At 46.2% G+C, this 57671-nt stretch carries 50 protein-coding genes and 1 pseudogene (1 of these 51 running past the window's edge); 30 read left to right on the top strand and 21 right to left on the bottom strand.

Translation table 11 applies throughout. The features are described 5' to 3' along the window. Both ACO0KY_RS14775 and kdpE read left to right on the top strand, forming a co-directional pair. On the top strand, window positions 1–339 hold the 3' portion of the coding sequence (locus ACO0KY_RS14775) for a DUF4118 domain-containing protein (protein ID WP_423047272.1). The gene continues 2376 nt to the left of window position 1, outside the view; only the last 339 of its 2715 coding nucleotides appear in the window; its start codon lies beyond the left edge, outside the window; the stop codon is at window positions 337–339. Beyond that, on the top strand, window positions 336–1028 hold the full coding sequence (kdpE, locus tag ACO0KY_RS14770; RefSeq protein WP_423000368.1) for a two-component system response regulator KdpE: 693 nt from the start codon (window positions 336–338) through the stop codon (window positions 1026–1028). Before ACO0KY_RS14775 ends, kdpE begins: the two co-directional genes overlap by 4 nt. Before the next feature lie 23 nt (window positions 1029–1051). Here kdpE and ACO0KY_RS14765 read toward each other — a convergent pair whose 3' ends face one another. The 7 genes from ACO0KY_RS14765 to grpE all read right to left on the bottom strand — a co-directional run bounded on the left by ACO0KY_RS14765 (window position 1052) and on the right by grpE (window position 8001). Next, the gene (locus ACO0KY_RS14765; protein WP_423047270.1) at window positions 1052–1753 is read right to left on the bottom strand and encodes an SDR family NAD(P)-dependent oxidoreductase; all 702 of its coding nucleotides are present in this window, start codon (window positions 1751–1753) and stop codon (window positions 1052–1054) included. Then, window positions 1750–1971, bottom strand: a complete 222-nt coding sequence (locus ACO0KY_RS14760) for a TIGR02450 family Trp-rich protein (RefSeq protein ID WP_186913759.1) — start codon at window positions 1969–1971, stop codon at window positions 1750–1752. Before ACO0KY_RS14760 ends, ACO0KY_RS14765 begins: the two co-directional genes overlap by 4 nt. Before the next feature lie 134 nt (window positions 1972–2105). After that, window positions 2106–2780 (bottom strand): carbonate dehydratase, encoded by a 675-nt coding sequence (can, locus tag ACO0KY_RS14755; protein ID WP_186913758.1) that lies wholly within the window; start codon window positions 2778–2780, stop codon window positions 2106–2108. A 329-nt stretch (window positions 2781–3109) separates the two neighbouring features. Beyond that, on the bottom strand, window positions 3110–3718 hold the full coding sequence (locus ACO0KY_RS14750) for a chalcone isomerase family protein (RefSeq protein ID WP_423047267.1): 609 nt from the start codon (window positions 3716–3718) through the stop codon (window positions 3110–3112). Window positions 3719–3980: 262 nt separating this feature from the next. Beyond that, window positions 3981–5105 (bottom strand): molecular chaperone DnaJ, encoded by a 1125-nt coding sequence (gene dnaJ, locus ACO0KY_RS14745; RefSeq protein WP_422992825.1) that lies wholly within the window; start codon window positions 5103–5105, stop codon window positions 3981–3983. A 173-nt stretch (window positions 5106–5278) separates the two neighbouring features. Continuing rightward, complete coding sequence (dnaK, locus tag ACO0KY_RS14740) at window positions 5279–7219, bottom strand: molecular chaperone DnaK (protein WP_422992823.1); 1941 nt, start codon at window positions 7217–7219, stop codon at window positions 5279–5281. A 188-nt stretch (window positions 7220–7407) separates the two neighbouring features. Beyond that, window positions 7408–8001, bottom strand: a complete 594-nt coding sequence (grpE, locus tag ACO0KY_RS14735) for a nucleotide exchange factor GrpE (RefSeq protein ID WP_423047265.1) — start codon at window positions 7999–8001, stop codon at window positions 7408–7410. A gap of 617 nt (window positions 8002–8618) precedes the next feature. Between grpE and rfbB the strand changes: the two genes are divergently transcribed. Genes rfbB through rfbD form a run of 4 tightly spaced genes read left to right on the top strand, consistent with a single transcriptional unit; the run spans window position 8619 to window position 12039 of the window. Continuing rightward, the gene (rfbB, locus tag ACO0KY_RS14730; RefSeq protein WP_423047263.1) at window positions 8619–9686 is read left to right on the top strand and encodes a dTDP-glucose 4,6-dehydratase; all 1068 of its coding nucleotides are present in this window, start codon (window positions 8619–8621) and stop codon (window positions 9684–9686) included. Then, the gene (gene rfbA, locus ACO0KY_RS14725) at window positions 9683–10579 is read left to right on the top strand and encodes a glucose-1-phosphate thymidylyltransferase RfbA (protein ID WP_423047261.1); all 897 of its coding nucleotides are present in this window, start codon (window positions 9683–9685) and stop codon (window positions 10577–10579) included. The genes rfbB and rfbA overlap by 4 nt, the downstream gene beginning before the upstream one ends. A gap of 3 nt (window positions 10580–10582) precedes the next feature. Beyond that, window positions 10583–11128 (top strand): dTDP-4-dehydrorhamnose 3,5-epimerase, encoded by a 546-nt coding sequence (gene rfbC, locus ACO0KY_RS14720; protein WP_423047259.1) that lies wholly within the window; start codon window positions 10583–10585, stop codon window positions 11126–11128. Continuing rightward, window positions 11125–12039, top strand: a complete 915-nt coding sequence (gene rfbD / locus ACO0KY_RS14715) for a dTDP-4-dehydrorhamnose reductase (protein WP_423047257.1) — start codon at window positions 11125–11127, stop codon at window positions 12037–12039. The genes rfbC and rfbD overlap by 4 nt, the downstream gene beginning before the upstream one ends. 13 nt (window positions 12040–12052) lie before the next feature. Here rfbD and ACO0KY_RS14710 read toward each other — a convergent pair whose 3' ends face one another. Beyond that, window positions 12053–12448, bottom strand: a complete 396-nt coding sequence (locus tag ACO0KY_RS14710; protein WP_423047255.1) for a hypothetical protein — start codon at window positions 12446–12448, stop codon at window positions 12053–12055. On the opposite strand from ACO0KY_RS14710, the gene ACO0KY_RS14705 reads away from it, so the two are divergent. From ACO0KY_RS14705 to ACO0KY_RS14670, 8 genes are all read left to right on the top strand, one after another. Further along, window positions 12422–13201 (top strand): hypothetical protein, encoded by a 780-nt coding sequence (locus tag ACO0KY_RS14705; RefSeq protein ID WP_423047253.1) that lies wholly within the window; start codon window positions 12422–12424, stop codon window positions 13199–13201. The genes ACO0KY_RS14710 and ACO0KY_RS14705 overlap by 27 nt on opposite strands. Beyond that, on the top strand, window positions 13194–14171 hold the full coding sequence (locus tag ACO0KY_RS14700; RefSeq protein WP_423047251.1) for a UDP-glucose 4-epimerase family protein: 978 nt from the start codon (window positions 13194–13196) through the stop codon (window positions 14169–14171). The genes ACO0KY_RS14705 and ACO0KY_RS14700 overlap by 8 nt, the downstream gene beginning before the upstream one ends. A gap of 32 nt (window positions 14172–14203) precedes the next feature. Beyond that, complete coding sequence (locus tag ACO0KY_RS14695; RefSeq protein WP_423047338.1) at window positions 14204–14764, top strand: sugar transferase; 561 nt, start codon at window positions 14204–14206, stop codon at window positions 14762–14764. 65 nt (window positions 14765–14829) lie between these two features. Next, window positions 14830–16785 (top strand): polysaccharide biosynthesis protein, encoded by a 1956-nt coding sequence (locus ACO0KY_RS14690; protein ID WP_423047249.1) that lies wholly within the window; start codon window positions 14830–14832, stop codon window positions 16783–16785. Between the two features lie 74 nt (window positions 16786–16859). Next, complete coding sequence (locus ACO0KY_RS14685) at window positions 16860–18236, top strand: phosphomannomutase/phosphoglucomutase (protein ID WP_423047247.1); 1377 nt, start codon at window positions 16860–16862, stop codon at window positions 18234–18236. A 183-nt stretch (window positions 18237–18419) separates the two neighbouring features. Further along, on the top strand, window positions 18420–19397 hold the full coding sequence (gene waaC / locus ACO0KY_RS14680) for a lipopolysaccharide heptosyltransferase I (protein ID WP_423047245.1): 978 nt from the start codon (window positions 18420–18422) through the stop codon (window positions 19395–19397). A gap of 446 nt (window positions 19398–19843) precedes the next feature. After that, window positions 19844–21124, top strand: a complete 1281-nt coding sequence (gene waaA, locus ACO0KY_RS14675) for a lipid IV(A) 3-deoxy-D-manno-octulosonic acid transferase (protein WP_423047243.1) — start codon at window positions 19844–19846, stop codon at window positions 21122–21124. A gap of 217 nt (window positions 21125–21341) precedes the next feature. Further along, window positions 21342–23837, top strand: a complete 2496-nt coding sequence (locus ACO0KY_RS14670; RefSeq protein WP_423047241.1) for an adenosylcobalamin-dependent ribonucleoside-diphosphate reductase — start codon at window positions 21342–21344, stop codon at window positions 23835–23837. Window positions 23838–23930: 93 nt separating this feature from the next. Here ACO0KY_RS14670 and ACO0KY_RS14665 read toward each other — a convergent pair whose 3' ends face one another. The 5 genes from ACO0KY_RS14665 to ACO0KY_RS14645 form a co-directional block, all read right to left on the bottom strand. Next, the gene (locus ACO0KY_RS14665) at window positions 23931–24227 is read right to left on the bottom strand and encodes a Dabb family protein (protein ID WP_423047239.1); all 297 of its coding nucleotides are present in this window, start codon (window positions 24225–24227) and stop codon (window positions 23931–23933) included. Window positions 24228–24326: 99 nt separating this feature from the next. Then, on the bottom strand, window positions 24327–24743 hold the full coding sequence (locus ACO0KY_RS14660; RefSeq protein ID WP_423047237.1) for a GNAT family N-acetyltransferase: 417 nt from the start codon (window positions 24741–24743) through the stop codon (window positions 24327–24329). A 109-nt stretch (window positions 24744–24852) separates the two neighbouring features. Beyond that, window positions 24853–26103, bottom strand: a complete 1251-nt coding sequence (locus ACO0KY_RS14655) for an MFS transporter (RefSeq protein WP_422993900.1) — start codon at window positions 26101–26103, stop codon at window positions 24853–24855. A gap of 134 nt (window positions 26104–26237) precedes the next feature. Next, window positions 26238–26837 (bottom strand): GNAT family N-acetyltransferase, encoded by a 600-nt coding sequence (locus ACO0KY_RS14650; protein WP_423047235.1) that lies wholly within the window; start codon window positions 26835–26837, stop codon window positions 26238–26240. Window positions 26838–27371: 534 nt separating this feature from the next. Continuing rightward, complete coding sequence (locus ACO0KY_RS14645) at window positions 27372–28817, bottom strand: MFS transporter (RefSeq protein WP_423047233.1); 1446 nt, start codon at window positions 28815–28817, stop codon at window positions 27372–27374. Window positions 28818–28960: 143 nt separating this feature from the next. Here ACO0KY_RS14645 and ACO0KY_RS14640 point away from each other — a divergent pair, with 143 nt between their 5' ends. The 5 genes from ACO0KY_RS14640 to ACO0KY_RS14620 all read left to right on the top strand — a co-directional run bounded on the left by ACO0KY_RS14640 (window position 28961) and on the right by ACO0KY_RS14620 (window position 35015). Further along, window positions 28961–29890 carry a helix-turn-helix transcriptional regulator gene (locus ACO0KY_RS14640; protein WP_423047231.1) on the top strand — a complete coding sequence of 310 codons (930 nt, stop codon included), beginning with the start codon at window positions 28961–28963 and terminating at the stop codon, window positions 29888–29890. A gap of 445 nt (window positions 29891–30335) precedes the next feature. Beyond that, window positions 30336–31259, top strand: a complete 924-nt coding sequence (locus tag ACO0KY_RS14635; protein ID WP_423047229.1) for a polysaccharide deacetylase family protein — start codon at window positions 30336–30338, stop codon at window positions 31257–31259. 96 nt (window positions 31260–31355) lie between these two features. Further along, a complete protein-coding gene (locus ACO0KY_RS14630) occupies window positions 31356–32567 on the top strand; it encodes a DUF2252 domain-containing protein (protein ID WP_423047227.1) in 1212 nt (403 codons plus the stop codon). Between the two features lie 247 nt (window positions 32568–32814). After that, a complete protein-coding gene (locus tag ACO0KY_RS14625) occupies window positions 32815–33855 on the top strand; it encodes a GMP reductase (protein ID WP_423047225.1) in 1041 nt (346 codons plus the stop codon). 335 nt (window positions 33856–34190) lie between these two features. Beyond that, window positions 34191–35015, top strand: a complete 825-nt coding sequence (locus ACO0KY_RS14620) for an energy transducer TonB (protein ID WP_423047223.1) — start codon at window positions 34191–34193, stop codon at window positions 35013–35015. Window positions 35016–35142: 127 nt separating this feature from the next. Here ACO0KY_RS14620 and ACO0KY_RS14615 read toward each other — a convergent pair whose 3' ends face one another. Together ACO0KY_RS14615 and ACO0KY_RS14610 are read right to left on the bottom strand one after the other, a co-directional pair. Next, window positions 35143–35649 (bottom strand): chemotaxis protein CheW, encoded by a 507-nt coding sequence (locus tag ACO0KY_RS14615; protein WP_423047221.1) that lies wholly within the window; start codon window positions 35647–35649, stop codon window positions 35143–35145. A gap of 716 nt (window positions 35650–36365) precedes the next feature. Next, complete coding sequence (locus ACO0KY_RS14610) at window positions 36366–37187, bottom strand: tRNA threonylcarbamoyladenosine dehydratase (RefSeq protein ID WP_423047219.1); 822 nt, start codon at window positions 37185–37187, stop codon at window positions 36366–36368. A 113-nt stretch (window positions 37188–37300) separates the two neighbouring features. On the opposite strand from ACO0KY_RS14610, the gene ACO0KY_RS14605 reads away from it, so the two are divergent. The 4 genes from ACO0KY_RS14605 to ACO0KY_RS14590 all read left to right on the top strand — a co-directional run bounded on the left by ACO0KY_RS14605 (window position 37301) and on the right by ACO0KY_RS14590 (window position 40450). After that, window positions 37301–37834 carry a hemerythrin domain-containing protein gene (locus tag ACO0KY_RS14605; protein WP_423047217.1) on the top strand — a complete coding sequence of 178 codons (534 nt, stop codon included), beginning with the start codon at window positions 37301–37303 and terminating at the stop codon, window positions 37832–37834. A gap of 141 nt (window positions 37835–37975) precedes the next feature. Further along, on the top strand, window positions 37976–38611 hold the full coding sequence (gene pdxH / locus ACO0KY_RS14600; RefSeq protein WP_423047215.1) for a pyridoxamine 5'-phosphate oxidase: 636 nt from the start codon (window positions 37976–37978) through the stop codon (window positions 38609–38611). A 197-nt stretch (window positions 38612–38808) separates the two neighbouring features. Next, window positions 38809–39936, top strand: coding sequence for an MGDG synthase family glycosyltransferase (locus ACO0KY_RS14595; RefSeq protein ID WP_423047213.1), 1128 nt, complete (start codon window positions 38809–38811; stop codon window positions 39934–39936). A gap of 40 nt (window positions 39937–39976) precedes the next feature. After that, entirely contained in the window at window positions 39977–40450 is a 474-nt protein-coding gene (locus ACO0KY_RS14590) for a hypothetical protein (protein ID WP_423047211.1), read from the top strand. Between the two features lie 116 nt (window positions 40451–40566). Here the strand turns inward: ACO0KY_RS14590 and ACO0KY_RS14585 are convergent, their stop codons facing one another. Continuing rightward, window positions 40567–41649, bottom strand: a complete 1083-nt coding sequence (locus ACO0KY_RS14585; RefSeq protein ID WP_423047210.1) for a hypothetical protein — start codon at window positions 41647–41649, stop codon at window positions 40567–40569. A gap of 449 nt (window positions 41650–42098) precedes the next feature. Here ACO0KY_RS14585 and ACO0KY_RS14580 point away from each other — a divergent pair, with 449 nt between their 5' ends. Both ACO0KY_RS14580 and ACO0KY_RS14575 read left to right on the top strand, forming a co-directional pair. Continuing rightward, window positions 42099–42431, top strand: coding sequence for a hypothetical protein (locus ACO0KY_RS14580; RefSeq protein WP_422992857.1), 333 nt, complete (start codon window positions 42099–42101; stop codon window positions 42429–42431). A 309-nt stretch (window positions 42432–42740) separates the two neighbouring features. Next, window positions 42741–43025: pseudogene (locus tag ACO0KY_RS14575) on the top strand (transposase); the annotation flags it as partial. A gap of 146 nt (window positions 43026–43171) precedes the next feature. On the opposite strand, the gene ACO0KY_RS14570 reads toward ACO0KY_RS14575, so the two are convergent. Next, complete coding sequence (locus ACO0KY_RS14570; RefSeq protein WP_423047208.1) at window positions 43172–44803, bottom strand: MutS-related protein; 1632 nt, start codon at window positions 44801–44803, stop codon at window positions 43172–43174. A gap of 358 nt (window positions 44804–45161) precedes the next feature. On the opposite strand from ACO0KY_RS14570, the gene ACO0KY_RS14565 reads away from it, so the two are divergent. The 5 genes from ACO0KY_RS14565 to ACO0KY_RS14545 all read left to right on the top strand — a co-directional run bounded on the left by ACO0KY_RS14565 (window position 45162) and on the right by ACO0KY_RS14545 (window position 52966). Then, window positions 45162–46514 carry a hypothetical protein gene (locus ACO0KY_RS14565; RefSeq protein ID WP_423047207.1) on the top strand — a complete coding sequence of 451 codons (1353 nt, stop codon included), beginning with the start codon at window positions 45162–45164 and terminating at the stop codon, window positions 46512–46514. Next, window positions 46511–47218, top strand: coding sequence for a hypothetical protein (locus ACO0KY_RS14560; protein ID WP_186910929.1), 708 nt, complete (start codon window positions 46511–46513; stop codon window positions 47216–47218). The genes ACO0KY_RS14565 and ACO0KY_RS14560 overlap by 4 nt, the downstream gene beginning before the upstream one ends. A gap of 78 nt (window positions 47219–47296) precedes the next feature. After that, on the top strand, window positions 47297–50128 hold the full coding sequence (locus ACO0KY_RS14555; RefSeq protein ID WP_423047205.1) for an ATP-binding protein: 2832 nt from the start codon (window positions 47297–47299) through the stop codon (window positions 50126–50128). Window positions 50129–50276: 148 nt separating this feature from the next. Then, window positions 50277–51698 carry a DHA2 family efflux MFS transporter permease subunit gene (locus ACO0KY_RS14550; RefSeq protein WP_423047203.1) on the top strand — a complete coding sequence of 474 codons (1422 nt, stop codon included), beginning with the start codon at window positions 50277–50279 and terminating at the stop codon, window positions 51696–51698. 110 nt (window positions 51699–51808) lie between these two features. Continuing rightward, window positions 51809–52966, top strand: a complete 1158-nt coding sequence (locus tag ACO0KY_RS14545; protein ID WP_423047201.1) for a DUF3667 domain-containing protein — start codon at window positions 51809–51811, stop codon at window positions 52964–52966. Between the two features lie 116 nt (window positions 52967–53082). Here the strand turns inward: ACO0KY_RS14545 and ACO0KY_RS14540 are convergent, their stop codons facing one another. The 4 genes from ACO0KY_RS14540 to ACO0KY_RS14525 form a co-directional block, all read right to left on the bottom strand. Then, window positions 53083–53526: an RrF2 family transcriptional regulator gene (locus tag ACO0KY_RS14540; RefSeq protein ID WP_423047199.1), complete on the bottom strand. Its 444-nt coding sequence runs from the start codon at window positions 53524–53526 to the stop codon at window positions 53083–53085. A 69-nt stretch (window positions 53527–53595) separates the two neighbouring features. Then, window positions 53596–54813 (bottom strand): NO-inducible flavohemoprotein, encoded by a 1218-nt coding sequence (gene hmpA / locus ACO0KY_RS14535; protein WP_423047197.1) that lies wholly within the window; start codon window positions 54811–54813, stop codon window positions 53596–53598. 218 nt (window positions 54814–55031) lie between these two features. Then, window positions 55032–55409: a TraR/DksA family transcriptional regulator gene (locus ACO0KY_RS14530; RefSeq protein ID WP_423047195.1), complete on the bottom strand. Its 378-nt coding sequence runs from the start codon at window positions 55407–55409 to the stop codon at window positions 55032–55034. A 266-nt stretch (window positions 55410–55675) separates the two neighbouring features. Beyond that, window positions 55676–57412: a methyl-accepting chemotaxis protein gene (locus tag ACO0KY_RS14525; RefSeq protein ID WP_423047193.1), complete on the bottom strand. Its 1737-nt coding sequence runs from the start codon at window positions 57410–57412 to the stop codon at window positions 55676–55678. Window positions 57413–57671: the final 259 nt, after the last annotated feature.

The raw sequence follows: 57671 nt of genomic DNA, 5'->3' as shown, positions 1-57671 counted from the left end.
GTACTGTGCAATTTAATTGAGAATGCGGCTAAGTACGGCGAAGGAATGATTCACTTAGCTGCCGTCAAACACAAAGACGACGTCTGGGTCGTCATTACCGACAACGGCCCGGGCTTACCAACGGGTATCAATATTTTTGAAAAATTCACGCGTGGTGATGTCGAATCAGCGAGCCCTGGGGTTGGTCTGGGTCTGGCAATCTGTGAAGCCATTGTCAATGCACACGGTGGTAAAATCTGGGGAGAAACGCTGGAAGATGGGGGCGCACAATTTACCTTCTCTCTTCCTATTGGCAATGCGCCCGCAATGCCCCCTGTCATCGAGTCGGAAATAGCATGAGCGAAAGCAAAATACACATCGTCCTGATAGAAGACGAAAAACAAATCCGTCGGTTTCTTACTGCTGCATTTGAGGCAGAAGGGATGGAAGTTTATGAAAGTGAAACCGGAAAACAAGGCTTAATTACTTGTGCCACACGCAAACCTGACTTGTTGATCGTCGATCTTGGTTTGCCTGACATGAACGGTCTCGACGTCATACGTGACGTGCGTAGCTGGAGTGAAGTGCCGATCATCGTTTTATCGGCCCGCACGCAAGAACAGGAAAAAGTCGCCGCACTCGATGCGGGTGCCGATGACTACCTGAGCAAACCCTTCGGAGCGGCCGAATTGATTGCACGTATCCGTGCGCACTTGCGCCGCCGTCAACCTGCAAATGCGCAGGCTGAATCGATTTTTCAGTTTGGCGAAGTCAACATTAACTTTGGCTTGCGCACCGTGACGCGCGGCGAAGAAGCCATCCACCTGAGCCCACTCGAATATCGTCTGTTATCGGTGTTGGCACGCAACGCCGGTAAAGTCATGACGCATCAGCAGTTACTCAAAGAAGTATGGGGGCCAAACCATTCTGAAAGTAGTCATTACCTCAGAATTTACATGGCGAATTTGCGTCAGAAACTAGAACGTGAACCGGCCCAGCCTAAGCATTTTATTACTGAAACCGGCGTAGGCTATCGCTTAGTGACTTGAAGAATTGAAACAGACGAGAGCGGCTACCATGGTAGCTGCTGATCATCGTAGGTATAAAATTTACCCGATTGATCAGGTGTTTTTTGATTAATCACATTGAGCATATCTGTAACCGCATCATCCGCATTTCTGGCCAGACTTCCACCACGGAACGGTTGCGACAGTCCGGATTGCACGGTACCCGGATGCAAAGCCAATAAAACGGCATTTTTCTGACTACGTTTTAATTCTATCGCTGCCGTTTTAACCAACATATTCAGTGCCGCTTTTGAAGCGCGGTAGCTGTACCAACCACCTAAGCGATTATCTTCTATGCTCCCCACCTTTGCAGATAACAACGCCATCACACCGCGCTCCCGGTCAAGTAAGGGCGTGAAGTAACGCATGACCAAAGCTGGTCCAAACGTATTGATTTCAAAAATATGTTTGAGGTATTGGTATTCCAGGTCAGCCAGTTTTTTCTCTGGCATAAAATTATCACCATGCAAAATACCTGTGGCGTTAATGATCAGGTGAAACGGCCCCTGCGGCGCTACAGCCTGTGCAGCTCGCTCTATGCTCTGTTCGTTCGTAAAATCAATCGCCGGTCTTGAGTGGCGATGCAACTCAATCACCTGCGCATCAGCACGATGCGCGTGCAGGAGTCGCACAAACGCAGCGCCAATCGCACCAGTCGAACCAATCACCAATGCGCGCATATTTGGCGGAAAAGAATCTAAACTCATTTCCACCCCCGCTGCCATTGACTATCATCGCATAAGTCGCGCCAGGGAATCTGGCGCACAGCCTTGCTATAGACCGCTTCAATTTCGATCAACTCTGGCGGCTGATCGGGGTCCATTGGCTCAACCAGTTTGGTCACAATAAAATGCTTTTGTTTAGCAACGATTTCCATCGCAGTCCACTTGGATAAAAGCAATTTTTTTGGCTGTATAAGATTCACTTTTTTACCCGGCAATTTGCTTAAGTTCAGTCAGCTTAATGTATAAAAACAGTTAAGCATAAAAACAAAAAGTTCAGCATACCATTAAAAGCTAAAGTAAATTGGGAGCAACATTGCCCCCAATTTTTCGTCAATTAAATTGATCCAGAATAGCGCGCCAGACTTGCCTTCACATGGCCAGCCAGCGTCTCAGGGGAACTGACCGTCATGCCGAGCTCACTGAGCAAACCATCTTGCAAGCCATATACCCAACCATGTACCGTAACCTCTTGTCCGCGCTCCCACGCATCCTGAATCACCGTCGTCTTGCAAACATTAACCACTTGTTCGATTACGTTGAGTTCGCACAAACGATCGCCACGTTCTTTCAGATTCAGGGTTTCGCCCATATAACGTTCGTATTTTTGGTGCACGTCTTGCACATGACGAAGCCAGTTATCAGCCAAGCCAACACGTCCACCCGTCATTGCTGCGTGTACGCCGGAACAACCATAATGGCCACAAATAATAATGTGCTTTACGCCCAAGACGTCAACCGCAAACTGCAACACAGACAAACAATTTAAGTCTGAATGAACGACAACATTGGCAATATTACGGTGAACAAATAATTCACCGGGAAGCAAACCAAGTAATTCATTTGCCGGAACTCTGCTATCAGAACAACCTATCCACAAGTATTCCGGATTTTGTTGTGCAGCAAGTTTTTTAAAAAAATCTGCATCTTTATCGTGTATCGCTTGCGCCCAACGGCGATTGTTTTCAAACAACTGCGCTGGGGTCAATTCTGTTCGGATTTGGTCTACCATCGTATTGCCTTGAATGTGAAACAGGCATGATTTTAACCGTTTCTCCGACATCCCTGTTATTTCTGCTCAGCTTGGATGAACGGCAATCAATCAAGGATTCTATCAAATCATTGCCTATGCCCCCACACCAGAGAATCGATGATGGAAACCAGTGAGCTTGCAACATCAGGATAAATGGTGATAACGACCAGCCCACGCACTGAATAATGTTGATGTATGTACATTACCAGCATCTAGCGGGGTGACGAGAGGAAGATAACAAATTCAAATTTTAAAAAAAAGAGAAGGAACCTCTCCTTCTCTTCTTTATGAACGAAAACTAAAATAAGTTAGCGGAATGCGCTACGGTTCTCTGACTCACCTAGCATGGCCTTCTTCAGACCACTATCAACTGGGCTTTCACCCAGCCAAATACGCAGTAGGGCATTGTAGAAAAGAATATCCGGATAAGGATCACCCATTTTTTTACCGTTGAGGGCAACCACGGTACCAACACCAGGGATCCAGTCATTGGTCATCACATCACCCTTTTTCAGCTCGGGAACGGATGCGAACAATTCTCCAAAACGCAAAAACTGAGAAGTGAGTTTGGCTTTATCTCCTTTATCCGTATTTTTTTGTATCCCTTGCATAAATCCACGGCTAAAATCTTCACTGCTCAGATCACGCATCATCACCAAGGTTACACGACGCGGACCGTCAGAATTCAGAACATCTTGGACCGTGGTCTTTTTTTCTTTCAAGTACAAACCAGCAACATATACTTTAAAAATTGCTTTGTAGCGTATACCAGCGCCATTTAACTTGAGTTCGGTATTGGCGAGCTGCAATGTATCATCCAACTTCACACCAGCGACTTCCGTTGCATGAACCCCGGTAGCAACGCCCATCGCTAAGCCACATACAGCTAACCAAAATTTCAATTTCATCAAACGCATTTTGTCTCCTCTGATCGATGATCTCATGTTGAGAGTAAAAATATTACCGTCCGAAGAAATCGAACGCTCAACAATGTCCCATTATATTTGTAAGCTTTTGTAAATGGTCATTTAGCTTAACCTAAATCCTGCTAGTTCTCTTGTGCTTTTTTGGAGCATTTTTTCTAATTTGCACAATTTAAGGGCGCATTTGTGGGTAAAAAAAAGCCCTGCTGAAATTCAACAGGGCTATGCTTTATGCGACGAAGTGTTCAAAGCCGTTTTATTCAAAAAACTTTTTCACTTTATCCATCCAGGTCTTGCTTTGTGGGTTGTGTTTTGAACCGCCTTCAACCGTCAATTGCTCAAACTCGCGTAGCAAGTCTTTTTGCTTCTCGGTCAGTTTTACTGGTGTCTCAATCACAACGTGGCAGAACAAGTCGCCAGCGTATCCAGAACGCACACCTTTGACGCCTTTACTACGCAAGCGGAAAGTCTTACCAGATTGCGTACCTTCAGGCACGGTAAATGATGCTTTACCGCTGAGTGTTGGTACTTCAATATCACCACCTAAAGCTGCTTTGACAAAGGAAATCGGAATTTCACAATGTAAATCATCGCCTTCGCGTTGGAACACTGGATGCTGTTTGATATGGATTTCAACATACAGATCGCCCGGAGGCCCGCCATTGACGCCAGGCTCACCGTTGCCGGATGAACGAATACGCATGCCGTCATCAATACCGGCTGGAATCTTCACTTCCAGGGTTTTATTGCGTTTGATACGACCAACACCAGAGCAAGTCGGGCATGGATCGGGAATCATTTTGCCTGTACCGTGGCATTTAGGACAGGTTTGCTGAATGCTGAACAAGCCTTGTTGCATGCGCACCTGACCGTGTCCGGCGCAAGTGGTACATGTCACAGGAGAGGTTCCAGGTTTAGCGCCTGAGCCATGGCAAGTGTCGCATTCATCCCAGCTTGGAACACGGATCGTGGTATCAAAACCGTTCGCTGCTTGCTCTAAAGTGATCTCAAGGTTATAGCGCAAATCTGCACCACGATAGACCTGAGGTCCGGCACTGCGGCGACCACCGCCACCACCAAAGATATCACCGAAAATGTCGCCAAACGCATCTGCAAAACCACCGGCACCGCCACCTCCGCCACCGCCCATATTTGGGTCAACACCAGCATGGCCGTAACGGTCATAGGCATCACGCTTTTGGCTATCTGAAAGCATCTCGTAAGCTTCTTTGGCTTCTTTGAATTTTTCTTCGGCAGCCTTGTTATCCGGATTACGATCCGGATGGTATTTCATCGCCAGCTTACGATAAGCCTTTTTAATTTCTTCTTCTGAGGCGTTTTTACCGACTCCGAGAATTTCGTAAAAATCACGCTTCGCCATCTCGATTACACCTTGTTTTTATTGATTCACATTGTGCGACAGTCGCGTTCAATGTGTCATTTTAAAAGTTCAAAAACAGTTACTACAAAAGCGCAGAGACGCAGAGATTATTTGATTTTCTCTGCGGCCTCTGCGCCTCTGCGCTTATACGTCGCCGTTATTGGGTGACGGGATTACTTGTTATCTTTGACTTCTTTAAAGTCAGCATCAACAACGTCGTCATCCTTCGCATGTGCTTCTGCGCCAGCCGCACCTGCGCCACCTGCAGCACCGGCAGCAGCTTGTTGCGCTTGCATGTCGGCATACACTTTTTCACCGAGCTTTTGGGATGCTGTAGAGAGCGCGCCCAATTTAGTGTCAATCTCAGCTTTGTCACCGGATTTCAGTACATCTTCCAGATCTTTGATCGCTGCTTCGATCTTCTCTTTTTCGCCAGCTTCTAACTTATCGCCATGTTCAGACAACGCTTTTTTGGTGGAATGAACTAATGCATCACCTTGATTGCGGGACTCAGCCAATTCTTTGACTTTTTTGTCTTCTTCCGCATTTAATTCTGCGTCTTTCACCATTTTCTGGATTTCTTCTTCAGTCAGACCAGAGTTAGCTTTGATCGTGATTTTATTTTCTTTGCCAGTGGCTTTGTCTTTTGCACCTACGTGCAAAATACCGTTCGCATCGATATCAAAAGTCACTTCGATCTGTGGTGTACCACGTGCTGCTGGTGGAATACCTTCCAGATTGAATTCGCCCAAGCCTTTGTTACCGGCAGCGATTTCACGCTCACCTTGATAAACCTTGATCGTTACAGCTGGCTGATTGTCATCCGCTGTCGAGAACACCTGGCTAAACTTGGTGGGGATCGTTGTGTTCTTCTGGATCATCTTAGTCATTACACCGCCCAGAGTTTCGATACCCAGGGACAACGGTGTTACGTCCAGTAACAACAAATCTTTGCGATCGCCAGACAAGACCGATCCTTGAATCGCTGCACCAACCGCTACTGCTTCGTCAGGATTCACGTCTTTACGTGGTTCTTTACCGAAAAAGTCTTTGACCAGCTCTTGCACTTTAGGCATACGGGTCATACCACCAACCAGGATGATGTCGTCGATGTCTGATGTTTTCACGCCAGCATCTTTGATCGCCAGACGGCAAGGTTCCATGGTTTTTTGGATCAGTTCTTCAACCAATGCTTCCAATTTTGCACGTGTGATTTTCAAATTCAAATGCACTGGTGCGCCATTGGCCATCGCGATGTACGGTTCATTGATTTCTGTTTGCTGTGCGCTGGACAATTCAATTTTTGCACGTTCAGCAGAGGCTTTAATACGTTGCAAAGCAATCGGATCTTTGGACAAATCCAGACCATTGATGTTTTTGAATTCAGTAATGATGTAATCGATCACGCGTTGATCGAAGTCTTCACCACCGAGGAAAGTATCGCCGTTTGTGGACAATACTTCGAATTGCATTTCGCCATCAACGTCAGCGATTTCAATGATCGATACGTCGAATGTACCGCCACCCAGATCGTAAACTGCAATCTTGCGATCGCCTTTTTCTTTTTTGTCCAGACCAAAAGCCAATGCCGCTGCGGTTGGTTCATTGATGATGCGTTTAACATCCAGACCAGCGATACGGCCTGCATCTTTAGTTGCCTGACGTTGCGCATCGTTAAAGTATGCTGGGACAGTAATAACCGCTTCAGTCACTTCTTCGCCGAGGTAATCTTCAGCGGTTTTTTTCATTTTACGCAAAACTTCTGCGGAAATTTGTGGTGGTGCCAAACGTTTGTCGCGCACGGAAACCCACGCATCGCCGTTGTCGGCCTTGGAAATCGTGTAAGGCATCAGACTGATGTCTTTTTGCACTTCTTTTTCTTCGAATTTACGACCGATCAAGCGTTTTACCGCGAACAGTGTATTTTTTGGGTTGGTAACAGCCTGGCGTTTCGCAGATGCGCCAACCAGAATTTCACCATCTTCTTGATAAGCAATGATAGACGGCGTGGTACGTGCGCCTTCAGCGTTTTCGATAACTTTAGGCTGGCCGCCTTCCATGATAGCAACGCAAGAGTTGGTTGTACCCAAATCAATACCAATCATTTTTCCCATGATTTTTCCTCAGAATTATTTAGATTTTATGTATTTGTCAATATTTTTGAGTTAATCTAAATTATTGAACTTTTGTCGTTTTCACTCATCAAAAGCTTCAAGAACTTAATTAAATAACTCGTCTGTACCCGATATTAGGTAAAAAACCTGCTTTTCAAGCGTTTTTTGCTGGTTTTTTACGCTTTTTTTTATTTACCTTGTGCAACGGTTACTAAAGCCGGGCGTAACAAGCGATCAGCGATGTTATAACCCTTTTGCAAAACAGTAACGACGGTGTTTGCATCTTGTTCAGCAGGCACCATAGAAATGGCTTGATGTTTCATAGGATCCAGTTTTTCACCTTGAACTGGATTGATTTCCATAAGGCGATTTTTTTCAAAGGCCGCATTTAACTGCTTCAATGTCATTTCAACACCCTCTTTCAAGGAGTCAATTGACGGTGTTTCAACCTTTAATGCCATTTCCAGGCTGTCTTTGACTGGCACCATTGCTTCAGCGAAACCTTCAATGGCAAACTTGTGGGCCTTAGAAATATCTTCCTGAGCACGACGGCGGATATTTTCACCATCTGCTTTAGCACGCATAAACGCGTCTTGCAATTCTGCAACTTTCGCTTCTAGTTCAGCGATGATTTGCCTATTTTTTGCTTCTGCATCAACCACTTCCTCAGAAATGGCCGCTTCGGTTTCTGCTACTAGTTCAGCCGCTGACTGAACAGTTTCAGCCGCCTGCTTAGCTGCCTGAGTTTCATTTTCTGTTTGCATATTTTCTTGGTGTTGCATTCTTAACCTCCAGTCAATTACATATTGCAGCCGTACATGGCGATGGCATCTGTTTTTTCAAGCCCCAAATGACATTTTTTTGCTTACCATCAAAACTTTCAATCCCCCCTTGTTGCTATGCAGCAATTTGAATTACATTTAGAAACAAGAAGGAAACAAATCCATACGAACAAAATGCATTTCAATATCTATCCTGAAAAACTCTTCAACACAGTTTCATTTTTCCGGCCTTAGGGGGCTCCCATGAAACTTACATTGGTCGCTACATTGGTCCTTGCCTACGCCATTATCACGACTATCTGGATTTGCTTGTCGCAAATAGACAGTAATTAATCGACTCCATTTAATAGACTCCATTATTTTTTACTAAATCTCTCACTTAGTAAAATCGATATAAGGTTAACCCTAGGTGCGTAGTCTCGCCTTTGTCTATTTACAATTTCTCCGTGAACTTTGAAATGGCACCAAGAAGTCGCCAATTTAGGGGAATTTCCAGCTATTAAGCATGTAAAAATCAAATTAAATTCTCTTTTGACAACCTATATTTCTAGCTAATACCCCCTGAACTCTAGTAAAATCGCGAGCTAATTTGAAGTTACTACTTTAGGGGTTTGAGAATGATATTTGTTACAGGCGGTGCTGGTTTTATCGGCGCTAATTTTGTCTTGAGCTGGCTGGCACAGTCCGATGAGTCGGTACTGAATTACGATAAATTGACTTATGCAGGTAATTTAAACAACCTGACCAGTTTGCGCAATGACGAACGCCACTTGTTTGTGCAAGGCGATATTTGTGATGGTGATAAGTTAGCTGCCCTGTTTGCGCAACACCAGCCACGCGCGATTTTGCACTTCGCTGCCGAAAGCCATGTTGACCGCTCGATTCACGGCCCTGCTGCCTTTGTTACCACCAATGTCAATGGTACCTTTACCTTATTGGAAGCAGCACGCGCCTATTGGAATACGCTGGATGCTGAGAAGAAAGCCGCCTTCCGCTTCCTGCACGTATCAACCGATGAAGTCTATGGCACCTTGTCTGCGGAAGACCCGCCATTCACTGAAACCACGGCCTACGCACCAAACAGCCCTTACTCCGCATCCAAAGCAGCATCTGATCATTTGGTACGCGCTTACCACCATACTTATGGCATGCCAGTATTGACCACTAATTGCTCAAACAATTACGGTGCGTATCATTTTCCTGAAAAATTAATTCCGCTGATCATCACCAATGCCCGCGCCGGTAAAGATCTGCCAGTCTATGGCGATGGTCAACAAGTGCGTGACTGGCTGTATGTAACCGACCACTGCGCTGCGATTCGTCGCGTGCTGGAATCCGGTCGCGTTGGCGAGACCTACAACGTGGGTGGCTGGAATGAACAAACCAATCTGAGCGTCGTCCATACCATTTGCGATTTGCTCGATGAATTACAAGCCAAGCCAACAGGCAGCTACCGCGATCAGATCAAACATATTACCGACCGTCCTGGTCACGACCGTCGCTACGCCATTGATGCGCGTAAGATCGAACGTGAATTGGGCTGGAAACCAGCAGAAACCTTTGAAACCGGACTGCGTAAAACCGTGGAATGGTATCTCGCTAATGACGCCTGGGTCGCTCAGGTGCAATCCGGTGACTACATGAAGTGGGTCGATCTGCAATACAGTAATAAGGAACAAGCATGAGTTTCACACCTTCTTCCCGCAAAGGGATCATCCTCGCAGGTGGTTCAGGCACGCGCTTGTACCCTGTGACCAAAGCAGTTTCTAAACAATTGCTGCCGGTCTACGACAAGCCCATGATTTACTATCCGCTGACATCGCTGATGTTAGCCGGCATGCGCGATATCCTGATCATCTCCACACCGCAAGACACACCACGCTTTGTCGAATTGTTAGGTGATGGCTCACAGTGGGGTATCAATCTACAATACGCGGTACAACCGTCACCAGATGGGCTGGCGCAAGCCTTCATTATCGGTAAAGAATTTGTCGGCAACGCGCCATCAGCACTGATCTTGGGCGACAACATCTACTACGGTCACGATTTTGAGCCGCAACTGCGTAATGCTGATGCCCGCAATCAAGGTGCTACCGTGTTTGCGTATCACGTGCATGATCCAGAACGTTATGGTGTGGTTGATTTTGATGCGAACAAACAAGCCATCAGCATTGAAGAAAAGCCGCTCAAGCCAAAATCCAACTACGCTGTTACCGGTTTGTATTTTTATGACAATCAGGTGTGCGATATTGCCGCGAATATCAAACCGTCACCACGTGGTGAATTAGAAATTACCGACGTCAACAACGTCTACCTGAAACAAGGTGAACTGAACGTCGAATTGATGGGTCGCGGTATGGCATGGCTCGATACCGGCACCCATGAATCATTGCTTGAAGCAGGCCAGTTTGTGGCGACAATAGAAAAACGCCAGGGCTTAAAAGTTGCGTGTCCGGAAGAAATCGCGTTCCGCCGCAATTACATCAGCGCCGAACAACTCGAAGCTTTAGCGCAACCTCTGAAGAAAAACGAATACGGCCAGTATTTGCTGCGTCTTCTGCAACACAAAACTTTTTAAGCTATGAACGTTATTAAAACCAATTTACCAGAAGTCATTATCATAGAACCGAAAGTCTTCGGTGATGAGCGCGGCTTTTTTTACGAGAGTTTCAACGCCAAAAAATTTGCAGAATTGACTGGCGTTGACCTGGAATTTGTTCAGGACAATCACTCGATGTCGGCGAAAAATATTTTACGTGGCTTGCACTATCAGATCCAACAAGCACAAGGTAAGCTGGTACGCGTGGTGTCGGGCGAAGTATTTGACGTTGCGGTCGATTTGCGCAAAAGCTCACCACGTTTTGGTCAATGGACGGGGGTAACTTTATCCGCCACTAATCAGCGCCAATTGTGGATACCACCTGGTTTTGCACATGGCTTCGTGGTGACCAGCGAAAAAGCAGAATTCTTGTACAAAACAACGGATTACTGGGCGCCAGAATTTGAACGCAGCCTGATGTGGAATGACCCAGCCATTGGTATTGAATGGCCAATCACTGAAGCACCCGTCTTATCCGGTAAAGATCAGGTCGCCAAATTGCTGGCGGATGCAGAGGTCTTTGTATGAGAATTTTGCTCACTGGTGTGACGGGTCAACTCGGTCACACTTTGCAACCGATTTTAAGTCAGCATCACGAAGTGATCGCGCCAACCCGCGCTCAACTTGACCTCAGCGATGCGGCTGCGATTGCCGCCTTTGTCGCCGACTGCAAACCGGACCTGATCATCAATCCCGCCGCTTACACTGCCGTTGATAAGGCGGAGACGGAAGTTGAGCTGGCACAGGCGATCAATGCCATCGCCCCTGGCGTTTTTGCTGAACAGGCAAAGAAACTGGGTATAGGACTGATTCATTATTCGACAGACTATGTGTACGACGGTAGCTTACGCGACGACAATGGCAAGCTGCCAAGTTACACCGAAGACGCACCAACGAATCCAGTCAACGTCTACGGAAAAACCAAACTCGCGGGTGAACAAGCAATTATTGCCAGCGGTTGCAAATACCTGATCTTCAGAACAAGTTGGGTGTATTCGACCTTCGGAAAAAACTTCTTGTTGACGATGTTGCGTCTAGCTAACGAACGCGACGAATTGCGTGTTGTGAACGATCAATGGGGTGCGCCGACATCGGCCAATGCCATCGCCGACATCAGCGCCGCTATCGTCGCGCAGTTGAACTCGGCTGAAGATGCTGCAACATGGTGGACATCACATCAGGGAACCTACCATCTGACCACCAAAGGACGCACCAGCTGGTGTGGCTTTACGCAAGAAATCATGCGTCAGGCGAGTGCTGCTGGTCGTTTGCAAAAAGCGGCGCCAACGGTCACGGGCATCCCGGCAACAGAATACCCAACCCCGGCACAACGTCCGGTCAATTCCTGTCTGGATACTAGTTTGCTGGCGACAACGTTTCATGTGCACATTCCGGAGTGGGAAGCAGCTTTGGCACATGTTCTGGGCAAGATAGCGTAACAAGTTTTATCTGCTAGGTTTTTTTCATCCTGATTTTTGTCAATTTCCCGACCGGCGTTTGCCGAGCTGGGAAATTGATGTGAACACATAAACATGCAGACAAATAAAAGGTCAATGTATTTTTGATAAAATTCTGGCCTTCGATCAGACATATTTGCCTCTTCTTACCGAAAACAACGATAAATTGAACTAAAAGCTGCTTTTCAAATGATGCTTGTTTCGATATTGTTGCATACTCGATTTTTATCTGCTTTTGGCGGTTTTTAATTTTTCGCAGTTGGCATACCCAAAAATGCCGAATCACTGCACTAACGACTCGCCCGGAATCAGCCCAAGAATATCTCTGGACAATAATGATAAAGTTAGCAATGGAATTTTCAGCATGATTCATATCGCCATCGTCAGTCATGGCCACCAGGATCTGCTCATCGCAAGTCAGATTGGTGGACTACAAGACGCAGGTGACGATATTCATGTCTGGATTAAAGACAATCTGCCATCAAGCGAACTCAAAGAATATTGCTTGCGCCATCGTGTGTCGTACACCGACGCATCGCCAGGCTTGGGCTTTGGTGCAAATAATAATTTCTTATTTGCACAGATAAAAAATAGCGTAGGCATTCAAGCTGATGATATTTTTATTGTTATGAACCCGGATGTCAGCACTGACCAGGCAACCATATTAGAATTGGTGCGTTTAATGCGCGCTGATCATGCAGCCTTGGCAACATTAAACCTGTACCGCGATGCCAATTTTGAAACGCCTGATGCAAATATACGGCGCTTTCCAGACTTCTTTTCTCCGATTCGGATGGCATGGGTGCGCTCCTTGACCGAACCATACAATAAAAGCGATTATAAATCGGCGGGACTAAGCGACTGGGCTTCGGGCGCTTTTCTGGCGTTTAAAGCTAGCCATTATCAACTCCTGCACGGTTTTGATGATCGCTATTTTATGTATTTTGAAGATGTAGATTTGTGCTACCGATCCAGCCTGATGTTAGGGCATGGTGTACGCTACTATCCGCAATTAAAAGCCTTACATAGTGCCGCTCGCAAAAACCGTAATGTTGCATCACGCCACGCAAATTGGTTTATTCGGAGCTTTTTGAAATTCATTTTCCGCAAATATTTTGTCTATAGCGGTGCCAAACATGTCTGAACAGTTGCGCTTTCCGGATAAGAGTAAAATTTTGCTGACTGGAGCCAGCGGATTTGTTGGTCAGGCTATTTATCGGGCCCTGGTGAATCATTCTGAACGCTTGATCTGCCCGACCAGACGCCCCATCAATAAATTGAATGCGGAGGTCAGCAATCCGCACCTCAGCGATTTGTCAGCGCAAACTGACTGGTCAGGATTTCTGGCTGACGTTGGTATTGTGATTCACTGTGCAGCGCGGGTACACGTAATGCAAGAAGCAGTCGCTGATCCGCTGCCCTTATTTAGGCAAGTGAACGTGGATGCCACGATGCGACTGGCAGAACAAGCAGCAAAAGCTGGTGCAACCCAATTCATATTTATTAGCTCAGTTAAGGTCAATGGCGAAGGCACAAAGCCAGGCCATGCATACAATGAAACGACCCCATCTGAAGCGCAAGATCCGTATGGCATCTCCAAACGCGAAGCAGAAAATGCACTATTGGCTCTTGGTGAACGTAGCGGAATGCACGTGACTATCATACGTCCGCCGCTGATTTACGGGCCCGGTGTCAAAGCCAATTTTGCCAGTATGTTGAATTGGGTCGAAAAAGGCATCCCGCTACCGTTTGCCAGCATTAAGAATAAGCGCAGCTTTGTTTACCTGGAAAATTTGGTCAGTCTGGTATTGTGCTGTCTGCGTAATCAGAATGCGGCACAACAAGTGTTTTTGGTATCCGATGACCACGATTTATCGACAGCAGAATTATTACAACTGAGCGCCAAAGCTTTGCACATGCCGTCGCGCTTACTGCCGTTTCCACCAAAGCTATTGATTCTGCTGGCAAAACTCGCGAGGCGTCCCGCCATCAGCGACAGGCTGTGCGGCTCTTTGCAGGTAGACATCAGCAAGGCAAAGCAAGTTTTAGGATGGACGCCGCCTTATTCGGTAGAGCAAGGTTTAGCTGCGACGATGCTGGCAAAGTCTGCATGACTCAACTATTTCTTAGCATTCCTTAGTTTATGATAAAACGCATTTTTGATTTATTTCTGGCTTTCATCGCAACAGCCATTCTTGCCGTTCCTTTGATCCTGACGGCATTGTGCGTCAAACTGACTTCAAAAGGCCCGGTGGTCTATTGGTCGAATCGTGTTGGCAAGAACAACGTTATTTTTAAGATGCCAAAATTTCGCAGCATGCGCATAGATACACCCGCAGTTGCGACACATTTACTCACCAACCCCGACCAATATCTGACACCGATTGGCTCCTTCATCCGCAAATCTAGTCTGGATGAATTGCCACAGTTATGGAGCATCATCAATGGTGATATGAGCTTTGTCGGTCCGCGACCAGCACTTTACAATCAGGATGATTTGATTACGTTGCGTACGGAAAATCAAGTACATACCATTGCCCCTGGCTTGACTGGCTGGGCGCAGGTCAATGGTCGGGATGAACTACCTATTCCTGTCAAGGTTGAACTGGACGCATATTACTTGCAACATCAATCATTTTGGCTCGACATTCGCATTCTGTGGATGACGTTTTTCAAAGTAGTGCGCCGTGACGGTATTACCCATTAAAGCACTGCAAGTACCCAAAGCATATACTGCACATTCAGCACCTAAAGCGCGAAAGTAGACACACCATGTTGCACTATCTGATTAACTTGTCGAGGCTGCAAAAACAAATCATTGCCGCGAGTCTGGACGCCGTTTGCCTGCCTGTGATTTTTATCCTGGCAATCTGGCTGCGTTATGAGGGTTTTAATGAAGAGTTATTCCGCCACTACTTTGGACTGATCATCTCGATTCCATTGATCTCAGTACCTATTTTCATACGCATAGGCTTGTATCGGGCAGTAGTACGCTTTATTGATCAAAAAATTATTAGTACGATCCTCATTGGTGCCAGCACCTCAGTATTATTGCTGGCTTTCATCGGCATCATGTTACACATCATGCCAATTTCCAGGGCGATTTTTGGCTTTTATTGGGCTGGTGCCATGATCTACCTGTGCGCTAGTCGCTTCATTGCGCGCACTTGGTTGCTCAATGCTGGTATGTCCGAAAATGCAATTCCGGTGTGTATTTATGGTGGCGGTAAAGCAGGTGCATTGCTGGCTGGCGCCCTGCGTTCAGGAGGCGAGTATGTGTGTGTCGCGTTCGTTGATGATAACAAGCATATACAAGGCTCCACCATCGCCGGTATCAAAGTTTATAATCCAGCCGATTTGGATAGCCTGGTACCGAAACGCGACATCAAACAAATTTTATTGGCCCTGCCAACGATTTCTAAAGCACGACAAAAGCAAATTCTGGATCAACTCGAGCACCTGAAACTGAAGATCAAAGTCACACCCTCGATTCAGAGTCTGGTCAACGGTGAGTTACGGGTACAAGACATTCGCGATGTCGAAATTGAAGACTTGCTGGGACGTGATCAGGTTGCTCCGGATGCGCGTTTGCTGGCAACCTGTATCACGAATAAACATGTCATGGTGACCGGTGCTGGTGGATCGATAGGATCGGAACTGTGCCGTCAGATCGTCCGCCAAAAGCCAAAAAAACTGATCTTGTTAGACATGTCGGAATACGCTCTGTATGCGATCGAACAAGAACTTAGTGTCTTGCGCTCGCAACTGAACCTGGATCTGGAAATATTGCCGTTTCTTGGCAGTGTCCTTGATGCTGCCAAGTTGGATAAGATTTTTTCCGCTTTTCCGATCGACACGCTCTACCATGCTGCGGCTTATAAGCATGTGCCTCTGGTAGAGCATAATCCTGTCGAAGGCATACGCAACAATGTGTTCGGTACGCTGACTGTTACACAAGCTGCGATGCGCGCAAAGGTCAAAAATTTTGTCCTGATCTCAACCGATAAAGCAGTTCGCCCAACCAATGTCATGGGTACCACTAAACGCATGGCTGAATTGATTTTGCAGGCTTGCGCACGCAAGCAACACACAACCCGTTTTTGCATGGTACGTTTTGGTAATGTGCTGGGATCTTCGGGATCGGTGGTGCCGCTGTTCCGCAAACAAATTATGGAAGGTGGGCCGATCACCCTTACGCATCCGGAAATCACGCGCTATTTCATGACTATCCCTGAAGCAGCTCAACTGGTGTTACAAGCCGGTGCAATGGGCGAAGGTGGCGATGTTTTCGTTTTAGATATGGGCGAGCCGGTAAAAATTGTCGATCTGGCGCGCCGCATGGTGCATTTGAGTGGCTTGGAAGTTAAATCAGAAACAACCCCGGATGGAACGATAGAAATCCAGCACGTGGGCTTGCGTCCCGGTGAAAAATTGTTTGAGGAATTATTAATCGGCGACAATGTCGAAGGAACCACTCATCCTTTGATCATGAGGGCGCAGGAAAACGAAATACCATGGGACAACCTGAATAATTTCTTGCAGGAATTAGAAACCGCCTGCAATGACTTTAATTACGCCGAAATTCGTGCTCTCTTAATGAAAATAGTGGCTGAATACCAACCTCAATGTGGGATTGAAGATCTGATCTGGCAAGCCACGGAAGGCAGCACGATGCAGGATGATAAAAAGGCGGTCATAGAGAGCAAAAATCTGCGCCTGTTACCCTGATTATCAGCCCCTACGCAACACAAGTGAATTAAAAGCGTTTATATATTGATTTAAATTTTTACACTAAGGCCTTTATGTCCCTACTCTCTCCAAGCATCTTTAAAGCCTACGATATTCGCGGCATTATTGGCAAAACACTGGACGCCGACGTGGCGTTTCAAATCGGCCAGGCCTTCGGTACCGCAGCGCTGGCAAAAGGCGAAAAAGCCGTTGTAATCGGCCGCGATGGCCGCTTGTCAGGTCCTGAGTTGATCTCTGCACTGGCCAAAGGTCTGCAATCGACCGGGGTAGATGTGATTGATTTGGGCGTTGTGGTAACACCGATGGTGTACTTTGGTACCAATGTGTTAGGCGCAGCGTCTGGCATCATGGTCACAGGCAGCCACAATCCGCCAGACTATAATGGCTTCAAAATGGTGCTGGCTGGCGAAGCCATTTATGGCGATGCGATTCAAGCCTTATACCAGGCAATTTTGAAAAAAGAATTTGCAACTGGTAGTGGTAACTACCGCACGCACGACATCAAAGCGACCTATCTGGAACGCATCATCAGCGACGTTAAACTGACTCGCCCCATCAAAATCGCGGTAGATTGCGGCAATGGCGTAGCAGGTGCTTATGCAGCGGATCTGTACCGCGGCATGGGCTGTGAAGTGATTGAGTTATTCTGCGAAGTGGACGGTACTTTCCCAAATCATCATCCAGATCCTGCCCATCCAGAAAACCTGCAAGACTTAATCCGTTGCCTGCAAACGACCGATGCTGAAATCGGTCTGGCATTCGACGGCGACGGCGACCGTTTAGGCGTGGTAACCAAAGATGGTCAGATCATTTACCCTGATCGTCAATTGATGTTATTTGCCGAAGATGTGTTGACGCGCAATCCCGGTGCGCAAATTTTGTATGACGTGAAATGTACACGCCATATTTCTGCCTGGGTGAAAGCTCGCGGTGGCGTACCACTGATGTGGAAAACTGGTCACTCGCTGGTCAAAGCCAAACTGCGTGAAACTGGTTCCCCGCTTGGCGGCGAAATGAGCGGTCATATTTTCTTTAAAGACCGTTGGTACGGTTTTGACGATGGCCTGTATGCAGGTGCGCGTTTGCTGGAAATTCTGAGCCGCGTGGCCGACATGACTACAACCTTAAATCAATTGCCACAATCAGCATCCACCCCAGAATTGCAACTGCAATTGGCAGAGGGGGAAAACTTCACCATTATCGCTGCGATGCAAGCCAATGCTGACTTCCCGGGTGCTGACGAAGTCATCACGATAGACGGCTTGCGTGTTGAATATCCTGACGGCTTTGGTCTGGCACGCTCATCCAACACGACACCCGTGATCGTCATGCGTTTTGAGGCTGAAACACCCGCTGCACTGAGCCGCATTCAGGGCGCATTGAAGCAGGCAATTCTGGCAGTCAAACCCGAAGCGCAATTGCCGTTTTAAATTGCTCTCTTCTCGAAATTAAGCAGACAAATATATATATACTCTACCCAGTAATTTTTAGTGACCTAGTAATCATCTTGATATCTGGGATGATTTTTAAATTTTCTGGGGGAGTATATTAATGCCCTGCCTAATTAATTCGTCTTTCGTTTCCGCTACCACCTCTCTTGCAATAGCCATTCCGTGAAAATCCTCCTGATCCGCGTTTCTTCCTTGGGCGATGTGTTGCATAACATGCCTATCGTCGATGATTTGCATCGTCACTTCAACAACGCACAAATCGATTGGGTGGTCGAAGAGGCCTATGTCAATCTGGTGCGCTTACATCCCGGGGTACAAAATATCATTCCGTTCGCGCTGCGACGTTGGCGTAAAAATCTCGGAGCGGCGGCAACACGGCAAGAGATGAAACATTTTTATCAAGCCCTCAGAAAAGAAAAATACGATCTGGTGCTTGATACCCAAGGTTTATTCAAAACCGGCATGATTATGGGGATGACCCGTCTGGCGCCAGGCGGTAAAAAAGTCGGATTGGCGAACGGTACTGAAGGGTCAGGGTACGAGGGTATTTCACGTTTTTTCCATCACCAAAGCGTGCCGGTGGATCGACATACGCATGCCGTGCTGCGCGGTCGTTTAGTCGCCGCCGCAGCCGCTGGATATACAGTGAACACGCCCGCCAGCTTTGGTTTGGAACCACCGCGAGACACACCAGCATGGTTACCGGGTGAGCCCTATGTCGTGTTCTTTCACGGCACGGCAGGCGCAGCGAAAAAGTGGGCACGTGCTCACTGGGTAGACATTGCTGAGGAATTACGCCGCTACGCATTACCTATTTTGCTACCTTGGGGTAACGCCGCTGAAAAAGCCGAAGCAGAAGCGATGGCTGCACAAATGCCGAATGCCCGCGTACTCCCAGCGCTATCCATGCAGGAAGCAACAATCCTCGCACAATCCGCCGCACTCGCCATTGGCGTTGATACTGGTCTGACCCATATTGCCGCCGCCTATGAAACTCCGACCATAGAAATTTATTGCGCATCACCAAAGTGGAAAACCGCAGGAAATTGGTCTGACAAAATTATCAATCTCGGTGACCAAGGCTTTCCACCCGCCCCTCATGAAGTCAAACAAGCAATAAAGCAGTTATTAGTTGCCTAATTGTTGTCTGAAATTATTTAAATTAACTTAACTTTGCTTCATTTTTTTTCATACTTTCAGTGCAAAAATGCAGTTTGGTCTCACTACTCAAGGATTTTCGGGTATATTCCGTCGTCCTGATGAGTGAGGCCACGTTGAATGAGCGCTCTGAACAATCTTGATCACTATGCCATGAGCCTAGCAAGGCCCTTGCTCCAACAGCGAGAGCTGCCTGAATTTACTTTCATTCACGCAATTCAATGAGTCAGTACACGCTCACAAACAGCTTTTTGCTTTTAAACCATTGTAGTCAGGCTTAAGAGTCCGAAGCATGCGCGGAATTAACCGCAATTTGATCAGCACATCACGAACAAATTGAACAACTTCAACCATTAACATCATTGCCGCACTTGATGGTATTGTGCTGGTGAATTTAAAAAACTAACAAAGTTACTTAATCTGTCTTAATGCGCCTTCTATACTCACTCGTCTGGGGATTATCCCTGCCTTTCGCACTGTTTCGCTTGTGGTGGCGTGGTCGTCAGGAACCTGGCTATCGTCAGCACATTGAAGAGCGACTAGGCTTTTATGCACCTTATGACGCGTCGCCAACGATCTGGGTACATGCCGTGTCAGCTGGCGAAACGCGCGCTGCTGAGCCGCTCATACGCAGTCTGCTGGCACATTATCCGCGACACCAATTATTGCTGACCCACATGACCGCCACAGGACGGGAAACTGGTGGAAAATTATTTGCTGATGTGGCAAGCCGCGTGCGTCAATCGTATTTGCCTTACGACATCAACTGGATGATGCGCCGCTTCTTACGCCATTATTCCCCACAGCTGTGTGTTCTGATCGAAACTGAAGTCTGGCCGAATTTGATTGCACAATGTACTTCAGCACAAATTCCAGTCACGTTAGTGAATGCTCGCTTGTCAGCAAAATCACTGAAAAAAGCCCAAAAGCTATCGACCCTGATTTTGCCTGCAGCACACGCCATCAGCGCCGTTGCCGCCCAGTCGAATCCTGATGCACAACGTCTGCAGGAATTAGGCATTGATCACCCTAGTGTCACCGGCAACATGAAATTTGATGTCACGCCACCAGCAATGATGGCAGAACGTGGTGCAGCGCTGCGGCGCAGTCTGGGTGATCGCCCTATCATCCTTTGCGCCAGTACCCGCGATGGTGAAGAAGAATTAATTCTCGATGCTTTTTTGGAACAATTCCCATTACTAGAACAAGCGCCGCTGTTAATGATTACACCACGCCATCCGCAACGCTTTGATCAGGTGGCGCAAATGATAGAGGCGCGTGGCATATCGTATGTGCGACGCTCAGCCTTTGATCACGAGGTCGTAACACCGATTTCTGAGAAAGTTCAGCTAGTGCTCGGTGACAGTATGGGCGAAATGTATATGTACTATGCGACTGCCGATGTCGCTTTTGTCGGTGGCAGTCTGGTACCGCTGGGTGGTCATAATCTGATCGAAGCATGCGCTATGGGTAAAGCCGTATTGACAGGATTGCATACTTTTAATTTTTCTGAAATTACTGATCAGGCAATAGCTGCACACGCGGCTTTGCGCGTTGATGGCGCACGTAGTATGCTACGTGAAGCACTGGCATTACTGCATGACGACAAGAAGCGCCAGCAGATGGGCAAAAGCGCATACGCTTTCTTCTTACAACATCAGGGCGCTACGTCCAGAACGCTGGATATACTGAAACCTTTCCTGAATTAAATCAAATCAGGAATCCATCATACGTAAGTAATTAGCAAGCAATTAGTCTTAAAAAAAATACCCGAAATTCAAGCTGATAGAAACGCCTTGATAACAGTCAAGGCAGCTCTGTCGCCACTGTCTATACTGGGACGATCATGCAGTCAGTACACCTGGCGCGGACCAGATCAGCGACATCAAAACATGAACAATCATCTCAAAGTGAAATAAATCAACCATGAACGCCAACGAAAAAATCCTAGGAATCACTGACATGGCTCCCCAAGAAATCTCCCTCGATGTATTGCTTGAAAAATATGCTAAAGGCGATGAAGCCACGATCCATGACGTACAAGCACGTGTCGCCAAAGCACTGGCCGCGGTAGAGCAAGCCGATGCACAGGCTTACTACGAAGAAAAATTTCTGTGGGCGCAAAAGAATGGTTTTGTACCCGCTGGGCGTATCAATTCTGCCGCTGGTATGGATTTGCACGCGACATTGATCAATTGCTTTGTGCAACCGGTGGGTGATTCGGTTTCCAGCCCGACAGATGGCAAACCTGGTATTTACGCGGCCCTGGCCGATGCGGCAGAAACCATGCGTCGTGGTGGCGGTGTTGGTTACGATTTTTCCAGCATCCGTCCTAAAGATGCTTTAGTCCGTGGCACGCGCTCGCGCGCTTCGGGCCCGGTCTCGTTTATGCAAGTATTTAACGCATCTTGCTCAACAGTCGAGTCAGCTGGTGCACGTCGTGGCGCGCAAATGGGTGTGCTGCGTGGCGATCATCCAGACATTTTGGAATTCATCCGCTCTAAAGACGAAGGTGGTCTCACCAACTTTAATATCTCTATCGGCGTCACCGATGAGTTCATGCACGCGGTTGCCAATGATGGCGACTTCTGCCTGGTACACAAAGCAGAACCGAGCGAAGATAAAAAAGCCAACGGCGCTTATCAACGTGAAGACGGTATCTGGGTTTATGAAACAGTGCGCGCGCGCGATCTGTGGGACATCGTCATGAAATCCACATACGATCACGCCGAACCTGGCATTTTGTTTTTGTCACGCATGAATGCAGAAAACAATTTGTACTACTGCGAAAAAATTGAAGCCACCAATCCATGCGCAGAACAACCATTGCCAGATTACGGTTGCTGCTGCCTCGGTTCTGTCAATCTGACACGCTTTATTAAAAATCCATTTAGTGCCAGCGTCAAATTTGATTTCACCGCGTTCCAGGAAGTGGTCGCCGTGGCGACCCGTATGCTCGATAACGTATTAGATGCTACCGCATGGCCACTGGATCAACAACAAGCAGAAGCCATGTCCAAACGTCGCGTTGGGCTCGGATTCCTTGGCCTTGGTAGCGCGTTGGTGATGTTAGGCGTACGCTACGACTCCGAAGAAGGTCGCGAATTTGCACGTCAGGTTTCTGAAACCATGCGCGACGCCGCGTATCTCGCATCAGCAGAATTAGCGAAAGAAAAAGGCGCATTTCCTTTATTTGACAGCAAACACTACTTAGCGGGCAGCTTTGCACAACGCCTGCCAAAAAACCTGCGCGCCATCATCAAAAAAAATGGCCTGCGCAATTCGCATTTATTATCGATCGCTCCTACTGGTACGATTACTTTAGCATTTGCTGACAATGCATCGAATGGTATTGAGCCAGCGTTCTCCTGGGTGTATAACCGCAAAAAGCGCATGGCTGTTGGCGATGCACGCATCTATGAAGTCGCCGATCACGCATGGCGCATGTACCGTGCGATGGGCAACGATGTGTCTGACGATAGCAAATTACCGCAGCAGTTCGTCACTGCTCTAAATATGTCTGCCAGCGATCACATGAAGATGCTGCAAGTGGTGCAGCCTTACATAGATTCAGCGATTTCTAAAACAGTGAACGTGCCGGCAGATTATCCTTACGCAGATTTCCAGAATCTGTATATGGATGCATGGCACGCTGGCCTCAAAGGTTTGGCAACTTACCGTCCAAATAGTATTTTGGGTAGCGTGTTGTCAGTAGCCTCTAGCACACCAGAAGCTGCGCCAGAAATCAAAGCCGTCCCAGACGAAGATTTACTGCGTAAGCAATTCGATGGCCGCCCATTTGGCGACCTGGAATCGGTAACGTCAAAAGTACAGTATATGACTTACGAAGGTAAGAAAACGGTGTACCTGACAGTCAGCTTCATCCACGTCCAAGGCATGGTCGGTGGTGAGCGCGTGACGATAGAACGTCCGTTTGAATTCTTTATGCCAGCCGGACAAAAGAACGATGGCCAACAATGGATTTCTGCGAGTATGCGTCTGTTGTCGATGGCAGCCCGTTCTGGCGGTTCCATTGCCAAAGCCCTCGCCGATATGCGCGAAGTAGTGTGGGACAAAGGCACGGTACGCTGCGGTATGATTACCAAAGATGACGGCACCCAGGCACCGTTGTTCCATGAATCTGAAGTCGCTGCAATTGGCTATTCTCTGCAACGTATTTTGATGAAGCGCGGCTACCTCGATGCGTCAGGTAATCAAATTCCTGTACACGTATTAGCTGAAAAATTCAAAGCGCGTATGCAGCAATATACGCTCGATGACCTCGCCTACGAAGCCGATACAGCACCAATCAACTACATTGCGACCGGAAAAAAATGCCCAGATTGCGGCGCTCATGCATTACAAAAAATCGACGGCTGCAGCCGCTGTGTTTCTTGTGGTTATGTTGGGGCATGCGGATAAGAATGTAATCGGGATCTCATCATGCTAAACCGTCATTCCTGCATTTTTTTAGTAGGGATGACGGTGTAGCATGGCATAACAGAAACGACAGAACTAAAACTCGTAATCAAAAGCAACAGCGTCACTGAGCACCGGTTTCAAGGACTCAACAAATGCAAGGTGCTCAGGATGGAAGAGATATCTATCTCGCGCTTCGGCATCCGCAAAGGTCATGACTGCTGAATGGGTGTAGCCATGACTCATACCTTCATTACTCACGTTGGCACCTTGATCGAAATCGATAACCTCTTTGATTTTGGTAGATAAGTCCAGGAAAGCATTAATGCATTTCTGTTGTGCTTGCGTTGAACTTTCATTATTAAATTGAAGCAAGACGATGTGTTTGATCATTGCGAAACCATTCTCTTATGACGACTATGCAGATTAAATAAATACCAGCGTTTGTGAAGCGATAAAACCTCATTTTTGCCAGTGCCTGAAATACATCTTTTATTGATATTTTTTGAGTAAAAAATACCGGTCATGCCCATCTGGAAAACCCTCGACCTTACCGGCAACTTCAAAACCTAGCTTTGCATAAAACGTTGGTCCCTGAAATGAAAGTGTGTCCACTTGTGCAGCGATACACCCTCTCTTCTTGGCCTCGCTTTCCGCTAATTCCATCAATCTGCGGCCAAGTCCGGTTCTTCTGACTTCAGAATTAACCCACACGACTTCAATCAGAAATTGCCTGTAAATTGTTCTACCTGAAACTCCAGCCATCAATTGACCGCTGTCATTGCGTGCAATGACAGACAAGGGCTGTGAATTACCCGGCCCTGCATTTTCAACGTTGTACGCTCTGACACCCGCAACGAGGGTATCAACAACGTCTTGATTGGCTTCATGAAGAATTTCTACGTTCATTGAATTGTTCCGGTTAAATATTTATTTAATTGTCTGTATGTCTGAATGTCTGAAAAAATTCAAAAGCCGACACTCAACACAGCGGAAAAATCAGGCACACTGCGTAGAATCAAACTGCGACTTCAGACCTGGCTCGATTCAGATACATCAAACCAATCACGGCGGCGATAAACACGACGGCAGCACCGAACAGTGAAAAATGGATGCCGATTTTGCTGCCGATTAATCCGACAAAAATGCCGCTGAACAATCGCAAACCGGCCGATGACATGCCAAACAAACCTAACACTTTTCCACGGATCGCATCCGGCGCTTTCATTTGCACAATGGTCTGATTCATGCTGCTGAATGACAGTTCACAATAGCCGGCCGCAAATAGACAGAGCAAAGCCAATGGGTAATTATGGACCATGGCAAACAAACCTAAAGCGACCGCCCACGCTATGGCAAATCCCATCGATGCAGAAGGGCTCACCCGGGCAAAGCGAAACCCTGCCTCTAAGGTAATACCGGCAAACAAGGCGCCAGCAGCGTCAGCCGCCAACAACATCGAATACGCCATACCGGGTTCGATATTGCCGAGGTCAGTAGCAAAACCTGGCATCTGCGCCTGATAGCTATTGCCAACAAAAAATGATGCTGCACCGGACAATAAAATCATCACGCCCAAGGTAGGAATTTTTTTAACCGTCAATATCGTTTGCCAGATATCCGACAAGCCACTCACACGACGTGCAGCCGATTGTTCGAGTCGCTTGCCGCGGTGTGGTTGCGGTGCCTTGATCAACCAGATCAGTAATGGCAAATAAAGTGCGGCATTGAGCAAAATGCCCTTGTTTGGCCCCAAGGTAGACATGATCAGGCTACCTACGCCAGGTCCCACCAGCACACCAAAATAGCGCGCTGTCGCATTGAGACGCACTGCACTCGCGAGTTTTTCCACGCCGACGATATCGTATAGCAGCACCTGACTGGAGGTCATCCAGAACACGCCGGCAAATCCGTGCAGTACCAGTAGCGTCATTGCCCACGGGATCGTCAAGGTGTCGGTAATAAAGAAATAGCCCCAACCCAGTGACACCAAGGCAAACAGCGAACCACCGATTTGGATTAAACGACGCGAGTCGAATCTATCGTTGAGTGCACCAACACCTACCGAGAACAACAGAAACGGTAACCAGTGCGAAATCACCGCAAAGCCACCCAGGGTCGGAGACTTAAATTTTTCAAAAGCGACCCAATAGCTAATCACATGTTCCACATTGTCAGCCATCATCGTCAAGACAAATGTAGCGACAAAGATAGGAAAGCTTGGAATTTTTAATGCTTCAAAAGCTTGATGTTTGGTCCCTTGACTCATTTCTTATTTATTCCTTTATAGCCACTTTTTGATAACTGCGGCTCAATCATGTAAAACCAAATACGCTTTACCAGATGGTGATTGCAAAGCGACTCAATAGAGGTGAATGGATATATTACTCGGGGTGCGTTTTCTCAAAGAAATTTCATGCGATAGGTTTCTGCATCGATGGAGTAAACATACTGCGCCCCTAATTCGTGCTCTTCACCAGACATCTCTTTGAATTTCAATCCTAGTCGCTCCAGCGCTCTTCTCGACGGCACATTGGCCTCTCGTGTCAATCCTAAAACAGCCTTCAGGCCGATCTGATTAAAAGCCATATCCAATGCCTTTTCTGCCATTTCATTGGCGTAACCAGACCCCCATACCTCCGGACTAAAACGGAAATACAAGTTTGCAGCATGTAGTTGTTGAAGACGCTCTACCAACGCATTACCACCAAATCGCGGACGATTCGAAATACCGCCAAAGCCGATGATGCGCTCGGGGTCGCTACGCCGTGCAACCGACCAATACCCCCATTGCTTCTCATCCCATTCCGCTTGCCAATGCGCAAGCACGCCATGCGCTTCTTCCAGCGATGTCATAGGGCCTTGGGGATTGAAATGATTGGTTTCAGGATTGGCGTGAATGTCAAAGACTGCCTGAATATCGTCTGCAGTTGGTCGATAAAAAATCAATCGGTCGGAAAAGCTGTGCTCTCGGTTCTTTATTGCACTGATCAAGGTATTCAAGATATTTTCCTTACTTTAGCTTGTCGAGCTACTTTGTTTTTTGGGGTTGGTATAGCTTATCGTCAACGGAAGGAGCGCGTAGCATCAAGGTTTCAACAGGTACGATTAGAGCGTGATTAATATAGCAATTATAATTTAAATCTATCGTCACCGCTTTTACAGATGTGAAGACTAAAAATCGTGTTCCAAACTGGCACAACACTGCCGGAGCTGGATTAGTATTTTGTTGCTCCCGCTTTATCCGCAACATTGGAAATAATTTTTCCAAATCGCTGCGCTGTCAGTAATACCCTCGTCTCACAATTTTGCGACGGCGTCTCTCAAGATATGTTATTTCGGACCTTGATATGGATCGATATCTTTAACGCCCCCTGCTTCATCCATCAACAACACTTTGCGATCACCTAGTACGCAAATGCTGATCGTTATCGCCTCGTTTTTAATGATAACTTTTGTAGTTTCCCAACGACCGGGTTATTCACGGCATTAAGGTTTCTTTTCCAATAATAGGCTTATGCAACGCACATCAGTACGTCAATCAATCGCCACAGAATGCAAAGACACATTACCAGAGGGATGGTGACGATAATGATAAACAATGGCACTCGTCAATAAGATCAACATCAGACAAAATTCTCCCGACAACCCCGCCAAAGCCGCATCGAGGTAGTTAGCTGAAAAATGCAAAGTTTGCGCAAAAACGGCACCTAACAAGGCGGAACCAAGACCGAACGACGCTTGCTGGACTGTCGTCAATACAGCACTCCCCGCCCCTGCATGTGCATTCGGTACATCAGCCAATCCTATGCGGAAAAAGCTACTCACAATCAAAGACTGACCAAATCCCATCAACGCGGTAGCTGGGGCAAGATTCAACATACCTGGTTCTGGCCACACCAAATATAGGGTCAGAATCAGACTGAGTAGGCCTGTCATTTGTATCGCGCAGCCAACTATCAATGTTTTAGTTCGCTCCAAATAAGCAACGATTTTAGGGGTCGATAGAGACCCGACGAAATACGCAGCACCCAATACGATAAAGGCGTTGCCGGATTGTAGCGGACTCAGATGCGCGCCCGCTTGCAAGCTCAAGGCCAACACGAACATGAACCCACTCCAGCACGAGAAAAATAAGATCGCGATCAATAAACCAAAACGCACACTGGGCAAACGCATTAATGATGGTGGCAATAAAGGCGACGCACCACGTAGTTCCTGAAAAAGCTCAACACGCCATAACACCGCCAGCAAAGGTCCTACCGCTGCCAACATCAAAAAGCATGTTGCAGACCAATGCAGTGCAGGCCCCAGTGCCAGCGGCACCAACAAACACAAGATCACGAGTGTTAACAGTAGAGTGCCTGGAATATCGATACTCGCAGCGTCCTGGCTACGTGTTTCAGGAACGCAGCGACCGGAATAAAGCAAGATCCCGATACATACTGGCAGATTGATCAGAAACACACTCCGCCATCCCATCCCCGCCAGATTAGCTGAGATCAGAACCCCACCCAACACTTGTCCGACAATGAACGCCAGACCACCGATGGCACCGTAAAAGCCAATCGCGCGCGAATGCTTTTCTCCTTGCAAACTGACATGGATGATCGCCAGAATTTGTGGTACCAACAATGCCGCCGCCGCACCTTGCAAAGCGCGCGCGAGCAACAGTAACCAGACTGTATTGGCGATACCACACAGCAAAGAGGCAACACCAAACAACAATACGCCAAGCTGAAACAATTTTAAGCGTCCAAAGTTATCACCCAGACGTGCACCTATGGCCAGAAATACCGCAAAAGCGACGCCATAAACTGCCACCATCAGTTCCAATTCAGTCTGGCTGGCGTGCAGTGAATGTGCAATCGCATCCAACGCCACATTCACAATAGAAAAATCAACCTGAGGCAGCAATTGACCTGCAAGTAAAACAAACAAACCTGTACGGTGCAAAGCAGGCTGGGTCTGATGAGTGTTCATAAGCACTTAAGCTCCATTTGATAAGCAATGGCGAGCAGTCTATAATCAAATTTAGACTGGTACTAGATTCTGGTTAGCCTGGTATAAAATGTACCAGCCTGTAACCTCACTCTAAAACTAAGAATCATTTTTTGAAATGCTTTATGGGAAATCTCATCACCTCAACGCATCGCGCTGTGCACTCAAACTCGGCACCACTGGCAACCGCAGTAACGGACTCTCTCGCAGTCACAAAGGAACAAAATACCCACCAGGCATTAGGTAATTTTTTACGAGCAAGACGAGAAAGCCTCGATCCTGCCCGACTCGGCTTGCCACGTACTGGGCGCCGCCGTACACCAGGGCTACGGCGTGAAGATGTTGCGGCACTCGCTGATATAGGGATTACCTGGTATACCAAACTGGAGCAAGGTCGGCCGATTAAAGTATCCGCTCGCGCACTGGCAGCAATTACGCAAGCGCTACAATGTACCGATACCGAAACTGCACACGTTTTTGCACTGGCGGGTATGAGCTCGACACCGTCGATAGCCGAAAAACCTGGCTGTGAAAAGGTGTCCCCGGTTGGTCAACTCATTCTTGATCAGCTCCATCCTATCCCTGCATTAATGCAAAACGCCCGCTTTGACATTCTGGGGTATAACCAGGCATTTCAACGTTTGATGAATGTTGATCTGACGGACATTCCAAAATCAGATAGAAATTGTATTTATCTGGCAATGACGCATCCAGTATGGCGCGCCAGTATGAGTAATTGCCAAGACGCGATACCACGTATGGTCGCGCAATTTCGCGCCGCTATGGGTGAGCATTTGCACGATTCACTTTGGGAAAAACAACTGCAACGCTTCATGAACACTTCCAGTGAATTTCGCGATGCATGGCAACGTTATGAAGTCCGCAGCGTTGAAAACCAGGTCAAGCAATTTCATCATCCACAAGCCGGAATACTAAATCTGCAATTGACGAACTGGTGGTCCGCACCCAAAAATGGAGACCGATTAATGATTTACGTTCCGGTCGATGAGGAATCTAAAAACCGATTGGAATTATTGACTGATCTTTGTGAATAAGGTTCACGACTTCTATCAACTTTTCAATTGCCTCATCAACTCGTTTTTCCACATGATCAACAAGTTCGATACTGGCGTTGATCGGATCCTTAATCTTTAGTGCTCACCTGCACTTCGCAATGCTAACTCAAACACCATCAAGGCCATAAGGACACAAACTATAAGCTAGCCAACTGGAACCACATTTTAACTGAGCGAATATCTCGTGAAGCATTGTGGAACAACATGCAAATACTTCTTTGCAAAAACTAATTTACGATTCGTAATCGTAATCGTAATCGTAATCGTAATCGTAGCGCTGTAGCGATAGGAATTTTCAGATAACATTTTTTCTATTACTGATTACTAATTTCTGATAAGGATTAGCGGCAAGCTCGGGATATTATGGACATCCTCAAAAATTAGCGATAATGATGCTTTATTATTGGCTATTGATGTCGACACCATGGAATTTTCTGATTACCTTAAAAATATGAAACCTCATACATTCCGTCTCTTGTGTATCGCTGTCGCTAGCACATTTGCATTCACTTCACCATCCCATGCAGCGGATCAAACCAGCACGACGCCAACGACAGGCAGCGAAGTCAACAATGTGCAAACACCCAATACAAAAGACGAAACCGTAAAAATCAAAAAACATCGAATTACAAAGCTAAATGAACGCTTAACCACTGATGAAGAAACATTAAAAAAGGCTTGTCGTTTTGAATCAGATATTCCTATGGCACCGCCAGCAAAAGAAGTGGCGCTCACGTTTGACGATGGGCCAGAACCGGTGCAAACGGAATTTATTTTGGCAGTACTGAAAAAGCACAAAGTGCCGGCAACGTTTTTTATGATCGGTGAAAAGGTACAAGCGCATCCAGATCTGGTGAAGTTAGTACAGGAATCAGACTATACGTTGATCGCGAATCACTCATGGAGCCATCCGAATTTCCATGAAATTTCAGCTGAAGAACAAGCCATAGAAATTCAAAAAAGCAATGCCGTCAGCGAATCGTTCAATACGCATAAACTGTTTCGCTACCCATACGGTAATTCCAGCTGTGAATCGAATCAACTACTCAAATCCATGGATCAGAAAATCGTTGGTTGGCATGTCGATTCCTGCGATTGGGCTTTTGATCATAAAGGCTCAGTGGATATCAAAGAAGCGCTGACCTGTGGCGTGTTATCACAAAACCGCAAAGATTATCTGGAGCATGTTATTTCTTCCGTTCATGCGCATAACGGTGGTATCGTCCTGATGCATGAAATTCATCCAAATACCTTAAAAAATTTAGATCAAATCATTACCCGCTTACTCGCTGAAGGTTACGTGTTTAAGAGTCTCGCTGATGATGACTTTCAAAAATTTTTACGCTAGAAAAAAGTGAACTAATTTTGGGAGACGCAGGTCTAGCTTTATACAAGCGGTATCGATCTGCATTTTCCCCTACACACCATTTTGAGGGAGCCTCATATGATAGACGTATGTTCAACCATTCATAGCTTCAATAAAACCCGCGAACCAGAGCGCTTGCTTATGAAGTATCGCAATATGCGCACTTCACCTTTTATCTTTTTGCGTGCGACCTGCCATTTGTTTTATGAACGTGCTGCGCCGGCGTTGCACTCTCAACCGGCGCCACTCACCTGGTGTATGGGCGACATGCATCTGGAAAATTTCGGTAGCTACAAAGGTGATAATCGTCTAGCTTATTTTGATCTGAATGACTTTGATGAAGCCGTTCTGGCACCAACCACCTGGGATTTAATTCGCTTTTTAACCAGCATCCTGGTGGGCGCAAAAAGCATAGGTATCAGTAACGTGGATGCAAAAGCACTCGCTAAAGATTTTTTAGTGAGTTATCAAACAGTGCTAGCCAGCGGCAAAAGTCATTGGGTAGAAAGAGAAACCTCGACGGGTCTGATACGCAATTTATTGACTGCGGTCAAACTAAGACAACGATGCGATTTTCTTGATCATCGCACCTTATTCAAAGGCGAAGAAAGGCGGATACGCATCGACGGTAAGAAGGCGCTGGCAGTGACGCCAAAACAAAGAGCAATGGTAGAAAAGTTCCTTAAAGAATTCGCTCAGGATCAGCCAGATAAAAAGTTCTTCAAGCCGATAGACATCGCGCGCAGAATCGCCGGCAACGGCAGTCTTGGCGTTGATCGTTATATTATTCTGGTCCATGGCAAAGGTAGCCCGGATCAAAATTACTTGCTCGATTTAAAAGAGGCCGTGCCATCATCATTAGTACCGTATCTGGAAACACCGCAGCCGCAATGGGCATCAGAAGCACATCGCGTAGTCACTGTGCAAAAGCGTATGCAAGCGGTGTCTATGGCATTCTTGCAACCAGTTACGATTAAAAACAAGCCCTACATATTGCGTGCCTTACAGCCGTCAGAAGATCGCGTTACTCTCGATGGCACAGTAAATACTTTAGCGGAATTAAGAAAGGTAATTGAAGTGATGGGCGAAGTTGTCGCCTCTGCGCAATTACGTAGCTCTGGCCGACAAGGTTCAGCAACTGCCGATGAGTTAATTGATTTCGCCCAAGGAAAAGATTGGATGAAAGCCTTATTAAAATCCAGTCTGGATTGTGCGAAACATGTGAATGATGATTGGAAGACTTATTGCAAAGCTTATGATGCTGGTTATTTTGCGGTGGATAAATTTTAAGAAGCTTAGCAAGCAATAGCTTGGCAACGATCTGTCTTTTTTCGCTGTGCAATAGTGCATATTGAGCACTATTTGCAGGAACTTACAGATCGTTTCCACATATCATTTTAGTGATAATCAACATTCAACATTGAAATAAAGAATTTTGAATTTTTAGGACTATAATCAACTACGGCTCAACAGCTTAGTGCGTTTTTTCGTCTAAGTTGTTCCTTCCCGCGTCCGCCAGACGCATTACGGAGTCGTTATGCATATTGAAGAAACCCTGAGGCTTGATTTTAAAGACGTGTTGATCCGTCCAAAGCGCTCTACCCTTACCTCCCGTTCCCAAGTCGATTTAGAGCGTGAATTTGTATTCCACCATTCGCGCAAAACCTATCGTGGCATTCCTATTATTGCCGCGAATATGGATTCCACTGGCACCATGGAAATGGCAACAGCTCTCGAAGCGCACCAATTGTCTGTCGCACTGCACAAGCATTATGACGAAGACACTTTGGTCGACTACTTCACTGCCTTGCAAAAAAAATCGACCGCATTTTACTCCATGGGCATTACGCAGTCTGATTTTGAAAAATTTTCTGCTGTAATGGCACGCGCGCACAATGCCATTGAATATGTCTGTATCGACGTCGCCAATGGCTACACGGAAGGCTTCATCAATTTCGTAAAAAAAGTACGTACCAGCTACCCACACCTGACTATCATGGCAGGCAATGTCGTTACTGGTGACATCACCGAAGAATTGATTTTGGCGGGTGCCGATATTGTTAAAGTTGGTATCGGCCCTGGCTCAGTTTGCACCACACGTAAAATGACTGGCGTTGGTTACCCACAACTTTCTGCGATTATCGAGTGCGCCGATGCAGCCCATGGTCTTGGCGGTCAGATTTGTGCTGACGGTGGTTGCGTGGTTCCAGGCGATCTGGCGAAAGCTTTTGGCGGTGGCGCTGACTTTATTATGCTGGGTGGCATGTTGGCCGGACATGATGAATGCGCAGGCGATCTGGTTGAACGTAATGGCGAAAAATTCAAACGCTTCTACGGCATGAGCAGCCGTGCAGCAATGGATAAATACGCTGGTGGGGTTGCCAAATACCGCGCCTCTGAAGGTAAAGAAGTACTGATTCCTTACCGTGGTCCAGTGGACGCTAGTATGCAGGACATCCTCGGTGGCGTGCGTTCCGCATGTACTTATGTAGGAGCGCATAAACTCAAGGAATTGACTAAACGCACTACTTTCATTCGCGTTACGCAACAACTCAACGAAGTATTCGGCAAATCTTAATTGCTGCTTTTCAAGGATGGCACGAAGCCTGCCATCTCAAACCGGGTCACGTTCCCGTGACCCGGTTTCAAACTTCCCGTGCATTTTCGCAACACACTCTCCCTGTGCTGGCATAGATCCTGCTAATTAAAACACAACAGTCAGGTTTTTGCCGTGTGTCTGATGCGTAATATATTGCGACAGCAAGCTTTCCATGGCAGGATAGGTTTTTTATTTTTTGCCATTCAGACAGCGTGACTTTTCCAAGCACTGGAAAGCCAGATCACACTGGGTATCTCAGGTCCCAGAAAAACTGCTGAATATTGATGTGACAACCGATTTATATGTGGAGAGATATGAATAAGGTAGTTAAGAAACATTGGAACGACATTTTTGAAACAGCATTCACCGTTGTCTTCACAGGACTCATTGTTGCAGCATGTTCAAAAAATCCACCACCAGAAGAAAATAAAACCGCCGAAGCGGCTTCATCATCGACACCTGCTTCGAAACCAACTGGATTAGTAAAAAATCCGGTTAATCACAATAAAGTGGCTGATGTAACGCAGTGGATGGATCAGGCGTCAAACAAGACGGCGGCACAACTTGCGCAAGAGGAAAAACTGGCAAAAGAGGCGAAAGAGGCGAAAGAAAAACTTCTACTCGACGCCAAACATCTGGTTGACAGCAAAGCTGTCGTGAACAAGCCTGCTGCTAAAGAAGCGACCAATACCACGCAAGCGTCTGCTCAGGCAACGGCACCGGTAACAGCATCTTCGCCCGCACCTGCGCCGATTCAGACAACGACAAAACCTATAGAAACGCCACTTCCAAATCCGGTTACTGCGGCATCACAAGCAGTGGCAGCGACAGTATTATCAAGCGCGGCAACAACCAAACCGGCTCAGACAGAATCATCAGATCGCCAAGTACTAAAAACTATTGCGAGCAGCCAGCCTAAGTATCCATCTACTGCGGCACGTGCCGGTATCACGGAGGGCAAAGTGAGTGCACGCATTCATATAGAACCAGATGGTAAGGTGTCACAGGTAGAAATTCTAAATGCACGTCCCAAGCGTTACTTCGAACAAGAGGTCATCGCCACAGTCAGTCAATGGAAATATGCACCTATAACCAAGGCGCAAACAACCGTGCTGGAGTTTACGTTCAAACTTGATTGATCCTGCTATGAACCATGCATTCAATTGACGAGACGATCACTAAGCAAAATTAAGTGTGATGATAATAAAAAATCCCATTGTGGTGCATTAACGCACCACAATGGGATTCTGATGTTGATCGATTAGATTAATCCTCCGAAATCAAACCTAATTCTGGGCCGGACATCAGTTTCGATATATCCAACAAAATGATCATGCGCTCGTCAATATCGCCCAGTCCAATAATATAGTCTGTTGAAAAAGTTGAGCCCAGTTCTGGTGGGGGTTTGATGGTTGACGATGGAATTGTTACCACATCCGATACGCTATCTACCATCATTCCGATAACACGGCCTTTGATATTGAGAACAATGACAACTGTTGTATCGTCAGCGTTACTCGTACCAGTATTGAAACGCAAACGCATATCAATCACCGGAACGATGACACCACGCAGATTCATAACGCCTTTCAAATAGTCTGGCGCATTTGCGATACGTGTCAAAGATTCGAAGTTCCGGATTTCCTGCGTTTGTAAAATATGAATCCCGTACTCTTCAGTGCCCAAACGAAAAGCCAGAAATTCTTGCTCTGTCAGATTATCCGTTTTGCTTTCAATTTCAGCTACGGGAGTAGCGAGATCGGATTCACTCATGGTGTTCTCCTAAAAAAATTCTTGGTCATTGATTAATGGGCGAATAAGCTAAAATTAATTAATATTACTTCACTAAAACAAGAGCAGAGAAAAGGCCAGTCGGGTCAGCAAGACTAGCGATTTTATTATCAAAATACTTCACTACGCATCCATGAACTGTACTTCGTGCCTTAAGGAAACTCAAGAAATTAAAACGTTAATCAGCATGAATGATGTGAAATATTGTTTCAAGGCAATATTTCACATCATTAAATTAAATCACAAAATACAATACTTCACCGTGGACTTTCAAATGATGGATAATCAAAAACAAATGTATATTGTTGTTTTTTAAACAAACCCGTAATACTAAGTCATACTGTAAAACCCTAAGTTTGTCTTGTTTGTTCTCGATGCTGACGCTGCGCAAGAGATACGCCAGTTTGGTGTAGCCACCAGAAATTACCACGCAATTGCCCAGAACTGCAAAGCCTGTTCATTACGAGATATTGATTACACCGGATACGAAGAATCAGACGTTCGATGCCGCAATTGCTCAAATTAAGCACCGGATTCTCTATCGCGGAAAATATTTAGAGAAAGTCGATAATTGGTTGGCGACTCATAATCAGTAAGGATTGTTCATTGACTCCGCCAATCATTAAGCGTTTCAAATAACGTTAAATGAAATAAAAGGGCTAAAGTGCGAATTGGAACTTCAGCCTTTTTTATAAAACTTATTTGACACCCGCCAAACGGCGCAGTACATGTGCAGCAGCCATCAGACCAAAAGAAGCGGTGACGACAATGGAGGATCCAAATCCAGCACAGTTAAGGCCAGTAACGCCGACGTTATTCCCTACATCATCTCCAGCATTCTGTTTAGAAAGATCGACTGCACAGACTTCTGGTGTTTCCGGCATCGTCAACGCTTCCATGGAAAATACCGCATCGATACCAAATTTACTCTTGGCTCCACGCGGGAAACCATAGTTTTGACGCAAACGCTTACGTACTAATGCCAGCAAAGGTTCTTGTTCTGTACGTGACAAATCGCGAATTTCAATCTTACCCGGATCAGTTTGCCCGCCAGCAGCGCCAATGGTAATCAAAGGAATCACATGTTCGCGGCAATACGCGATCAGAGCAGTTTTGGCTTTTACATTATCAATAGCATCGATGACATAATCAAAATCTTGCTGCCCTAACATCTGATCCAGATTCTCTGGCGTCACAAAATCTTCAACTTCAGTCACCTGACAAAACGGATTAATCAGTGCAATTCGTTCAGATAGGGCGCTAACCTTGGCTTTTCCTAACGTCTCACTATTGGCTTGAATCTGTCTGTTAATATTCGATTCAGCGACGTTATCCAAATCAATCATAGTAATTTTGCCAATAGCACTGCGTGCGAGTGCTTCGACGACCCAAGAGCCAACGCCACCAACGCCAATCACGCAGACATTGGCAGTCTTAAAGCGTTCCAGACCTGTGGCGCCATACAGACGGGCAATGCCGCCAAAACGACGTTCGAAATCGATATCAGAATTTTGTTGCATAATGAGCTTAAATTGAAAGTAACCGCCATTTTACAAGACCGCGATTGATGTGTCGCAAGTAGCGTTAAAATGCGCATAGCATAATGTGATTAACCTCTCCAAAGGGAGTCAGTATGAATAGCTTGTACGACAGCGCACCTGGTTTTGATCAACCGTTGGCGGTGTTAAAACATTGCCATGACCGTATTCGCAAGCAATTGGCCACTTTGGATAAGTTAGTCAATCATCTCAACGATATTGGGATTGATGAAGATGCGCAACAAGCTGCCAAAACAGTACTCAGATACTTTAAGAAAGCAGCCCCGCAGCATCATCAGGATGAAGAAATTGATTTATTGCCTGAGTTAGCGGCGACCGCGACGGACGATGATGCGGTGTTGTTAAAAGAATTGACCATGCAAATTCTGCAACAGCACCAGCAAATGGAGCAACATTGGAAAGTACTGGAAGTGCAACTGCAAGAAATTGAAGACGGTGAAGGTGCTGATTTGTCAGCATCCGATGTTGAAGATTTTGCTGCAATGTATGAACAGCACATGCAAATTGAAGAAGGTCAAATTGCACCAATGGCATCGCGTTTATTTAACGAGGCACAAATGAAAAAACTGGGCGCAGCGATGCAGGTACGACGCGGGATTACCGATTGAAGCGATTCATCCGATACACCGGCAAGCTGAGCCCTTGGTTCAAGAATGAAAGCGATCTGATTCACTTTTTCACTTTTTTATATTGCTGCATGAAGTGAGCCTGTGGTCAGAAAAATTTTAAAGATGAATAAAGGGGAATCTATGTCAATTGCCGATCTTCGCAAAGATTATCAACAAGCTAGCTTGACTGAAACAGATGTTAATGCTGATCCGTTTGAACAATTTGGTACCTGGTTTGAAGAAGCACTGAAAGCCGATGTTGCAGAAGCCAATGCCATGAGCCTGTCAACGGTCAATGCCGAGGGACGCCCATCTTCACGCATCGTTCTGATTAAAGAATTTGATCATCGTGGCTTTTGCTGGTTCACCAACTATGACAGCGCCAAGGGTCAAGATCTCGCCACCAATCCTTACGCTGCATTACTGTTTTTCTGGACTGCGCTTGAACGTCAGGTTCGAATTGAAGGAAGAATTGAAAAAATTACTGCTGAAGAAAATGACGCCTATTTCCATAGTCGCCCCTTGGGCAGCCGTCAGGGTGCACATGCTTCACACCAAAGCCAGCCCATCGCCAATCGCGCTGCATTAGAAGAACAACTCGTGGCAGTACTGGAAAAATTCGGTGATCAACCACCACGTCCCGAACACTGGGGAGGATACCGTCTGGTTCCAGAAAAAATTGAGTTCTGGCAAGGACGTAGTTCGCGACTGCATGATCGCATCGTCTTTACCCGTAATGCCGATCAAAGCTGGTCAATTACACGGCTGCAACCATAAATATTGCTGCAACCCATATTGAATAAATTTTGCCCCGTCAATTCGCTAATGAACCCGGGGCATTTTCTTTTCTGGGTCTCTTGAGCCTTTTCGTCATAAAACGGTCATTGAACAGAAACGCCTTGTTACCAATCCGCAAGTAAGAGCAACTACGCTTCCATGTTATTCTCGGATATTTCTGCATCAATTAGCATTTCATGAGCAAAAAACGAATTCTGTTATTAAGCGTTTCAGCCGGTGCTGGACACCGTCGTGCGGCCGAAGCAATACGTGTGAGTGCCTTGCAAAACAATGAAGATCTGGATGTCTGCCATCTCGATGTGATGAATTTTGTGACTGCGGGTTTCCGCAAAATATATACCGATTTTTATATTAAACTGGTCAACAAAGCACCCACTTTGTGGGGCTATCTTTACCAGGCAACCAATGAAGCGCAGCCGGATAGCACCATGGAACGCCTGCGCCGCAGCGTTGAACGTCTGAACTCTCGATCTTTGCTAGGAGCGATTGCTGATTTTGCACCCGACGCGATCATTTGCACGCACTTTCTGCCCGCGGAAATTTTATCGCGACTGCTACTCAAAGAACGTCTACATTGCCCAGTATGGGTACAAGTAACCGACTTTGATCTGCACCGGATGTGGATACATGAACGGATGTCAGGGTATTTTGCGGCCAACGATGAAATTGCCCAACGTATGCGCTTAAGCGGCATTGCTGAACACCAGATTCATGTCACTGGCATTCCAGTCATGCCCGCCTTTACCAATCACCCTCTGCGCGAAGAATGCGCAACGGATATCGGTCTGGATCCCACCAAACCAACTGTATTACTGATGGGAGGTGGCGCGGGTCTGGGAGGATTGGACAAAGTTGCAGGACGCTTGCTGGCTCTGAAAGTGGATTTTCAACTGATCGTCCTCGCAGGTAATAATGCTCCCGCACTCAAAGCTTTGCAGACCATGGCACCGAATTTCTGTGGCAGATTGGCAGCACTTGGCTTCACAGACAAGGTGGAGCGTCTGATGGCCTGTTCCGATCTCGTGATTACCAAACCGGGAGGATTGACCACATCAGAATGCCTCGCTATGGGATTGCCTATGATCGTCAATTCACCGATACCGGGTCAGGAAGAACGTAATGCGGATTATTTACTGGAACAAGGTGCAGCCTTGAAAGCATACGACGATCTGAGTCTCGCCTACAGGTTAGAATTTTTGCTTTCACACCCTGAAAAGCTCAAAGCCATGCGGCTTGCGGCAAGCGCACTCGGTAAGCCCTATGCTGCCCGTGACGTCATTGAGCTAGTATTAGAAAGCGCTTAGCTCATCGTCGGACTTCTAAACAACTTTTTCAGAATTACCTATGCCAAAATTCAACAAAGAATTTTTATTGATGTTTACGTGGGTCGCACTACTCGCGATTTTCTTCTCTCAGGTCGAAATTCAAATTGAAGGCTCTGCCGGTTGGGGCGCTAATCTGCCAACCTGGCGTATAGAAAAGCATTGGCTGCTTGATTTGTTCTGGGGCGGACGGGCAATGACGGGGTATCACGCTTGGGTATTTCCGTTTATCGCGATGTTTTTCCACTTTCCTTTTTTCTTCGGCCAAACCTGGACACTTAAACTACAGGCGCGCGTCATCGCCTGCATTATCGAGTTCTGGATTCTGGAAGATTTTTTATGGTTTGTGATGAACCCGGCGTATGGTCTATCACGCTTCGTTCCGGAGATTGTCAACTGGCATCATCACTGGATGTGGGGTACGCCAATTGATTATTGGATCGGTGCCGCGGTGGCAGCATTTTTATTTCGCTATTCGTTCAACCAGCAAAAATAAATATCCCACCCTCAATGCTGTGTGAATCAAATTATTTCCAATGATTTCAGATCATCTTCGATGCGATTTGATTCACCATTTTGCCTTCAAAAATACTAAACCTGCTCTCCATATGCTTACTTGGAATCACCCTGCTGATCAGGTACAACCGGTGTTGCCGCGGTTTGCTTTTCAGGAATTTTAAAACCGGCATACGTACCAGCACTCATTCCCAACAGTGCCAAAATATTTGTATCCAGATCCGGCATCGCCACATTTTGCACCACGTAAATCAAAAACAAAACACCGAATAACACATTGAACACCAGCATTTGAAAGCGGTACAACGCTAAGCCTTGAGCATCACTTAAAATATCGTTCCAGAAACCCTGACTACTACCCAACACGTTTTGCTTACTCGCGTCGACGCCAGCAGCAGTTAGATAAGTAGCACTGCCAATTCCCATTAAGCCCAGCGCATGCGCTGACATGGTAGGAATTCCTTCAGCCACGATCCACAACCAGATATAAGAAATCAACACGATAAAAAACCACCAGGCCATTTGTACGCGCCCCATGCTGTAGGTGCGAGACTGTACCGGAATAGTGCATGGACCATTTGGTGTATCGCGTAGCAAAGTCGAGGCATTTCCCAACCGGAATAAAGCAACGCTGACAATAGCAATGAACGCGAAACCTAATAACAAATAAGGAATGCGGATGATCTGATAGTGCATGGTTCCCGCCGCAATCAGGTTTTCGCCGCGCGAGTCGCTAAAGCTGACGGTATAGCTCAATTCACGCTGAAAGCCATGTCTGGCATCGCGCCATGGCGAACCAGATAATACATCGCGTAACCTTGCAAGCTCTGGAGTATCAGGTTGCGGTAGAAAATAATCGAGTCCATATTGGTTGGGATCAGCATCGCAATCCGAGGCTTTCAAAGGCATCAATTGACCATTGATACGCAAATTCAGTTGCCCGATTTGCGTCGCCGGAAATTGATCACAAATGCCAGCGACACTGATTTTGAAAGACTCGTTGATGTGCAGTGGTATCGCAGGTTTGCCCAGATTAACAGTCGTGAGTTGCGCCAATGCTGCTCCAGAAAAGGAAACCAGCAGGAGAAATAAAACACTGAGAAATTGCTTAAATTGACGCCTCATATTTTCTCTCGGATTCAAAGAAAAGGTCGCTTGATTGACGTTACGTGAGCCCATGAACTCCCTTAATAGAGAAGAAATTTATATTGAAACGTTAAGATTAAAAATCTAAACGACAGAAATGATTGCACTTCAACAATTATCGAGTAACGTCAGGCATTATTCATCCCAAAGAAAAAGACAGGATCGCTGTTTCCATTGAATCCAGTCTGAACGCGATAAAGCCAACGTGATGCATTGCAGTCCTCCCCATTCTGGATACTATCAAAAAAACAAGTCAGCCTATTCATTTTCTGAAAAAATTGTCGCGCCAGTGCTACCTTCCCGATCACAATTTGGTGTGCGATCGCGAGGATAAAAAGAAAATTAAGCAGCAAAGCCGATTTCGTCACGAATCACAGTACCACGATGGTGGAACATTACTATTATTACAAAAAATTACAGGTTTTTTGCCTCTACAGCCTTACACTGCACAATCTGAATTAGCAATGATCAAGGTCGTATTTATGTTCTATACAAGATTCAAAGATACCTTGCGGACTCTGCTTCGTATCCGCCAGGAGCGTGTCTTGCCTCCGCCCGGTGAGAAGCCAGCATTTGGCAGCACTATCATTCTCAATCGCTTAAAAATGCAACTATTTGTTTCTATAGATTATGAACAATGGGAATGGCTGACCTTGCGCGGTTGGCGCACCTTGGATGTCCGTCAAAATCGGCGTCGCTATTACCGCATCCCACGAAACGCTGTAAGCCGTTTAATGCACGCGACACCAGAAGAACGTGAAGAATTGCATCAACGCATCATTACTCACAAGTACTCACGAAAGCGATTGCAATAATAAAAATACAATAATTTCTTTAAATGCAGCTTTTAGGTAACTTTTTCGACCAATTTCATCTGTAATGAGCGCAAAAACACGAATCTCCCACTTTGCGAAATTGAACCCAACTATCCAACTGCTCACTGACAAATTGCCATAACTTGAAAACCATTTAAAATTAATTTTTAGACAATACTCAAGCAGCCTGCAAGAAGGTAAAATGCGGCATGCTATTATATGGACTTACTTACAAGCTATCTATTGTTCTTATGATAATTTACACCTATTGTCGCTTAAGGCAGTCAGGACAGTCCAAAGATTCTTTAGAGTTCCAACGAGTTTGCACAGCATGAACGGAATATCAATTCAGATAATTATTTTTCCCAGCCGTATTGCTCTTGGGAACGCGGTGCGAACGAAAATATGAATGGATTAATTTGCCAGTTCTTCCCTAAGAAGATGCGATTTGAAGCCACCAGTGAAGGAGATATTTTGAGTGCGATGGGTAGCTTAAATCATCGCCCCGGAAAATGTCTCTGTTTCAAAACGCCGCACCAAGTATTTATGAAGCAGCTACAATCGCTTCAACATGTGATTGCACTTCGAGATTGAATCCGCCTTGAATTCACCTAATAATTGTAGCAATTAAGAAACGAATAAGTGTTCATGCGTTGGCAATCCTTGTTGTTTGCAGCGACATTGATTTGGCTGATGTGAAGGCAAAAAGTAGATGCAGATTTCATCACATTTTTGACATCTTAGCTGCAAATATTATTCCCCATGCAGTTCGACATTGTGAGGGCAGATTTAGGGCTGACTGACATCATGTGCTTATTTAAATACGCAAGAATATTTTTGGCATTATTCTCTATTTCATAACCGAACTCAAATTCTGCCAACAATTGAACGCCGTTTGTGGTGCTCAGTATTCCCCTTTGCATAGTGAGTTGCTCCCCGTGGCGTGTCAGATAAAAGGGGATGAGGTATTCTTCTAGCAAATTGGCCAATATTAAATGATGTGAAGCGACGATGAGTAAGCCTTTTTGACTTAGTTCTTTAAGCACTGCAGCGGCGGCAGAAACAGATTCGACGTAATTGGTGCCGCGAAAAATCTCATCAATAAGATACGTGCCCAGATGGCTGCTATTGGCAGCATTTACTAACGTTTTTGCGCGCTTCATTTCAGCGATATAAAAACTCTCATTATTTGCTAAAGAATCCTCGTTATGGATACTCGTATAAACGGGACTGAGATTAATTTTTGCATCGTCTCCATAGCAAAATCCAAACGCTTTACCAACGACGAGATTAATGCCAATCGCACGCAGAAAAGTACTTTTTCCAACGCCATTTTGACCAGAAATAAAACTCCCCTTAGCATGGAGCGATATTGACAATGGCGACGCATCGGTGAGCAATGGATGAACAACGCGGTTTAGCGTCACACTATGCTCGTCAGAAATCGTCGCAAAACAAATTCTCGGTTGCGAATGAAAATGCCGCGCCAATTTAATATCAGCTTCTAGTTGAGCAACCGCCAAATAGCAGCTTTGTAAATTTGTTCTATATCGGTCAATCGTGCGCATGCCTTTAAAATAGTGGATGATGTTTGCCATCTGAAACCAATCGAAATAGGCAAGCATTTCAGGTAATACAAAAGCAGAACTAGCGCGACGTTGTAGCTGCTGATGAATATGAATAATCTCATGCTGCCCTGATCTGAAAGGCTCACATTCTATGCAAGGTTGTAAGCTGAGTTTGTAAGCAGTTTTGAGTAAAATTTGTATCGACTTTGACGACAAATTCCACATATATAATCTGTGATGAAATTGAATTTGCAGATGAAATAAAAAGCAAACAATCAACCCTGTGGCAATGAGCGTCACGGGATTGAAATACGAAAGCCCCGCCGAGATTGCAGCACCCAATGGGATGATCCATGCGTAACGATGCCACCGCTCACTTTGAGGCCTTGTCGAGGTGTCGAATAAAATTGTGGCGATCTCAGTTTCTGCGGTGCGTAAAAGCGCGCATTCTTGTTCTAGTTTATTGAGATTGGATGCATCATTGATAAGTGATTGCAAACGAGATTGCTGATGAAAAAAATGCTCTTTATTTTGTCCAAGACGCAAGCGTTGATAAAAAAATTGCTGTGCAAAAATACTTGCGCCGATCGATATTTTTTTTAAATAATCATTCAGTAATAAATCATTCCAACTGATATTATCAAGCGCTACGCCGGTGTCATTTAAGCTTTGATGATGTAGAGCGGCGATTTCTTCAGTGCTGAAAAAATGATCTTTCTTTTCAATAGCTTGGGGCCTGAATCCGGGAATGATTTTAAGTTTGATATTTGTCCAGCTCAAAGCTAGCATCCGTAATAGTGACATGTTGCAGACCCTTATTAATGACACGCCTTTGAAGGCGTGGATCGGATATGGGGTGCGGATGTAAAAATTGCAAGTACCTCACTGCCAGCGATGTCTGAGCGAAGCGATTTTTTTAAAAGTAATTCGTTTTACACCGCAAAGATACGCTTGCGATGTTTAGGTCAAAATTGAGTACGCTCCAACATAAAGCAATAATCAATGCGACAAACGGGGAGAATTTTTTCATGGCATCAAATATTAAAAAATCAATATTATCTAAATATCACTACATTTTGTCCTCTATTTTGATACAGGTATAATGCAAGCATAGAATTTATTTAGTTGCAAAATATCAATATAAGGTATTCCATAAAGTTGCATGCAAAATTTTAGTGACGACACTCACGTCCAGAACGAGGATGACCTCGCTCTGCAGACGTATTTCAAAACTGGTATTTCTCCCGACGACGTTTCTGCCGTTTTCCCTTTGCGACGTGGCCAGCCTGTATTGCAGGCGTTCACAGCTTTGTTTCATGGCGGCTTTAACGGGGTATTGTTGCGCCTGTTGGTATTGCGTGAATTGACTGCTGATGTAGATTCGCCATCGCTGAGCCGTGCGGACATCAATACCAAACTCGGCTATCTGGAACCGGAAGCACTGGAAACCGTGCTGGCTCGCTTGCGCTCAACCGGACTGTTGAACTGGGACGCGAGTCAATCCGTATACCGCATTGCGCCGACTGCCAGGAATGTACTGTCGGCAATAGAGTCATTGTTGCAAGTCGAAGAAAACAATGACCAGGCAGAAATGAGCTACATGCTGACGCAGGTGGCAGGTGCACAAGCGGTTGGTGGCGTCTCTGTCGAACAGTTACATCATTTGTTAGGTCGCCTGATTGAGCTGACCGAAGAATTTTCTGATGCGATTGCCTCGGGTTCAGAATTCCAACTCCGTGCCGCGCAACAGAAATGGCATACCGCGTGCGATTGGGTAGAAAAAGGCTCGCAAATTATTCACGCCATCACTCATGATGAACGCGCCGATGCGGCAACACACAGGGCTGCACAAGCGATCGGTCGGGCGCAAAGCGCGCTGCTGAACATGCAGGGCATGTTTTCACGTGCACTTAATCAAATCGAGCGGCAACGCGTGCATCTTGGTCAATCAGGCTTATCGACGACTGATATTAAAACCTGGTTGTTGCAGAAAGACGATCTGGCAGCACTTGCTGACGAGGCATTAGCGCAACCAGTGACCCCATTGTTTATCACGCCGTCAGAAATGATTGACGTCGCTGAAAGCGAATTATTGAGCCATCGCGTGTCCGCTATCGCCGGTGCCTTACCAGTTGGTGAAAATGCGATTTCCGTCGCCAATGATGATAGTGACGCCCTGCACGAATTGGATCACTGGTTGGATTTGCTACATAAAACTGACGCCAAAGAAAAACCCGTTGCATTACAAGATATTTTGCTGCCGGCTAATTTTGCGATTGCCTCGTATCGCGCGTCGATGTTGCCGTTGCTTGGCGACGCCAATGAATCGGCGTTGCAAGGCGCGACCGGCACGCTGGCGCGCTTGCCATTGGTCTTCAATTCCAAAGACAAAATGCAAAAGTTACACGACCCGTATATTGCGGCGATGTCCATTGCAAATCTGAGTTTCGTAGAACGCAGCGAGACCATCTCAGAGTCAACTAGCACCTCAGCACCGAATAGAGAAACACCATGACCGAAGATGCACAAATTCTGATCGCGCGCCTGTTGGCGCACCAAACTTTGCGCCGTGAAGACAAACTCGTTAAACGCGCATTATCAGATGAAATTTTCCGTACCGAATTGGATACACGGCTCAAAGCCTGCGGCATGAAATTCATGGATAACGTGTATGCCGACTACGTCACGCTGGCACTGACCCGAGATAGCGAATCCAAAGTATTTGGTACCAAAGAGACCTGGCAGAACAATAATTTTGGTCTGGCACGTGATGGCGTCGCGCTCTTAGTCGTATTGTGGTCACTTATCATTTTGCCTAAACGCGAACGACAAGAAGCACATCAACTGGCAGAGGAAGACCAGAACGATATGTTTGGTAAAGAAAAGCCATTGCCGCGTGCAGAAGATACGTCGATCGGCATTTCGTATCGCGCTTTGCTGGCAGACTTTGGCGACAAGCTGGGTAAAAAAACCCGTATGGATATGAATCTGGGTCAACTTGCACGCGTAGGTTTTATTGAACGCAAAGGCGATATGATTTTAGAAGGGCCGTTACTCGATTTATTGATGGATACCGACACCTTAAAGGATCGCATCATTAATGGTGCGTTGTCAGATATTTTTCATATACCTGCGCCACGGACACCCGCCATCATCGCGGCCGACACAGTCAACAATGTCGACACCAGCGATGGAGAAATCGCACCTGACGCAGAATGATCAGCCATCTGATAAGCCATCAATTCCTATTTTTATTGATACGCATATCAACGTTCACCAGACAAAAGAATACACACCATGTTTCATATTAAATCGTTAGAGTTGGTTCATTGGGATTACTGGCAGCGGATTAAGAATATCCCACTCGACGCCAAGATCATTACCATTGCCGGGCAAAACGGCTCAGGAAAAACCACCCTATTGGATGCTTTACGTACCTTGTTCGGTCTTGAATGTTCGATGGGGCGTTCATATAAACATTATGCGCGTCACTCTGGTCAACAAACCGCATGGATACGCTCGGTCGTTGACAATAGCGCGGTAGGGCCACAGATTTCGAATCGCCCATTTCGCATGTCTGGTTTATACGATGATGAAGTCACATTGTTTTGTAAGATAGAAAAAAATGGCGGTGACTGGAAGCGTCAATATCTGATGCGCGGTGGCAAAGTTGAAATCGAAGAAGTCACCGAAGCGAATGATTGGCTAGGCGTAGAGAGCTATCGGAAACGTTTATCCCATGCGGGTTTATCGAATGCGATGGGTAAAGTACTGGCGCTGGAACAAGGCGAAACTGACAAGCTATGTGAATATGCACCGCGCCAATTGCTGGACCTGGTGTTCCAGGTGTTCGGCGATAAAGAAGTGCTGGATGCGTATGATGATGCGAAGCGCCATCAACGCGATACCGAAACCGAGTTACAACGTTTTGAAACCGAACTCGAAGGCGCAAAAGCCAACCTCGAAGGTTTGCGCCTGAAAGTCGCGAATTACCACCAGTATGAAAGCCTGAGCAAAGAAAAGCGCGATCTGCAAGAAGAGGTTTTACCAACGCTGCAATATCACGAAGACCTGGAAAAAGCCAACGCGACCAGCCAGTCTTTACGTGCTTCGCGCCGCTTCCTGAAAACACAGGACGACGCTTTATCCGAGCGTCGCCAGCATCTGGCGCAGCAAGCACAACAGGTATCCGAAGCCAAGCAAGCAGAAGCTGCACTGGAGGCAGAAGAATCATCGCTGCGTGAAAAGCTCTCGCATATCAATGCTAAATTAAAGCCGCAAGAAAGTTTGCTGGAGCAAAAAGCCCGGTTGCAAAAACTGGCTGCCGAAGCTGATGCCGATGTTGCCAATATCGCTGACGAGCTAGAGAAAAAAGAAGCCGAACTTTCGCGTCAAAAATCAGAACGCGATAGCCTGAGCCAACGCATTACCGCTGAAATGGATACGATTGCGGCGCTGCAAGGTAAATCGAGTTTACCGGATCCGGAAAATGTCCGTCAGATGCGCCGTGCTTTGAATGACGCCAACATTGATCACTGCATGTTGCCGGATATTGTCGAGGTCACAGACCCGCAATGGCAAGGCGCCGTTGAAGGCGTATTGCGCGGCTATACGTCGGTCATTTTGCTCGACAAAGCGAGCGACGCAGCTGCCGCTTATCGTATCGGTGAAAAACAAAAATACAGCCACTTCATCGTTCCCGATCGTATCAGCGCCCCCTTGGTCAAAGATCGCAGCCTGATGTCTGTTGTGAACTTCACGGCACAAGCACCGGCCTGGCTGATCGAGCAATTACAACGCATCGACACGGTTGCGTCGATTGAAGCAGGCATGAAACTGCCACGCTCACAGGAATGGATTACCCCCGACGCTTATCATTTTGAACGCCGTGGTGGACGCTCTTTATTTGTCGATGCTTCGCGCTATCGCTTTGGTAATGCAGGTCGTAGCCAACGTCTGGAAGCGTTACTCAAATCATTGCCGCGCCTGCAATCGCAAGAAGACGTGCTGACGATGAATATCAGCAAACTGGCAGGTGAAATCAGCGCTTATAAAGCGCGTCTGGCCGGTGTTGACGCAGCAAAAGAGCTGAGTGCTCGCCACGCAGAATTTGAAGAAGCAAGCCGCAATACGCAACCGCTCAAACAGCAACGTATCGAAGTCGGTAGTCGCCTGGGCGAACTCGCACCTTTACTCAAAGCTGCAACCGAACAACGTTCAATTGCCCATTTAAAATGGGAGCAAGCGAAGGCTGCAATTGCCGATGCTGAAACCCAGTTACGTGTGTCTGAAAAGCGCCACGCTGAAGAACGCAAAGCCCAATTTGAAACCTTGCGTGCGATGCGCTCAACGTGGCATACCCTGCCACCGAATTGGAAGCGAAGTTCGCATCGTAAAGATTTGGTTGCCGAACATGAAAACGTACATCAGATTGAACTCCGTATCCGTAGTTTGACGAATAATCTGGCCCGTGATGATTGGGAAACCGACTCCACGGTGGTTGATCAATACACACGTTTAAACGCTCTCCTACAAGGTCGTCAGGCAGAAACGGATGAACGCCGCTACCAGAACAACCGCGCGATTGAAGCTACCGTCAATGCGCGCGCTGCGTATATGGATCGCTTACGTTTCACCATCAAATCGTATAGCAAAAACATTAAACAGCTAGGCGAGTTAGCAGGTATTGAGGTCCATACCGATCCGGTCAAACTGGAAAACGATGATATCCAACTGGCACAAGCGGGCTTGCATGTACGCTTTAAGTTTGACGGCAAAGGCCCTATCGGCATGAACGACGGCGAAGCATCCGGTGGTCAGCAGGTCATGAAGTCGTTGATACTCTTGATTGGCTTGTTGAAATCAGAAGATGGCTCGGGTGGTTTTGTGTTCATTGACGAACCATTTGCCCATCTGGATATTCGTAATATTCAGTTAGTGGGTGAATTCCTCAAAAATACCGACGCGCAATATCTGATGACGACACCATTGACGCATAATACCGACGTCTACGACCCATCCGAATTGACGCTAATCACCAGCAAAAAGAAAAAAGACACAGAATGGGCGCAACCGATTTTTGTCTTGCAACGTAAAACAGAAAAAGTAAAAGAACGCGCATCAACATAAAGAAAGTCTCTTAGGGCGAATGCAACCCACCAACCCCGTGCGTACGCGGTTGCTGGGTTGCTCCTGCCCTACCAAATTAAATCGACTTTAGAAAAGCATGCCGCGGCAGTGTTATCATGCGTGCTTTACATAGTTTCCCTCTGTATCTATGTCTATCCCCGCCGCCATCGAGCAAGCCGCTACTGTCAAAAGATATCTGCCCTGGGTCGTCGCCATTGCCTTGTTCATGGAGCAATTGGATTCAACGATTATTAATACCGCCGTCCCAGCCATGGCGAACAGTTTACAGGTCAGTCCGCTAAGTTTAAAGGCAGTGGTTACCAGTTACATTCTGAGCCTGGCGGTAGGGATACCAGTCAGTGGCTGGATTGCTGATAAATTCGGCACCCGCAAAGTATTTAGTCTGGCAGTTGCCATTTTTACGCTTTCGTCAGTATTGTGCGGTCTGTCTTTGAATCTGCCTATGCTGGTTGCTGCGCGCATCATGCAAGGGATGGGGGCAGCGATGATGATGCCGGTTGGTCGTCTAACGATTGTACGTACCTTTCCAAAATCAGAATTGCTGGCAGCAATGAATTTTGTGATTATCCCGGCCTTGATAGGTCCGCTACTAGGACCGACTGTAGGTGGCTTAATCGTGCACTGGCTGTCCTGGCGTGTAATTTTCTTTGTCAATATTCCTGTTGGTCTGGCAGCACAATATCTGATCCATCGGCACATGCCAGATTACTACGGAGAAGAATCAAGACCACTGGATGTGAAAGGCTTGGTGTTATTTGGTACCGGAGCTGCCTTATTATCATGGTTGTTAGAAATTTTTGGCGAGCACTCGATCTCTGCTCCTATGACCTTTGGCCTGTTTACACTGGCTTTGAGTTTGCTGGCATGGTACGGCTGGCATTCACAACACACGGCAACGCCATTACTCAGACTTCAATTATTTGATGTCCGTACTTTCAGGGTCTCAGTGGTTGGTGGCTTTATTACACGTCTGGGGCTTGGGGGGCTGCCATTTTTACTGCCTCTGCTATATCAATTAGGGCTGAATCTGCCCGCCTGGCAGTCTGGTTTGTTGATGATGCCGGCCGCGGCTGCGGCGATGTTCATGAAACTGATTGCCAGCGGTGTGCTAAGACGCTTTGGCTATCGCAAGGTGTTAATTCTGAATACACTGATGATAGGCGTAACGATCTGCACATTCTCAGTCATTACGCCCGGTACGCCTTGGTACATGATCGTCTTGCTTAGCTTAACGCAGGGGTTCTTTAATTCCTTGCAATTTACCAGCATGAATTCCATGGCGTACGCCGATATTAAACCCGCCGACACCAGCATGGCGAGCACCATTGCCAGTACTTTGCAGCAAATGTCGATGAGCTTCGGGCTGGCGTGCGGTTCGTTGGTAACGGCATGGTACCTGAGTGGATTGCCACAATCTGACAAAGTCGCGGTGACTTCTGCGCTGCATCATGCTTTCTTAACGCTGGGTATCATGACTTTATTTTCCTCTATAACATTCTGGAGCTTGCGCCCGGAAGATGGTGAAAGCGTCAGTAAAGGCAGCGCCTAAGCACAATACACTTCCCAACAAACGACATTTTTTAATGCTATGTGCGCAACGCCTTGAGAAGTAAAGCAGTATCAGGCACAATCCAGACACCATTTTTTTTGGATAAGAATATGAATGTCGATGCAGGTATCGGAGCAGATGCGCTGGCGCAAGCAGTTGTCGTCGATGAAATAACAGGTGAAGGTCGCGACCCGCATTATGCACCTGAAGAACACGGCATTTGCGCCAATTGTGAGACACCGCTGACCGGAGCGTACTGCCATGCATGCGGACAATCAGCGCATATTCATCGTTCGCTTTTGCATATGTTTGAAGAACTGTTGCATGGCATCTTTCACTTTGAAACAAAAGCCTGGCGCACAATTCCTGCCCTGATTTTTACTCCGGGCAAACTAACGCGCAATTATATTGCTGGTCAGCGAACACGTTATGTGTCACCACTGGCACTGTTTTTGTTTTTGATTTTTCTGATGTTCTTTGTATTTTCTTTGACCAGCAGTCATTACGATGTGGACAATAGTGGAGGAAAGGCCGAAACGAATGCAAGCATCAGTAAAGATCTGGACGCAGCAAAAATTAAACTACAATCATTGACTGCAGAGCGAGAAAAATTAGCAAAAGGCGATCAGAAAATTGAAAGTATCAATCAAGAAATCAATGACACGAAAATTGAAATTGCAACCCTCGAAGTATCCTTGAAGGCGATAGGCCAATTACCAGAAAAAAATCCTGAGCCTAACGTTAGCAAAGATAAAAAGAGCAAACTAAGCGGTACGATTGACTTTTCTGGTGATGTCAACAAAGGATTCGATTTGGCACTGGATGACGAAAACGTCAGCTCTTCAACTCCATGGATAAAGGAGACATTGAAACATGCGGCACAAAATCCGGAATTGACACTCTATAAAATGAAAAGTGCGGCATCTAAATTTGCGTTTTTATTGATGCCAATTTCATTGCCATTTTTATGGTTAATGTTCATTTTCAAACGTCGATATGTCATGTTTGATCACGCCGTATTTTCTTTATTTTCGCTGTCTTTTATGACGATACTGATTATGTTTGTCGCTATTCTGAGCAAATGTAATCTGAGTGGTGTCGCAGCATTTTTCACGATGGTGGTGCCCCCCGTACATATGTTTGCACAATTGCGTGGCAGCTATGCACTGACAAAATTCGAAGCATTCTGGCGAACCATCGCACTCTTGTTTATTGCTTTGATTTCATTAATTATTTATGCGCTGATTGTGGTTGGAATTAGTGCGTAAAAATACGTATTGATGTGCTCAAAATACTGCACCGTGCGCGGTGCAGTTTTTATTTAAAGCGCAATATTGTCAGTTGATATTTCGCTTAATAATTTGATCTATTTCACCACTCTTTTTTAGCGACTCAATCGCAACTGATGCAAACTAATAATTGCCTCGCGCGTTGGTGTTGCAACGGCATCTTTGAGCGTGTAAGCATCTAGTGCTTCATAGAAAACTTTATGGGCGCGGTCGAGGATATGTTTGAGTTGGCAATTCCCCTTCAAACCACATGCAGGTTTGGCGCAATCGATTAACTCTGTATGGCCTTCCAAGGTGGAAATTAATTGGCCTAGTTTATATTTATCGATAGGCTGAGCCAAAGCCATACCGCCACCTTTACCGCGCGTCGTGACTATCCATTGTTGTTGAGCTAGGAAATGGACTACTTTAACGAGATGGTTGCGTGAGATATCAAACTGCGATGCAATCTCAGAGATCGTCACCGGCTCTGTACGATCAGGGAAGGTCAGGTAAATCAAAACGCGCAGACCTAAGTCGGTAAAGTGTGTAAGTTGCATGAGTTCTCTTTGGTATTGATTGAAAGGCGAGTCAGCAATTACAGACTCGCCAATGAGCTGGCGATGCAATTATGCAGCAACACCGCCACTACCAAAAGCTTCTGCATGAATTTTTCCAGCATCCACACCAAGCTTTTTCAGTTTGTTAATTTGCTCTTGCATAAAAGGAACCGGCCCGCAAACATAATAATCGGCATGAGGCTGCGCAACCAAGGGGGTTATTTGCTCCAGATGCAACCGTCCAGCGTACTGATAATCATGATCAACCACATCTTGTTCGCGTGGCGTTTCATAGAAAACCACGTGTTTCACGTAAGGGTGCTGCGCCGACAATTGTTTGATATGCTGCTTAAATGCGTGCACTCCCCCATGGCGGCATGCATGAATAAACGATACGGAGCGTGTTGAATTCGTCTCAATGAGATGTTCTAGCATCGCTAATTTAGGTGTGATGCCAACGCCAGCACTGATCAATACAACAGGGGTACTGCGATCTTCATGCAAAAAATAATCGCCCATCGGTGGTGCAAGCTCAATCAAACTGCCAATCTCTAGTTGATCGTGCAATACATTCGAGACCAAACCGTCTGGATTTACTGCATGTCCTTGCTCACGTTTGACAGAAATGCGTAAAAATGATTTACCCGGTGCGCCTGATAAGCTGTATTGCCTTGCCTGACTGATCCCCATTGTCGGGATGTGCACTTTGACCGAAATGTATTGTCCTGGACGATAAAGTGGCACTTGCCCCCCATCTGCAGGCGTAAGATAAAACGATTTGATTTCATCACTTTCTATTACTGTTTTTTCTACTCTGAAACTACGCCAACCGCTCCAACCAGCGTCCTGATTTGCTGCCTGTTGATAAATGCGATTTTCGTGAGCAATCAGAATATCGGCCAACTGTCCGTACGCCGCGGCCCATGCATCAATTAAAGCATCACTCGCAGCATCACCCAACACCTCTTGTATCGAAGCTAGTAAATGTTTGCCGACAATCGGATAGTGTTCGGCACGAATCCCCAGGCTAACATGCTTGTTAGCCACCAGAGTTAACACTGGTTGTAAAACCTCTGGGTTATCGATGTGCTCAGCATACGCCAACACCGCCATTGCCAATGCCTGTTGTTGACGCCCTGCTTGCTGACTGGTCTGATTAAACATTGGTTTCAATTCCGGATTATGAGCAAACATCCGTGCGTAAAAATGCCGTGTCAGCGTGACACCATGCTGCGTTAAAACTGGCACCGTCGATTTAATTAATTCACGGGTTGTAGAATCCAACATATCAAACCTTATTAAATATATTTTAAATACATCTTTAAGCGCGCATTACAATTTGCAAATCTGTCATTCAATTCACATCACACTTAAAGTACTGAAATCATCATACATTTTTTAACATATATTTTCAATACATATTAAAAAATGTCGATGTCTGAGAAAATCTTCAGAAACTTTTAGTGTTAATTTTAGATAATGTCTTTTTGCGAATGAACACCCATTTACATGCTGGAATGCGAGTGGATATGCAGGCGCTGATCATCTGCCTCCAGCGCAGACTGACATTTGATGCAACGTTCAGCGGTAGGTTCTGCCTCTAGTCTGGCGTAAGGTATCGTTGCACCACATTCGCGACAAATATCTGCAATATTCTCACTCAGGCGCGCTTGTGCTCTTTGCAAGGATTGCCATTCAGCATGTTGATGCAAATATTTTGACATCGCATCGTGATTTAATACGTCATTAATCGCACCATCACCTTCACCGCTGTCATGGCGTAAAAGATCGGGATTATGCTGCCTGAGTTCCGTCTGAATCTCTTGCTTCATCAAATCTAATTTCGATTTCAAAGCAACATGTTGTTCGTTATTTAGGCTCATATTTTCTCACTGAACACTTCATGGATAAATTGGTGTTACCTGCGCTTCCGTATCAGATAGCAGGGATAAATAGCTTATAAATATGATACTCAGATTACTCCGCTCAGCTTGTCTAACTTTGATGCAACTCAATAGTTGTGTCTTATCTCTTTGTCCCACGAACGCTCGAAGAATAAACAGTGGATTCATTCCCATCTTGTCAGATAACAAAAAAGGTACCGAACGGTACCTTTTCATGTCTAATATAAAATGTTTGTTGGTAGTTGTTAAAACTCTTCCCAATCATCTGCTTCAGCTTTAGTTGACTTCGTTGATGTTGTTGTACTCAGTGCTGGTGCTGCTGGACGGGCTTTCGGAGCTGGCCTAGGTGCAGGTTTAGGTGCAGGTTTGGCAGCTGTTGTAGATTCTACACTCGTCGCCATCTGTGAACTAGCCGTATGATGACGCTGATGCAAACTTCCCCCACCACCTGAGCTATTTAATTTAAACACCGATACAACCTGCGTCAATTTATTTGCCTGATCTTGCAATGAGGATGCAGCGGCCGCTGCCTGTTCAACCAATGCCGCATTTTGCTGCGTACTTTCGTCCATGTGTATTACCGCCTGATTGATCTGGTCGATGCCAGAACTTTGCTCATGACTGGCATTACTAATTTCACTGACAACAGCACTGACTTTCTGAATACTGCTAACGATATTAGTCATTGCTGCGCCAGCCTGATCAACCAGCCTGGTGCCTGAATCAACCTTCTCCACTGAGTTATCAATCAGCGTTTTAATTTCTTTCGCCGCAGATGCGGAACGTTGCGCCAGATTTCTGACCTCGGCTGCAACCACGGCAAATCCACGGCCTTGTTCACCGGCTCTGGCGGCTTCCACCGCAGCATTTAACGCCAGGATATTTGTTTGAAATGCGATACCATCAATCACACTGATAATGTCGACGATTTTTCTGGAAGATTCATTGATCGCCGCCATTGTTTCAACTACTTGTGAAACTACGGCCCCACCATCCACAGCTACGGTGGACGCGGTACTCGCCAGTGTATTGGCCTGACGTGCATTATCTGAGTTTTGTCTTACGGTGCTGGTCAATTCTTCCATCGACGACGCTGTTTCTTCCAGCGCACCTGCTTGTTGTTCGGTACGGGACGATAAATCCATATTACCCGTCGCAATTTCTGTTGATGCGACCGCAATCGCGTCTGTACCTTGTCGTATCTGGGTACAAATTCTTTCCAAACTATCCGACATTTCTTTGATCGCACCAAGGAGCTGTGCTACTTCGTCACTACCGCTAGCATCAATTTTTTGCGTTAAATCACCAGCGGCGACGCCTTTGGCAACCACGATTGCTTGATTCAGAGAATTAACCAATTTTCTTACTAAACTCAATCCCATAAAGGCAACAGCTAGGATGCCGATAACACCAATAATACTTGCCAACCACACTGCGGAGCTTAAAATTTTCTTCGCCTCATCAGCACCATCGGATCCGAGTTTGATGTTGTATTCACGGTGCGCCAGCAAGTCAGTACTCATTTTTTTGATGACGTCTTGTTTGCTAAGCATCTCTTGCAGAGCTTCCTCGTGCTTACCTTCTGCATCTGCATTGAGTACCTTTTCACTTATCGCATAATAAGCGGCGATTGATGACCTATCCTCCGCCAACAGGCCTTTATCTTTATCGTCAGCGATATCTTCTTTTTCATATTTATTCAGCGAACTTTCGACGACGGTCTTTTCTGCAGTAATACCTGCCCGTACCGATTTCTTTGCCTCAGGATCAGTCGATGCCAATGCTTGCCAGGTTTTAACCCGAATGTTTGCTATCGCATCGGATATAAGCGCTAATTCCCGCAAACTTGGGACAGTGTTTATGTTGGCATAATCTGCGGCATCATATACGCGATAAATTTGGTAGACACCCAAACTAGCCAGGGTAACCATCGCGGCAGCAGCGAATAAAACAAGCAGATAAAGTCTTTTTGCTATGGTCATTTCTAACTCCGGTCTGGTAAAAACATCACAAAACGAATGTAAAAAGGCTAAACAAGACGTCATTTTGATTTATATGTGTCAGGGACGACATTAAATCAACTTTTGGGTGGAGCTATATCTGATTCGGCATTTTTTAAACTAAATTCACAATGTGTTGTTTAAATTGGCGGATTCATTTTCAATTTAAAAACACAAGCAAACTCAAGATGCGGCTAAAAACGATAGTGATGATGCTGGCATGGTTTGTTTTATGTTGGAC

It is taken from the genome of Undibacterium sp. Dicai25W, from assembly GCF_049340505.1.
Classification (GTDB): domain Bacteria; phylum Pseudomonadota; class Gammaproteobacteria; order Burkholderiales; family Burkholderiaceae_D; genus Undibacterium; species Undibacterium jejuense.
Note: the sequence above shows the minus strand (reverse complement) of the source record. Positions and strands in the feature narration are given on the sequence as shown.

Coding starts and splice junctions, on each gene's coding strand:
- kdpE (WP_423000368.1), top strand. CDS start 336: ATGAGCGAAAGCAAAATACACATCGTCCTGATAGAAGACGAAAAACAA.
- ACO0KY_RS14765 (WP_423047270.1), bottom strand. CDS start 1,753: ATGAGTTTAGATTCTTTTCCGCCAAATATGCGCGCATTGGTGATTGGT.
- can (WP_186913758.1), bottom strand. CDS start 2,780: ATGGTAGACCAAATCCGAACAGAATTGACCCCAGCGCAGTTGTTTGAA.
- ACO0KY_RS14750 (WP_423047267.1), bottom strand. CDS start 3,718: ATGCGTTTGATGAAATTGAAATTTTGGTTAGCTGTATGTGGCTTAGCG.
- dnaJ (WP_422992825.1), bottom strand. CDS start 5,105: ATGGCGAAGCGTGATTTTTACGAAATTCTCGGAGTCGGTAAAAACGCC.
- dnaK (WP_422992823.1), bottom strand. CDS start 7,219: ATGGGAAAAATGATTGGTATTGATTTGGGTACAACCAACTCTTGCGTT.
- grpE (WP_423047265.1), bottom strand. CDS start 8,001: ATGCAACACCAAGAAAATATGCAAACAGAAAATGAAACTCAGGCAGCT.
- rfbB (WP_423047263.1), top strand. CDS start 8,619: ATGATATTTGTTACAGGCGGTGCTGGTTTTATCGGCGCTAATTTTGTC.
- rfbA (WP_423047261.1), top strand. CDS start 9,683: ATGAGTTTCACACCTTCTTCCCGCAAAGGGATCATCCTCGCAGGTGGT.
- rfbC (WP_423047259.1), top strand. CDS start 10,583: ATGAACGTTATTAAAACCAATTTACCAGAAGTCATTATCATAGAACCG.
- rfbD (WP_423047257.1), top strand. CDS start 11,125: ATGAGAATTTTGCTCACTGGTGTGACGGGTCAACTCGGTCACACTTTG.
- ACO0KY_RS14705 (WP_423047253.1), top strand. CDS start 12,422: ATGATTCATATCGCCATCGTCAGTCATGGCCACCAGGATCTGCTCATC.
- ACO0KY_RS14710 (WP_423047255.1), bottom strand. CDS start 12,448: ATGACTGACGATGGCGATATGAATCATGCTGAAAATTCCATTGCTAAC.
- ACO0KY_RS14700 (WP_423047251.1), top strand. CDS start 13,194: ATGTCTGAACAGTTGCGCTTTCCGGATAAGAGTAAAATTTTGCTGACT.
- ACO0KY_RS14690 (WP_423047249.1), top strand. CDS start 14,830: ATGTTGCACTATCTGATTAACTTGTCGAGGCTGCAAAAACAAATCATT.
- ACO0KY_RS14685 (WP_423047247.1), top strand. CDS start 16,860: ATGTCCCTACTCTCTCCAAGCATCTTTAAAGCCTACGATATTCGCGGC.
- waaA (WP_423047243.1), top strand. CDS start 19,844: ATGCGCCTTCTATACTCACTCGTCTGGGGATTATCCCTGCCTTTCGCA.
- ACO0KY_RS14670 (WP_423047241.1), top strand. CDS start 21,342: ATGAACGCCAACGAAAAAATCCTAGGAATCACTGACATGGCTCCCCAA.
- ACO0KY_RS14665 (WP_423047239.1), bottom strand. CDS start 24,227: ATGATCAAACACATCGTCTTGCTTCAATTTAATAATGAAAGTTCAACG.
- ACO0KY_RS14660 (WP_423047237.1), bottom strand. CDS start 24,743: ATGAACGTAGAAATTCTTCATGAAGCCAATCAAGACGTTGTTGATACC.
- ACO0KY_RS14655 (WP_422993900.1), bottom strand. CDS start 26,103: ATGAGTCAAGGGACCAAACATCAAGCTTTTGAAGCATTAAAAATTCCA.
- ACO0KY_RS14645 (WP_423047233.1), bottom strand. CDS start 28,817: ATGAACACTCATCAGACCCAGCCTGCTTTGCACCGTACAGGTTTGTTT.
- ACO0KY_RS14640 (WP_423047231.1), top strand. CDS start 28,961: ATGGGAAATCTCATCACCTCAACGCATCGCGCTGTGCACTCAAACTCG.
- ACO0KY_RS14635 (WP_423047229.1), top strand. CDS start 30,336: ATGGAATTTTCTGATTACCTTAAAAATATGAAACCTCATACATTCCGT.
- ACO0KY_RS14630 (WP_423047227.1), top strand. CDS start 31,356: ATGATAGACGTATGTTCAACCATTCATAGCTTCAATAAAACCCGCGAA.
- ACO0KY_RS14625 (WP_423047225.1), top strand. CDS start 32,815: ATGCATATTGAAGAAACCCTGAGGCTTGATTTTAAAGACGTGTTGATC.
- ACO0KY_RS14620 (WP_423047223.1), top strand. CDS start 34,191: ATGAATAAGGTAGTTAAGAAACATTGGAACGACATTTTTGAAACAGCA.
- ACO0KY_RS14615 (WP_423047221.1), bottom strand. CDS start 35,649: ATGAGTGAATCCGATCTCGCTACTCCCGTAGCTGAAATTGAAAGCAAA.
- ACO0KY_RS14610 (WP_423047219.1), bottom strand. CDS start 37,187: ATGCAACAAAATTCTGATATCGATTTCGAACGTCGTTTTGGCGGCATT.
- ACO0KY_RS14605 (WP_423047217.1), top strand. CDS start 37,301: ATGAATAGCTTGTACGACAGCGCACCTGGTTTTGATCAACCGTTGGCG.
- pdxH (WP_423047215.1), top strand. CDS start 37,976: ATGTCAATTGCCGATCTTCGCAAAGATTATCAACAAGCTAGCTTGACT.
- ACO0KY_RS14595 (WP_423047213.1), top strand. CDS start 38,809: ATGAGCAAAAAACGAATTCTGTTATTAAGCGTTTCAGCCGGTGCTGGA.
- ACO0KY_RS14590 (WP_423047211.1), top strand. CDS start 39,977: ATGCCAAAATTCAACAAAGAATTTTTATTGATGTTTACGTGGGTCGCA.
- ACO0KY_RS14585 (WP_423047210.1), bottom strand. CDS start 41,649: ATGGGCTCACGTAACGTCAATCAAGCGACCTTTTCTTTGAATCCGAGA.
- ACO0KY_RS14580 (WP_422992857.1), top strand. CDS start 42,099: ATGTTCTATACAAGATTCAAAGATACCTTGCGGACTCTGCTTCGTATC.
- ACO0KY_RS14570 (WP_423047208.1), bottom strand. CDS start 44,803: ATGTCACTATTACGGATGCTAGCTTTGAGCTGGACAAATATCAAACTT.
- ACO0KY_RS14565 (WP_423047207.1), top strand. CDS start 45,162: ATGCAAAATTTTAGTGACGACACTCACGTCCAGAACGAGGATGACCTC.
- ACO0KY_RS14560 (WP_186910929.1), top strand. CDS start 46,511: ATGACCGAAGATGCACAAATTCTGATCGCGCGCCTGTTGGCGCACCAA.
- ACO0KY_RS14555 (WP_423047205.1), top strand. CDS start 47,297: ATGTTTCATATTAAATCGTTAGAGTTGGTTCATTGGGATTACTGGCAG.
- ACO0KY_RS14550 (WP_423047203.1), top strand. CDS start 50,277: ATGTCTATCCCCGCCGCCATCGAGCAAGCCGCTACTGTCAAAAGATAT.
- ACO0KY_RS14545 (WP_423047201.1), top strand. CDS start 51,809: ATGAATGTCGATGCAGGTATCGGAGCAGATGCGCTGGCGCAAGCAGTT.
- ACO0KY_RS14540 (WP_423047199.1), bottom strand. CDS start 53,526: ATGCAACTTACACACTTTACCGACTTAGGTCTGCGCGTTTTGATTTAC.
- hmpA (WP_423047197.1), bottom strand. CDS start 54,813: ATGTTGGATTCTACAACCCGTGAATTAATTAAATCGACGGTGCCAGTT.
- ACO0KY_RS14530 (WP_423047195.1), bottom strand. CDS start 55,409: ATGAGCCTAAATAACGAACAACATGTTGCTTTGAAATCGAAATTAGAT.
- ACO0KY_RS14525 (WP_423047193.1), bottom strand. CDS start 57,412: ATGACCATAGCAAAAAGACTTTATCTGCTTGTTTTATTCGCTGCTGCC.